This window comes from Vibrio sp. S11_S32, from assembly GCF_014694465.1.
Taxonomy (GTDB): Bacteria; Pseudomonadota; Gammaproteobacteria; order Enterobacterales; family Vibrionaceae; genus Vibrio; species Vibrio algicola.
The window spans coordinates 1-57,671 of record NZ_JAAUWS010000001.1 but is presented as its reverse complement, the minus strand read 5'-3'; the positions used below and the strand labels follow the sequence as shown (position 1 = coordinate 57,671).

48 protein-coding genes, 1 tRNA gene, 2 pseudogenes and 1 riboswitch (1 of these 52 running past the window's edge) are annotated in these 57,671 nt (G+C 42.2%); of the genes and pseudogenes, 24 read left to right on the top strand and 27 right to left on the bottom strand.

Annotation, left to right across the window (positions count from 1 at the left end):
- Both yejK and asd read left to right on the top strand, forming a co-directional pair.
- Positions 1-254, top strand: the 3' portion of a protein-coding gene (gene yejK / locus HC723_RS00255) for a nucleoid-associated protein YejK (protein WP_153446724.1). 748 nt of this gene lie to the left of the window's left edge; 254 of the gene's 1,002 nt are visible here — the last part of the coding sequence; its start codon lies beyond the left edge, outside the window; it ends in the stop codon at positions 252-254.
- A 280-nt stretch (positions 255-534) separates the two neighbouring features.
- Positions 535-1,650, top strand: coding sequence for an aspartate-semialdehyde dehydrogenase (asd, locus tag HC723_RS00250; protein WP_153448140.1), 1,116 nt, complete (start codon positions 535-537; stop codon positions 1,648-1,650).
- Between the two features lie 184 nt (positions 1,651-1,834).
- On the opposite strand, the gene HC723_RS00245 is transcribed toward asd, so the two are convergent.
- Both HC723_RS00245 and HC723_RS00240 read right to left on the bottom strand, forming a co-directional pair.
- Entirely contained in the window at positions 1,835-2,698 is an 864-nt protein-coding gene (locus tag HC723_RS00245; RefSeq protein ID WP_190337841.1) for an ion transporter, read from the bottom strand.
- A 71-nt stretch (positions 2,699-2,769) separates the two neighbouring features.
- Positions 2,770-3,408 carry a YchE family NAAT transporter gene (locus HC723_RS00240; RefSeq protein ID WP_190337840.1) on the bottom strand — a complete coding sequence of 213 codons (639 nt, stop codon included), beginning with the start codon at positions 3,406-3,408 and terminating at the stop codon, positions 2,770-2,772.
- A gap of 589 nt (positions 3,409-3,997) precedes the next feature.
- Here HC723_RS00240 and adhE point away from each other — a divergent pair.
- Positions 3,998-6,682: a bifunctional acetaldehyde-CoA/alcohol dehydrogenase gene (adhE, locus tag HC723_RS00235; protein WP_190337839.1), complete on the top strand. Its 2,685-nt coding sequence runs from the start codon at positions 3,998-4,000 to the stop codon at positions 6,680-6,682.
- A 243-nt stretch (positions 6,683-6,925) separates the two neighbouring features.
- Here adhE and HC723_RS00230 read toward each other — a convergent pair whose 3' ends face one another.
- On the bottom strand, positions 6,926-7,588 hold the full coding sequence (locus tag HC723_RS00230) for an SDR family oxidoreductase (RefSeq protein WP_190337838.1): 663 nt from the start codon (positions 7,586-7,588) through the stop codon (positions 6,926-6,928).
- Between the two features lie 297 nt (positions 7,589-7,885).
- Positions 7,886-8,470, bottom strand: coding sequence for a superoxide dismutase [Fe] (gene sodB, locus HC723_RS00225; protein WP_153446732.1), 585 nt, complete (start codon positions 8,468-8,470; stop codon positions 7,886-7,888).
- A gap of 299 nt (positions 8,471-8,769) precedes the next feature.
- On the opposite strand from sodB, the gene HC723_RS00220 reads away from it, so the two are divergent.
- The gene (locus HC723_RS00220; RefSeq protein ID WP_153446734.1) at positions 8,770-9,105 is read left to right on the top strand and encodes a Grx4 family monothiol glutaredoxin; all 336 of its coding nucleotides are present in this window, start codon (positions 8,770-8,772) and stop codon (positions 9,103-9,105) included.
- Between the two features lie 107 nt (positions 9,106-9,212).
- Here the strand turns inward: HC723_RS00220 and HC723_RS00215 are convergent, their stop codons facing one another.
- The 11 genes from HC723_RS00215 to HC723_RS00165 form a co-directional block, all read right to left on the bottom strand.
- Positions 9,213-10,532, bottom strand: a complete 1,320-nt coding sequence (locus tag HC723_RS00215; protein ID WP_153446736.1) for a Na+/H+ antiporter family protein — start codon at positions 10,530-10,532, stop codon at positions 9,213-9,215.
- Positions 10,533-10,593: 61 nt separating this feature from the next.
- Positions 10,594-11,238, bottom strand: coding sequence for a ribonuclease T (gene rnt, locus HC723_RS00210; RefSeq protein ID WP_153446738.1), 645 nt, complete (start codon positions 11,236-11,238; stop codon positions 10,594-10,596).
- Positions 11,239-11,412: 174 nt separating this feature from the next.
- Positions 11,413-11,829: a lactoylglutathione lyase gene (gloA, locus tag HC723_RS00205; protein ID WP_153446740.1), complete on the bottom strand. Its 417-nt coding sequence runs from the start codon at positions 11,827-11,829 to the stop codon at positions 11,413-11,415.
- Positions 11,830-11,882: 53 nt separating this feature from the next.
- Positions 11,883-12,518 carry an endonuclease III gene (gene nth / locus HC723_RS00200; protein ID WP_153446742.1) on the bottom strand — a complete coding sequence of 212 codons (636 nt, stop codon included), beginning with the start codon at positions 12,516-12,518 and terminating at the stop codon, positions 11,883-11,885.
- A gap of 115 nt (positions 12,519-12,633) precedes the next feature.
- Positions 12,634-13,332 (bottom strand): electron transport complex subunit E, encoded by a 699-nt coding sequence (locus tag HC723_RS00195; RefSeq protein WP_190337971.1) that lies wholly within the window; start codon positions 13,330-13,332, stop codon positions 12,634-12,636.
- Between the two features lie 91 nt (positions 13,333-13,423).
- The gene (gene rsxG / locus HC723_RS00190; protein ID WP_190337837.1) at positions 13,424-14,050 is read right to left on the bottom strand and encodes an electron transport complex subunit RsxG; all 627 of its coding nucleotides are present in this window, start codon (positions 14,048-14,050) and stop codon (positions 13,424-13,426) included.
- Positions 14,051-14,056: 6 nt separating this feature from the next.
- A complete protein-coding gene (gene rsxD, locus HC723_RS00185) occupies positions 14,057-15,109 on the bottom strand; it encodes an electron transport complex subunit RsxD (RefSeq protein ID WP_190337836.1) in 1,053 nt (350 codons plus the stop codon).
- Positions 15,109-17,685, bottom strand: a complete 2,577-nt coding sequence (gene rsxC / locus HC723_RS00180; RefSeq protein ID WP_190337835.1) for an electron transport complex subunit RsxC — start codon at positions 17,683-17,685, stop codon at positions 15,109-15,111. Before rsxC ends, rsxD begins: the two co-directional genes overlap by 1 nt.
- A gap of 10 nt (positions 17,686-17,695) precedes the next feature.
- Complete coding sequence (gene rsxB / locus HC723_RS00175; RefSeq protein ID WP_190337834.1) at positions 17,696-18,325, bottom strand: electron transport complex subunit RsxB; 630 nt, start codon at positions 18,323-18,325, stop codon at positions 17,696-17,698.
- A 3-nt stretch (positions 18,326-18,328) separates the two neighbouring features.
- Positions 18,329-18,907: an electron transport complex subunit RsxA gene (rsxA, locus tag HC723_RS00170; RefSeq protein WP_153446750.1), complete on the bottom strand. Its 579-nt coding sequence runs from the start codon at positions 18,905-18,907 to the stop codon at positions 18,329-18,331.
- A 181-nt stretch (positions 18,908-19,088) separates the two neighbouring features.
- Positions 19,089-19,164: transfer RNA gene (locus HC723_RS00165), tRNA-Asn, on the bottom strand.
- Between the two features lie 593 nt (positions 19,165-19,757).
- Here HC723_RS00165 and uvrB point away from each other — a divergent pair.
- Positions 19,758-21,788 (top strand): excinuclease ABC subunit UvrB, encoded by a 2,031-nt coding sequence (gene uvrB, locus HC723_RS00160; RefSeq protein ID WP_190337833.1) that lies wholly within the window; start codon positions 19,758-19,760, stop codon positions 21,786-21,788.
- Positions 21,789-21,879: 91 nt separating this feature from the next.
- Here the strand turns inward: uvrB and yvcK are convergent, their stop codons facing one another.
- Complete coding sequence (yvcK, locus tag HC723_RS00155; protein ID WP_190337832.1) at positions 21,880-22,770, bottom strand: uridine diphosphate-N-acetylglucosamine-binding protein YvcK; 891 nt, start codon at positions 22,768-22,770, stop codon at positions 21,880-21,882.
- Positions 22,771-22,951: 181 nt separating this feature from the next.
- A riboswitch (molybdenum cofactor riboswitch) is annotated at positions 22,952-23,139 on the top strand.
- On the opposite strand from yvcK, the gene moaA reads away from it, so the two are divergent.
- The 5 genes from moaA (at position 23,128) to HC723_RS00130 (ending at position 27,428) form a co-directional block, all read left to right on the top strand.
- Positions 23,128-24,183 (top strand): GTP 3',8-cyclase MoaA, encoded by a 1,056-nt coding sequence (gene moaA, locus HC723_RS00150; protein ID WP_153446755.1) that lies wholly within the window; start codon positions 23,128-23,130, stop codon positions 24,181-24,183. (Overlaps the previous riboswitch by 12 nt.)
- A gap of 77 nt (positions 24,184-24,260) precedes the next feature.
- Positions 24,261-24,737, top strand: a complete 477-nt coding sequence (moaC, locus tag HC723_RS00145) for a cyclic pyranopterin monophosphate synthase MoaC (RefSeq protein WP_153446757.1) — start codon at positions 24,261-24,263, stop codon at positions 24,735-24,737.
- 13 nt (positions 24,738-24,750) lie between these two features.
- Complete coding sequence (gene moaD, locus HC723_RS00140; protein WP_190337831.1) at positions 24,751-24,996, top strand: molybdopterin synthase sulfur carrier subunit; 246 nt, start codon at positions 24,751-24,753, stop codon at positions 24,994-24,996.
- Between the two features lies 1 nt (position 24,997).
- Positions 24,998-25,468: a molybdopterin synthase catalytic subunit MoaE gene (gene moaE / locus HC723_RS00135; RefSeq protein WP_238925377.1), complete on the top strand. Its 471-nt coding sequence runs from the start codon at positions 24,998-25,000 to the stop codon at positions 25,466-25,468.
- A gap of 373 nt (positions 25,469-25,841) precedes the next feature.
- Positions 25,842-27,428 (top strand): polysaccharide lyase family 7 protein, encoded by a 1,587-nt coding sequence (locus HC723_RS00130; RefSeq protein WP_190337830.1) that lies wholly within the window; start codon positions 25,842-25,844, stop codon positions 27,426-27,428.
- A gap of 108 nt (positions 27,429-27,536) precedes the next feature.
- Here HC723_RS00130 and HC723_RS00125 read toward each other — a convergent pair whose 3' ends face one another.
- Positions 27,537-30,071, bottom strand: coding sequence for a glycosyl hydrolase family 18 protein (locus tag HC723_RS00125; protein ID WP_190337829.1), 2,535 nt, complete (start codon positions 30,069-30,071; stop codon positions 27,537-27,539).
- Between the two features lie 707 nt (positions 30,072-30,778).
- On the opposite strand from HC723_RS00125, the pseudogene HC723_RS00120 reads away from it, so the two are divergent.
- The 6 genes and pseudogenes from HC723_RS00120 (at position 30,779) to HC723_RS00095 (ending at position 38,246) form a co-directional block, all read left to right on the top strand.
- Positions 30,779-32,411 (top strand): annotated as a pseudogene (locus HC723_RS00120) (ABC transporter substrate-binding protein).
- A 754-nt stretch (positions 32,412-33,165) separates the two neighbouring features.
- Positions 33,166-34,086, top strand: a complete 921-nt coding sequence (gene oppB / locus HC723_RS00115) for an oligopeptide ABC transporter permease OppB (protein ID WP_153446766.1) — start codon at positions 33,166-33,168, stop codon at positions 34,084-34,086.
- Positions 34,087-34,101: 15 nt separating this feature from the next.
- A complete protein-coding gene (oppC, locus tag HC723_RS00110) occupies positions 34,102-35,004 on the top strand; it encodes an oligopeptide ABC transporter permease OppC (RefSeq protein WP_190337828.1) in 903 nt (300 codons plus the stop codon).
- Positions 35,005-35,019: 15 nt separating this feature from the next.
- Entirely contained in the window at positions 35,020-35,988 is a 969-nt protein-coding gene (gene oppD, locus HC723_RS00105) for an ABC transporter ATP-binding protein (protein ID WP_153446769.1), read from the top strand.
- Positions 35,988-37,037 carry a murein tripeptide/oligopeptide ABC transporter ATP binding protein OppF gene (oppF, locus tag HC723_RS00100; protein WP_238925376.1) on the top strand — a complete coding sequence of 350 codons (1,050 nt, stop codon included), beginning with the start codon at positions 35,988-35,990 and terminating at the stop codon, positions 37,035-37,037. Before oppD ends, oppF begins: the two co-directional genes overlap by 1 nt.
- A gap of 189 nt (positions 37,038-37,226) precedes the next feature.
- Complete coding sequence (locus HC723_RS00095; protein ID WP_190337827.1) at positions 37,227-38,246, top strand: LacI family DNA-binding transcriptional regulator; 1,020 nt, start codon at positions 37,227-37,229, stop codon at positions 38,244-38,246.
- Between the two features lie 87 nt (positions 38,247-38,333).
- Here HC723_RS00095 and HC723_RS00090 read toward each other — a convergent pair whose 3' ends face one another.
- Positions 38,334-39,332, bottom strand: a complete 999-nt coding sequence (locus HC723_RS00090) for a LacI family DNA-binding transcriptional regulator (RefSeq protein ID WP_190337826.1) — start codon at positions 39,330-39,332, stop codon at positions 38,334-38,336.
- Positions 39,333-39,673: 341 nt separating this feature from the next.
- The gene (locus HC723_RS00085; RefSeq protein WP_190337825.1) at positions 39,674-40,885 is read right to left on the bottom strand and encodes a carbohydrate porin; all 1,212 of its coding nucleotides are present in this window, start codon (positions 40,883-40,885) and stop codon (positions 39,674-39,676) included.
- A gap of 493 nt (positions 40,886-41,378) precedes the next feature.
- On the opposite strand from HC723_RS00085, the gene HC723_RS00080 reads away from it, so the two are divergent.
- Positions 41,379-42,062 carry a MalM family protein gene (locus tag HC723_RS00080; protein ID WP_190337824.1) on the top strand — a complete coding sequence of 228 codons (684 nt, stop codon included), beginning with the start codon at positions 41,379-41,381 and terminating at the stop codon, positions 42,060-42,062.
- Positions 42,063-42,131: 69 nt separating this feature from the next.
- Here the strand turns inward: HC723_RS00080 and HC723_RS00075 are convergent, their stop codons facing one another.
- The 7 genes from HC723_RS00075 to HC723_RS00045 form a co-directional block, all read right to left on the bottom strand.
- Complete coding sequence (locus tag HC723_RS00075) at positions 42,132-43,145, bottom strand: LacI family DNA-binding transcriptional regulator (protein WP_190337823.1); 1,014 nt, start codon at positions 43,143-43,145, stop codon at positions 42,132-42,134.
- A 129-nt stretch (positions 43,146-43,274) separates the two neighbouring features.
- Complete coding sequence (locus HC723_RS00070) at positions 43,275-43,613, bottom strand: PTS lactose/cellobiose transporter subunit IIA (RefSeq protein ID WP_190337822.1); 339 nt, start codon at positions 43,611-43,613, stop codon at positions 43,275-43,277.
- Positions 43,614-43,654: 41 nt separating this feature from the next.
- Positions 43,655-45,064 carry a GH1 family beta-glucosidase gene (locus HC723_RS00065; RefSeq protein WP_190337821.1) on the bottom strand — a complete coding sequence of 470 codons (1,410 nt, stop codon included), beginning with the start codon at positions 45,062-45,064 and terminating at the stop codon, positions 43,655-43,657.
- 79 nt (positions 45,065-45,143) lie between these two features.
- Entirely contained in the window at positions 45,144-45,449 is a 306-nt protein-coding gene (locus HC723_RS00060) for a PTS sugar transporter subunit IIB (protein ID WP_190337820.1), read from the bottom strand.
- A gap of 68 nt (positions 45,450-45,517) precedes the next feature.
- Complete coding sequence (locus HC723_RS00055) at positions 45,518-46,879, bottom strand: PTS sugar transporter subunit IIC (RefSeq protein ID WP_190337819.1); 1,362 nt, start codon at positions 46,877-46,879, stop codon at positions 45,518-45,520.
- A 367-nt stretch (positions 46,880-47,246) separates the two neighbouring features.
- Complete coding sequence (locus HC723_RS00050) at positions 47,247-48,164, bottom strand: ROK family protein (RefSeq protein ID WP_190337818.1); 918 nt, start codon at positions 48,162-48,164, stop codon at positions 47,247-47,249.
- A gap of 158 nt (positions 48,165-48,322) precedes the next feature.
- Positions 48,323-49,603 (bottom strand): PTS sugar transporter subunit IIC, encoded by a 1,281-nt coding sequence (locus HC723_RS00045; RefSeq protein WP_190337817.1) that lies wholly within the window; start codon positions 49,601-49,603, stop codon positions 48,323-48,325.
- A gap of 188 nt (positions 49,604-49,791) precedes the next feature.
- On the opposite strand from HC723_RS00045, the gene HC723_RS00040 reads away from it, so the two are divergent.
- From HC723_RS00040 to HC723_RS00015, 6 genes are all read left to right on the top strand, one after another.
- On the top strand, positions 49,792-50,097 hold the full coding sequence (locus tag HC723_RS00040) for a PTS sugar transporter subunit IIB (RefSeq protein ID WP_153446792.1): 306 nt from the start codon (positions 49,792-49,794) through the stop codon (positions 50,095-50,097).
- Positions 50,098-50,275: 178 nt separating this feature from the next.
- Positions 50,276-51,598: a PTS sugar transporter subunit IIC gene (locus HC723_RS00035; RefSeq protein WP_153446794.1), complete on the top strand. Its 1,323-nt coding sequence runs from the start codon at positions 50,276-50,278 to the stop codon at positions 51,596-51,598.
- Positions 51,599-51,686: 88 nt separating this feature from the next.
- Entirely contained in the window at positions 51,687-53,084 is a 1,398-nt protein-coding gene (locus HC723_RS00030) for a glycoside hydrolase family 1 protein (RefSeq protein WP_274601926.1), read from the top strand.
- 78 nt (positions 53,085-53,162) lie between these two features.
- A complete protein-coding gene (locus tag HC723_RS00025) occupies positions 53,163-53,471 on the top strand; it encodes a PTS lactose/cellobiose transporter subunit IIA (RefSeq protein WP_153448145.1) in 309 nt (102 codons plus the stop codon).
- 220 nt (positions 53,472-53,691) lie between these two features.
- On the top strand, positions 53,692-54,654 hold the full coding sequence (locus tag HC723_RS00020; protein ID WP_190337816.1) for a LacI family DNA-binding transcriptional regulator: 963 nt from the start codon (positions 53,692-53,694) through the stop codon (positions 54,652-54,654).
- 516 nt (positions 54,655-55,170) lie between these two features.
- Positions 55,171-56,592 carry a glycoside hydrolase family 1 protein gene (locus HC723_RS00015; RefSeq protein WP_190337815.1) on the top strand — a complete coding sequence of 474 codons (1,422 nt, stop codon included), beginning with the start codon at positions 55,171-55,173 and terminating at the stop codon, positions 56,590-56,592.
- Between the two features lie 98 nt (positions 56,593-56,690).
- Here the strand turns inward: HC723_RS00015 and HC723_RS17780 are convergent, their stop codons facing one another.
- Positions 56,691-57,266, bottom strand: a complete 576-nt coding sequence (locus HC723_RS17780; RefSeq protein WP_446751383.1) for a winged helix-turn-helix domain-containing protein — start codon at positions 57,264-57,266, stop codon at positions 56,691-56,693.
- A gap of 82 nt (positions 57,267-57,348) precedes the next feature.
- Between HC723_RS17780 and HC723_RS17400 the strand changes: the two are divergent.
- Positions 57,349-57,671, top strand: a pseudogene (locus tag HC723_RS17400) (transposase); the annotation flags it as partial.

The window sequence follows — 57,671 nt, the reverse complement described above, 5'->3', positions numbered from 1 at the left end:
TTTCTGGCGCAGGACATGATGATAACTTTCAAGAGTTTACTCAAAAGCAAGGTTATGAATTAGAAGATAGCTTCCCCGTTGACCGTTCAACTATTCGTAAGTTGGCCAAATATGTGGGTGCGGGTGGCGGTTTGTCGATAAATTTTGATGCCATGTTATTGGGTGAAAGGGTTTTTTATGATCCAGAAACCGATACGTTAACTATTAAAGGCATTCCACCAAACTTGAAAGATCAGTTAGTGAGAAATTCTTAATTGGTATTGAGTGTTCTCAACACATGTTTGATAAAACTATTTAGTTAAATCAATCGCATTTATGCTGGTCGAGGTAGTGTGATTGGTTTTATCTGAAATTGTTGTTTGAAGAATGTGTTGAGCAATGAGATAGTAATAACTGTATTTTAAGCTTGTTGATTCGGGTTGCTCGATTAAGACAAGCTTTATACCCAAAATTATCGAACTTAGCCAATATAAAGGCAGGTTCAATAAGGCGGGTATAGTCATAATTTATAAATATCAGGGAGAGATGAACATGATGAAAGTGGGTTTAGTTGGTTGGCGTGGCATGGTGGGTTCTGTACTGATGCAACGCATGGTTGAGGAAAAGGATTTTGACCTCATCGAACCTGTGTTCTATACCACATCGCAAGTAGGCATTCCTGCCCCTTTCTTAGGCAAGGATGCTGGCATGCTACAAGATGCTTTTGATATTGAAAGCTTAAAACAATTAGATGCCATCATTACCTGTCAAGGTGGTGGTTATACGGAAAAAGTCTATCCAGCACTGCGTCAAGCGGGTTGGAAAGGGTATTGGATCGATGCGGCTTCTACATTGCGTATGAAAGATGATGCCATCATTACTTTGGATCCGGTTAACTTAACCCAAATTCAACAAGGGTTGCATGCAGGGACTAACACCTTTGTGGGTGGCAACTGTACGGTGAGCCTAATGCTAATGGGCCTAGGTGGCCTGTACGAGAAAGGCATGATCGAATGGATGAGCGCGATGACCTATCAAGCGGCATCGGGCGCTGGCGCGAAAAATATGCGTGAACTTATTGCGCAAATGGGCGTGATTAACCAATCGGTGAGTGCTGAAATGGCAGACCCTGCCAGTTCTATCTTAGATATTGACCGTAAAGTGGCCGAAACGATTCGTTCAAGTGCTTACCCTACCAGTGAGTTTGGTGCGCCTTTGGCCGGTTCATTGATCCCGTGGATTGATGTCAAACGCGAAAATGGTCAAAGTAAAGAAGAGTGGAAAGCTACGGTGGAAACCAACAAGATCCTTGGCCTGCAAGGCGCAGATTCAGTACCAATTGATGGCACTTGTGTGCGTATTGGTGCGATGCGTTGTCACTCTCAAGCGTTAACTATTAAGCTTAAGCAGAATGTGCCGATGGATGAGATTGAAGAAATCATCGCCACCCATAATGATTGGGTTAAAGTGATCCCGAATGAGAAAGAGATCACCGCGCAAGAGCTTTCACCTGCCAAAGTTACGGGTACGCTTTCAGTGCCGGTTGGTCGTTTGCGTAAAATGGAAATGGGTGATACGTTCTTAAATGCCTTCACGGTTGGTGACCAATTGCTTTGGGGCGCGGCAGAACCACTACGTCGTACTCTGCGTATTATCTTAGCTGAGAAGTAATCAGATCTCACGACACGTAAATAAAAATACCGCCTCAAGCATTCAATTTGAGGCGGTATTTTTTTATGTGGCTTATGTCGTTTAGTTATACCTATTCCATTTAATGTTTGATCAATTTTGAACGATCATTAAATTTTTGGAATTGGTATTAGTTCAGTTAGTTTATGAGACGTAAGTGATAAGATTACGGTTTTTTGACCGGAACCACTCGTTTATCGGGATCGGCAAGCTCGCTGCCACAATGCTTACAAAACAGCGCGTCAGTCTCATGGCCACTCTTAGTACAATTTGGACACAGTACTAAGCTACGATGCGCTTTCATTTCTTGATTTAATTCTGCGGTAATAATTCCAGTCGGCACGGCCAAAATTGAATAACCCAATAACATGGTGAGGGCGGCCACTGCTTGTCCTAATGGTGTTTGTGGTACCACATCGCCATAGCCTACGGTGGTGATAGTAATGATTGCCCAATAAATTCCGCGCGGAATACTGGTAAAGCCATTTTCAGGCCCTTCAATCACATACATTAATGCGCCAAAGATAGTGACTAAAATTGCCACAGCGCTGAAAAATATTAAGATTTTTCGTTGTGAAGTAACCAGAGTACGCACTAATAAATTCGAATCTTGTAAGAATCGAACTAGTTTAAGAATACGGAAAATCCGCATCACACGTAATAGTCGGATAATGCCAATAAAACTGGCGGCAGGGAAAAAGAAGGCCAAGTAGGTGGGCAAAATAGCGAGTAAATCTATGATGCCATAAAAGCTTTTCGCATAGGCTTTGGGCTTGGGAGAGCAATATAGGCGCAGCAGGTATTCAAGCGTGAAAATCGCAGTAAACAAGTATTCTAAAAGATCGAATTCATAGTGCCACTTTGCCACAAAGGAAGGGACTGAATCTAAGATCAAAATAATCAATGAGCAAATAATCGCCACAATAAGCATGATGTCAAAGCGGCGACCCGCAGTGGTGTGGGTGCCGAAGATGATCACATAAAGCTTATGTTTCAAGCCTTCTGGTTGATCTTTTTCTTGCTCTTGCATAACGGGTCCTTTCCGTTCAGTTACTTAACTATTTTCGTGCAATTATCGCCATTCAGGTATGGTGTTGGCGACTACATTAAGCCTGGGAACAAACTGCCGAGTCCCGTGGCAATAAATTCGACCCCGAGTGACGCTAAGATCAAGCCCATAATACGAGTGACAACGTTAATTCCGGTTTGTCCCAACACGCGAACAATAATCGGGGCAGATCGAAACAGCAGCCAAGAACAAAAGCAGAACACAATGATAGTGGCAATAATGCCGAAAATATCAATCATGGTTGGGTAGCGAGCACCGTACACTATGGTGGAGCTGATCGCACCAGGGCCGGCCATTAACGGCATCGCAAGTGGCACAACGCCAATTTGCTCACGACTAATAAACTCATTTCGTTCTTGTTTGTTTTGCTTATCTTCCCCTAGCTTACCACTCATCATTGAGAAAGCGATGCTTAGCAGTAACATGCCGCCCGCAACTCGAAAAGAATCGAGAGAAATACTAAATAGATTAAGCAGCACTTGACCAAAAAGAAGGGATACAATCAAGATCACCGCTACCGCGAAATTGGCGGTTGCGGCGGTTTTATTTTTTTCTTCCTGCGTCATGTGAGTGGAGAGCGAAACAAATACTGGCATGATGCCAATCGGGTTCACCGCAGCGACTAAGCCAAAGAAAAATTGGAAGTAAATGGCAAGTTCAATCGAGCCCATAAGGTGTCATCTCACATAAAATAATAGAGGGGGTTCCATAAGCGATTGTTAGTGGGAATAATGCGATATGGAAGTGGCATAATGTAAGACAAATTCATTATTAATTCGAGGCTTAAATAGGATTTTTTCAATATTCTATTATGGTTAAGGTCTAGGTTACCAACTATGAGTAAAAAAGAATGAGTTTGGTATGAAAGCTATTACTAAAGTGTTACATGTTACATTGATTTAGGTATACTAGATGTAGCACGAAGAATTTATTTTTGTATGATAAATAAGATGCTTTTTTAGCCTTTATTTTAGTGTGTTTATGATGAATTAGCGCTTTTTATTAATTTATTTCACGTTAAAAAATAATTGTAAGTTGTTTTAATTCAACGTGTTATGTTTTTATTTTTTCAGTATGTACTGCTTTGGAGGTAAATTGGATTCAATAACTGATCTAAGTCAATATTTTAATTTAATGAAGGCTTATACTCAGTTTCGAAAGCAATTTACTAAGAGTTCCATTTTACTATCGTATTGTTTTATACGAGGTTAATAATCTGGTTAGCTTACTAAATAATTTTTAAATCTTAGGAGATCCACTATGTCTGTAACGAATTTAGCTGAACTTGATGCGCTAGTTGCACGTGTTCAAGCGGCACAAAAGGAATATGCCACTTTCTCACAAGAGCAAGTAGACAAAATCTTCCGTGCAGCATCTTTGGCAGCTAACCAAGCTCGTATCCCTCTAGCGCAACAAGCGGTAGCAGAATCGGGTATGGGTATCATTGAAGATAAAGTAATCAAAAACCACTTTGCTTCAGAATTCATTTACAACAAATATAAAGACGAAAAAACGTGTGGTGTATTAGAAGAGAACGAAGAGTTCGGCACCATGACTATCGCAGAACCAGTCGGTATCATCTGTGGTATCGTTCCAACCACTAACCCAACGTCTACTGCGATCTTTAAATCACTTATCGCATTGAAAACACGTAACGCCATCATCTTCTCGCCACACCCACGTGCCAAAAACTCAACGAACGATGCAGCTAAAATCGTGCTAGATGCGGCAATTGCTGCTGGCGCGCCAAAAGACATCATCGGTTGGATCGACCAACCATCGGTTGAATTATCAAATGCACTAATGAAGCACGATGGCATCAACCTTATCCTTGCCACTGGTGGTCCAGGTATGGTTAAAGCGGCTTACTCTTCAGGTAAACCCGCTATCGGTGTTGGCGCAGGTAACGTTCCTGTTGTTATCGATGAAACTGCAGATATCAAACGTGCAGTCGCTTCTGTTCTTATGTCAAAAACATTCGATAACGGCGTAGTGTGTGCTTCAGAGCAAGCTATCATTGTTATGGATGAAGTCTATGACGAAGTGAAAGAACGTTTTGCCGCTCACTGTGGTTATGTTCTCTCTAAATCAGAAGCAGATAAAGTACGTAAAATCTTATTGATTAACGGTAACTTGAACGCTGATATCGTAGGTCAACCTGCGACTAAAATTGCTGAAATGGCGGGTATTACTGTTCCTTCAAACACCAAGATCCTTATCGGTGAAGGTGGCGTAGTCAGCTACGATGACGAATTTGCACACGAAAAACTGTCTCCAACATTAGGTATGTTCCGCGCGTCTTCTTTTGAAAATGCCGTAGACCAAGCAATCACTATGGTTGAAATTGGTGGTATCGGTCATACTTCTGGCTTATACACAGACCAAGATACGAACAAAGATCGTATTCGCTACTTTGGCGATAAAATGAAAACCGCTCGTATTCTTATCAACATCCCAACCACTCACGGTGGTATCGGTGATTTGTACAACTTTAACGTTGCACCATCATTGACTTTAGGTTGTGGTTCATGGGGTGGTAACTCTATCTCAGAAAACGTGGGTCCTAAGCACCTTATCAACAAGAAAACGGTAGCTAAGCGAGCAGAGAATATGTTGTGGCACAAACTTCCAAAATCTATTTACTTCCGTCGTGGTAGTCTTCCAATCGCACTAACGGATTTAGAAGATAAAAAACGCGCATTCCTAGTAACTGACCGTTTCTTATTCAACAACGGTTATGCAGACGAAGTCGTTCGTTTATTGAAAGCCCAAGGTATTGAAGTTCAAACTTTCTTCGACGTAGAAGCGGATCCAACGCTTTCTGTTGTTGAAAAAGGCGCAGCAGCAATGCAAAGCTTCCAACCAGATGTGATCCTTGCTCTAGGTGGCGGTTCGCCAATGGATGCAGCGAAAATCATGTGGGTAATGTACGAGCATCCAGAAACTGATTTCCAAGAATTGGCAATGCGCTTTATGGATATCCGTAAACGTATTTACAAATTCCCTAAAATGGGTAAAAAAGCAGAGTTAGTTTGTATCACAACCACGTCTGGTACCGGTTCTGAAGTAACACCGTTTGCCGTTGTAACCGACGATAAAACGGGCGCAAAATACCCATTAGCAGATTACGAACTAACACCAAACATGGCGATTGTTGATGCTAACTTGGTTATGAACATGCCTAAGTCGCTAACTGCCTTTGGTGGTTACGATGCGATCACTCACGCATTGGAAGCTTATGTATCAGTTCTTGCGAATGAATACTCAGACGGCCATGCTCTTCAAGCGCTTAAAATGCTTAAAGAATACTTGCCATCTAGCTACCAAAATGGCGCAGCAGACCCAATCGCTCGTGAAAAAGTACACAATGCGGCGACAATCGCAGGTATGTCATTTGCTAACGCATTCCTTGGTGCATGTCACTCAATTGCTCACAAAATTGGCGCTGAGTTCCACATCCCACACGGTCTTGCTAACGCACTGATGATTTCAAACGTGATCCGTTTCAATGCCAACGACAACCCAACTAAGCAAGCAGCATTTTCTCAATACGACCGTCCTAAATCACGCAGTCGTTACGCAGAAGTTGCTGACCATTTAGGTCTAAGCCAACCGGGTGACCGTACAGCACAGAAAATTGAACGTCTATTAACATGGTTAGACGAAGTTAAAGTTCAACTTGATATTCCTATGTCAATTCAAGCAGCAGGCGTTCCAGAAGCGGACTTCCTAGCTAAACTTGATGAACTAGCGGTTGATGCGTTTGATGACCAATGTACTGGTGCTAACCCGCGCTACCCATTGATCACAGAGCTTAAAGAAGTGCTAATCGCAACTTACTACGGAAAAGCATACATCGAAGGCGAAACTTTCGAAGGGACTACCGTTATTAAGAAAACCGAAGAGCCAGCTCCAGTCGCTAAGAAATCAGCGAAGAAAAAATAATCTGATTCATTCTAAGCGGTTAGCAATAAGCTAATCGCAAATGAACTGTCATAAAAAACCTCATCATTTTGCTGAGGTTTTTTTATGCCTATGATTTGAACCTAAGGGGAATTTTATACCAATTCTATTTAATATTTGATCAATTTGAATACGCCGAAAAGACGCTGATCCGTCCTTGGTAGCTTGAGAAAAGACCATTCATGGCCTTTGATACTTTTCTCTGTACTCAATTTTGAACGATCATTAATGGCAATCGAGCACACGGCCATTAAAGGAATCGTTTTCAACAATATATTCAGTGTTGCGGATCAATTCATCTCGATTACGCGCCCAATTGTTGGTTCGACCATGCGGTGGAGGTGGCAAGATCCCGCCAACTCGAATATTAAATGGTTGTAATTCCTTCGACCAACTTTGGGTGAAATTTGAAATCAATGAGGCCGAGTTATGATCAGAGCTATTTTCGGCATCTTGAGACGACAAATTCACGATCACACCTTTCTTTTGATTGTGTAGCATTTGTTTGGCCGCCAACTTACTAAAGCACAGCATCGTACTTGCCAGTGACGACATTTGACCGCTGTAGTGATCAAAATTGGTTTCATCCATTAAAGATGGCGCAGGCAGTGAAGGATAAAGGTTGATCAACACATCAATACCTTGATCAAAATGCTTATTGATGGAAGAAAACAAGGGTTGCACACTTTCAAAACTATGGTCATCTAAAAGGTAAGTTAACAGGGCGGATGACGTTGGCTGACATTGTTGCAAGGTACGATTAAGTGCGGCTTCGTTATCATCGACTAAGATCACGTTGGCATGTAAAGAGAGGAAATGCTGCGCTAACGTTTGACCTAGATGAGAGCCTGCTGACGTGATCACGACAACAGAATTATAAATATTCATAGCACACCTCATGGGTATCAAATGAGTTTATGGGAGGGTTTTGCTACTCACTAAGTTTATTTTTGACTTTTTTAGAGGGACAAAACTTCCTCCCTATCTAACAGGTAGCACTTAAGCATGGTAGATAAATGAACAATTGTCTTGTCGGCGATCTCTTATTTATGCACTGAAACGATGTAACTAACTTATTACTCAGTGATAAAAGTAGGGGCGGTAGGCAGAAATAAAAAAAGACCAGCTAAGCTGATCTTTTTGAAGAGACTTTTCATGTTGTGCTGACCAGCAGCACAAGCGGTCTTATTTGATTAGGTTAGCTTCCACGAAGTCCCAGTTTACTAGCGCCCAGAAAGCCGCCATGTAATCAGGACGAACGTTACGGAAATCGATGTAGTATGCATGTTCCCATAGATCAACCGTTAGAAGTGGTGTTACACCTTCATCAGTCAGCGGAGTGGCTGCATTTGATGTGTTGACGATAGCCAGAGAACCGTCGGCATTCTTAACAAGCCAAGTCCAAGAAGAACCGAAGTTGTTGATTGCAGAATCAGTAAATTTAGCTTTGAATTCTTCGAAAGAACCAAAAGCTTGTTTGATTGCTTCACCGACAGCGCCTGTTGGTTCGCCACCTGCATTTGGTGCTAGGCAGTTCCAGTAGAAGGTGTGGTTCCAGATTTGTGCTGCGTTATTGAATACACCACCAGTTGAAGTTTTGATGATTTCTTCTAGTGATTTGCCTTCAAACTCAGTACCAGGAACTAAACCATTTAGCTTAACAACGTAAGTGTTGTGGTGCTTACCGTGGTGAAAATCTAGAGTTTCAGCTGAGATATGTGGTTCTAGTGCGTCTTTTGCGAAAGGTAGTGCTGGTAATTCAAATGCCATTGCTTAAATCTCCGTGTATATAAGAAAGAGGCTTTACGCTTATTAATTCAACTATTTACAATTGATAAGCAGCTTTCAATTATTATTCTTAAGCCATTTGTTCAACTCTAGGTATCTTAGCAACTTTTAACTTTATTAACAGTGTTGTGTATGAAAAAATGTTAAGAACTGGCGTTAAATGTAAAAAAATCGAGCGATAAAGCTGCATTTAGAATACCCTTATAAATAATGGCTTTTTATTTGAGTGCATATAGAAGTAGAATGTCCGCACAAACCTAGAATAAGCGAGTGAGAATACAATGGAAACTATCGATAAAATCAAACAACAAATTTCTGAAAACACAATTTTGCTCTACATGAAAGGCTCACCTAAGCTACCAAGCTGTGGTTTCTCATCTCAAGCGTCTCAAGCTCTAATGAATTGTGGCGAGAAATTTGCTTACGTTGATATTCTGCAAAACCCTGATATTCGTGCTGAACTACCAAGCTATGCACAATGGCCTACCTTCCCACAATTGTGGATTGAAGGTGAGTTAGTCGGTGGTTGTGACATCATCATCGAGATGTTCCAAAAAGGCGAATTACAAACATTGATCACAGAAGCTGCCGCACGCGCGCCTGCTAGCGAAGAATAATCGCTGTCGTTTATCTTGCTGAACAAAAAACCGCTTACTGACGAAAGATCAGTAAGCGGTTTTTTTATATTTGATGGTGGCTTTTGGGATTTAACAATAATGAAAAATCACAGCACCATCGCGGCAATCCAACCAAAGGCAATTAATGGCAAGTTGTAATGCAAGAAGGTTGGGATCACAGAATCCTTGATATGATCATGTTGTCCATCGGCATTTAAACCAGAGGTTGGCCCCAAGGTCGAATCTGAAGCTGGAGACCCCGCATCACCTAGCGCCGCAGCGGTACCGACTAGTGCAATGGTTGCCGCTGGTGAAAAACCAAATGACAATGCCAAAGGAACATAGATAGTGGCAATAATAGGAATGGTTGAGAACGACGAACCAATCCCCATCGTGATCAACAAACCAACGATTAACATCGCGAATGCGGCAATACCTTGATGGCCACTCATGCTGTGTTGCAAGAACCCGACTAAGGTCTCAACACCGCCTGTGGCTTTCATTACGCTGGCAAAACCATTGGCAGAGATCATGATAAAACCAATCATCGCCATCATTTGTACACCGCGAGTAAAACTATCCTGGCTGGTTTGGAAAGGCTTCCCAAATGATAAAATAATGAAACCGACTAACGCGCCAACAATCATCGAACCAGAATAAAGCTGAGCAGATAAAGTGGCCACGATACTGACGACTGCAATGACGACCGCTTTTTTATCAATGCCTACTTGTTGTAGTGATTCAGGTGTTGTGGCGACTTCCTCGTATTGACGAGGCTTACGGTAAGTAATAAAGATACTCACTAATAAACCAAAAATCATGCCACACGCTGGAATAAACATCGCCGCAGGAATTTGGCTTGCGGTAGCGCTGGTTAAGCCATTATTGACTAACGCAGGTAATAAAATATCGTTTAAGAAAATGCCACCAAAACCAATCGGCAAAATCATATAAGGTGTGACCAAACCAAAGGTGATCACACAGGCAATCATACGGCGGTCAATATTCATTTTATTTAACGCAGACAGTAGCGGTGGAACAATAATCGGAATAAAAGCAATATGGACTGGAATGATATTTTGTGATGAGACCGCTAAGATCAATAAGCTTGAAAGGATGGCATATTTTAAAATGGCAGACGCTTTTTGATTGGTTTCACCATGCACACGTTTGATCACCGCATTGGACAGTAAATCGGTAATACCAGTTTGGGCTAACGCTACAGCAAACGCACCAAGTAGGGCGTAACTTAGAGCAATTTCAGCGCCATCGCCGAGGCCAGCTTGGAAAGCGGCAACGGTTTGGTCAAGGGAAAGGTGAGCCAGTAAGCCCCCAGTAATGGCACTAAGCGTTAGTGCAATAACAACATTAACGCGCAGTAACGACAGTACTAGCATTAAGCAAACGGAAATAACAACAGGGTTCATAGTGCTCTCTAGTTTTAATTATTGGGTCGATTCAATGATCAGCAGATTCATTTTCGATTGATTATTCGCTTGCTTCAAGCGGCCAACCACCTAAAGCTTTCCATTTATTGACGATTTTACAAAAAAGATCAGCAGTCACTTTAGTATCATAAAGGGCTGAATGAGCCGCTTTATTATCAAACTCCATTCCTGCCGCAATGCAAGCTTTTGCCAATACGGTTTGTCCGTAGGCCAGTCCGCTTAATGCCGCAGTATCAAAGGTGGCAAAAGGGTGGAATGGGATCCGTTTTAATTTGCTTCGCTCAGCCGCCGCCATCACGAAGTTCAGATCGAAAGTGGCATTATGCGCAACCATGATCGCACGACCACAGTTTGCTGCTTTTTGTTCTTTTCGGACGAGCTTAAATATTTCTTTAAGTGCTTCTGCTTCACTTACTGCGCCACGTAATGGGCTGTAAGGATCGCGTATGCCGGTGAACTCTAACGCTTCTTTTTCAAGGTTAGCCCCTTCAAAAGGCTCAACATTAAATTGAATGGTTGAAGCTGGGTAAAGATCCCCGTTATCGTCCATGGCTAAAGTGACGGCACAAATTTCGAGCAGCGCATCAGTTTTTGAGTTAAATCCGGCTGTTTCTACATCGATAACAACAGGAAAATAGCCACGAAAGCGACTTTTTAGTGTCAAAGCGTCATTTTTGTCAGTCATTGGTTTTCTGATCCGTGAATTAGCCCAGTATTATTGCAGATTAGCATCTGAACTTCATCCATTTTTCAATTTTCAAGACTGGAGGAAGTGAAAGGTCCACCGGAAAACAAGCATAAAAAAGAGCCACAAAAGGCTCTTTAAATCGTGATGTTAACATAGCAAACTAAGCTAAATTTAACCTTCTAATCCGGCGCTCATTTGGCTGGTTTGAATTAATTCAATCATGTAGCCATCAGGGTCTTTTACAAAAGCAATATGTGTGCTGCCGCCTTTGACTGGACCAGGCTCACGAGTCACTTGACCACCGGCCGCTTTAATGGCATCACAAGCACTGTAAATATCATCAAAGCCTAATGCGATATGACCATAACCCGTCCCAAGATCGTATTCTGAAGTATCCCAGTTATAAGTGAGCTCAATCACCGCGCCTTGGGATTCATCGCCGTAACCGACAAAGGCTAAGCTGTATTTATATTCGGTATTGTCATTTTTACGTAGTAAATCCATACCAAGCACGTCGGTATAAAATGCGATAGATTTATCTAAGTCGCCCACGCGTACCATAGTGTGTAGCACTCTTCCATTCGACATTGTATGTTCCTTATTTTAATAATGATTCTTGAATAAACGGCTATATTGATTGTCTATAGTTCGGTTTTATCTTTGAACTCGCATAAGTCTTCAATTATACAGCTACCGCATCTTGGTTTACGAGCGATGCAGGTATAGCGCCCATGTAAGATTAACCAATGATGAACATCGAGTTTAAACTCAGTAGGGATCACTTTTAATAACTTTTGTTCGACATCATCAACGGTTTTTCCCATCGCGAGTTTAGTGCGATTTGATACACGATAAATATGAGTATCAACCGCGATCGTCGGCCAACCAAATGCGGTATTAAGGACCACGTTAGCGGTTTTTCGGCCCACACCCGGCAGTGCTTCTAAGGCGGTGCGATCTTCAGGTACTTGGCTGTTATGCAGTTCAATCAACATTTTACAAGTTTTAATCGTATTTTCAGCTTTAGAATTAAATAAGCCAATGGTTTTGATGTATTGCTTTAAGCCTTCGACACCCAGGGCGTAAATCGCTTCTGGAGTATTGGCGATAGGGTAGAGTTTGTCGGTGGCTTTATTGACACTGACATCGGTGGCTTGAGCTGAAAGTAAAACTGCAATTAATAGCTCAAAGGGCGATGACCAGTTAAGTTCGGTTTGCGGGTTAGGGTTATTTTCTCGCAACCGCTCCAGTATGATCTTGCGTTTTTCATTATTCATACATTGCCTATTAAACTATTTATTTATGACCAATTCACGCATTTTTATCAGTTAAATGAGTGATTTTCAATGACACGGTTCATTAGCCATTAGTTATTAGCCATTACGCTTATCATCAAACTTTAGTCACGCGAGCACGAGCAATGGTTGGCTTCTCTTGTTTCGGTTTGCGCTTGGCGATATTGCTATCAATCACCTGTTTAAGGGCAATTAAAAAACCGACGCCAATAAACGCACCTGGTGGCAAGAGTGCAAGTAAGAAACTGCTATCAATATGGAATAACTCAATACGCAGCACAGAAGCCCAATTGCCCAGCAGTAAATCAGCGCCATCAAATAATGTGCCTTTACCGATAATTTCACGCAATGCACCCAATAAAGTGAGAACGGCCAACATGCCAAGTCCCATCCAAAAGCCATCGAGCGCAGCATTTTTAACATTATTTTTTGAGGCATAAGCTTCAGCGCGACCGATGATCACACAGTTGGTCACGATCAAAGGAATGAAAATACCAAGTGAGAGATACAAACCATACGCGTAAGCGCTCATCAATAATTGCACACAGGTAACGACTGCAGAAATGATCATCACAAAGATAGGGATACGCACTTCTTTGGGCACGTAATTTCGCACTAAAGAGATGATGGTATTAGTACAAATCAGCACTAGCATAGTGGCGAGACCTAAACCTAAAGCATTGGTGACGGTGGACGATACCGCTAACAACGGGCACAAACCAAGCAGTTGTACTAAAGCTGGGTTGTTATCCCATAGCCCATTCTTCATTAATTGTTTTTGCTCAGAAACAGACATTTCAGACGCGACTTGATCGGCTGCTTCTAGATCTGAAATATCAGACGATGGCGTTATATCTTGAGCTAAATCGGTGTCGAGACTAGACATGTTATCCCTCACAATTTAATGGTTGATTAAGAATAGTGGCTTTATTTTGCTTAAAGTAAATAACGGTTTTCTTAATAGCTTTGATCACGGCGCGCGGAGTAATGGTAGCACCGGTAAATTGGTCAAACTGCCCGCCATCTTTACGTACTGCCCATTCCGCTTTATTTTCATCGGTGACGGTTTTATGATCGAAGCTGAAAATCCACTTACTTTTTCGCACTTCAATTTTATCGCCTAAGCCAGGGGTTTCATTATGTTCTAGCACTCGCGAACTGGTGATCACACCGTCCATATCCATGCCGACGATGATTTTGATCGCGCCGTTATAACCATCTGGGGCATAAGATTCAATTGCAATCGCGGTCGGTTTGCCATCTTTGGTGGCTAAATAGGCCGGCATAGGTTTGGTGGTGACACTGGTTTGCGACGGCAATAACATGCACGATGAAAACAGAGGCTTATCGTGCATACTGCGTGGGATCACTTGATTGAGTGTCTTTTGCAATTGCATTTGTTGTTGATGGGTAATGGTGTCTGCCGTGACCCAATTGGTAACCGCGACTAACGCGGTGGAAGCAATGGCAAATACCGCCAAAATGGCCCCATTTTTCTTCATGGCATTAAGCATAATATTTTACCTTGTATGGCCGTAAGTACGGGGCTTGGTGTAGTAATCAATTAACGGTACCGACATATTGGCCAGTAAGATGGCAAATGCAACGCCATCAGGGAAACCGCCCCAAGAACGAATTAAAAACACCACTACACCAATCATGCCGCCATAGTACAAACGTCCCTTGGTGGTGGTGGAGGCCGTAATAGGATCGGTCGCAATAAAGAATGCCCCTAGCATCGTTGCACCAGATAACAATTGCAGTGCTGGCGAGGCCGTCATTCCTGGATCAAATAAACTGGTTAAGACACTCATCACGAATAAGCTTAGCAGCATTGCAGTGGGTATTTGCCATTGGATAATGCGCATTTTTAATAACACTGCACCACCAAATAAGAATGCAATATTAACCCATTGCCAGCCTATGCCAAGTAAACCACTGTAAGGGGCTTGTTGCATGATCTCACTGGCAGTATGCCCAGCACGAATGGATGTTTTGAACGTGTCCAGTGGGGTTGCCATAGTGACACCATCAATACCGGTTCGCACTTGTAATAGAGATAAACCATCGCCGTTATAGCCGCTAAAAATTAATTTGACGCAATCAGAGAAGTGCAAATGCAAGCTAGTGACCACCTCTGGCGCTAACCAACTGGTCATTTGTACTGGGAATGAAATCAGTAGTACCACATACGCGACCATTGCAGGATTAAAGAGGTTTTGTCCAATACCGCCGTATAAATGTTTACCGATCACAATGGCAAAAAACAAACCAATTGCCATTAGCCACCAAGGAGAGAGTGGCGGTATCGAAACCGCAAGTAGCATGCCGGTCACCATAGCACTATTATCTTTTAATGCGGTTAAAGGTGAGCGTTTTCTTAGCAGCATGACCGCAGCTTCAAAAAACCAAGCTAATAAGACTGCATATACAACTTGAATTAATACACCGTAACCGAAGAAATAGGTTTGTGCGCCAATACCAGGCAGTAAACATAAAGCTACCCACATCATAATGTTGGAGGTATTGCGTTTGACATGAACGTGCGGTGAGCTGGTAATAAAAAACGCCACTATTTCTTCTCCTGTTTATTTTTGCCAATAAAGACCGGTATATCGAACAGATCATCAAGCGATAAATCAGATGTTGGTTGTGTTTTTTCTGCTAAGGCATCAGATTGCTCTGTTTGTGTGGTGAGTTTCTCCGCTCCCGCATCTTGGCTCTCTGAGTGACTTTCAGGCTGTGCTTGTTGTTGTGCCTGTTGCTGCGCCTGTTGTTCGGCTTTGCGCGCTTTGGCTCGAGCAACTGCAGCGGCCACGGCAGCATTTTTTGGCGCGGGTGCAGACATTGATTTAGTTTCAGATTCCATGTTGATATTTTGTTTGTCGGTGTCAGTATCAGCTTCGGTGTCGCTTTTGCTGTCAGGCTGTGCTTGCTGTTGTGCCTGTTGCTGCGCCTGTTGTTCGGCTTTACGCGCTTTAGCTCGAGCCACTGCGGCGGCCACGGCAGCATTTTTTGGCGCAGGTGCAGGGGTTGATTTTGTTTCAGGTTCAGCGCTGATATCTTGCTTGTCAGTGTCAGTGTCAGTATCGGTGTTGATTTCTTTGTTGATTTCGCTTTTGCTGTCAGCCTGTGCCTGCTGTTTGGCTTTACGCGCTTTAGCTCGAGCCACTGCTGCGGCCACGGCGGCATTTTTTGGCGCGGGTGCAGGGATTGATTTTGTTTCAGGTTCCACGCTGATATTTTGGTTGTCGGTGTCGGTTTCGCATTTGCTGTCAGCCTGTGCTTGTTGTTCGGCTTTGCGCGCTTTAGCTCGAGCAACTGCGGCAGCCACGGCGGCATTTTTTGGCGCAGGTGCAGGGGTTGATTTAGCTTCAGGTTCCGCGCTGATATCTTGTTTGTCGGTTTCAGTTTCAGTTTCGCTTTCAGCTTGTGCTTGCAGCTGCGCTTTTTTCTCTCTTGCGACACGCTTGCGTTCTTCACGCAACTTCATCATCTCGCTGTTATCGGGCTCGCTTTGTCCTGCTTTTGCTGCGGCTGCTTGTTTGGCTTTAGCGCGCGCAATAGCAGCGGCAACGGCCGGTTTCACGGTTGTAGTATCTGGCGTGAGTGTGGCTTTATTGGCTTTAACTCGTGCGATCGCGGCGGCGATGGCATCGTCACCACCGGCAGTTTTGTTCATTTCACCACGGCGTTTATCGGCGGCTTGCTTAAAGCGATTTTCACGCTCTTGTTTATCTCGCTCAAGACGTTGTTGTCTTTCTTCAAAACGCAGTTTAGCGCGTTCGGCTTCTTTGGCTTCTTGATTACGGGTCCAGATCTCGGATTTGGCTTGGCGATAATATTGCACCAACGGGATCTCACTTGGGCAAACATAAGCACAAGCGCCACATTCGATGCAATCCGACAGATGGTATTCTTCACATTTGTCGTAATCTTGTGCTTTGGCATACCACTGCATTTGTTGTGGTAGCAATGACACTGGGCACACTTCGGCACAAGCAGTACAGCGGATGCAGGCCATTTCTTGTGAAGCCGGTGCCAACTCTTTGCGTTTTGGCGCTAAAATACAGTTGGTGATCTTGGTGATCGGCACATGGGGATGCGGTAAGGTGAAGCCCATTAATGAACCGCCGATGATCAGGCGAGGATGACGTTTGTCAGCTTTATATCCAAACTGTTCTAATAGTGATGAAATTGGCGTGCCTAAACGAGTAAATACATTGCCTTTTTGCGCAAAAGAATCACCCGTTAAGGTCACAACACGTTCAATTAAAGGCTCGCCATCGACAATCGCACGTTTAATCGCAAAAGCTGTACCGACGTTTTGCATCAGTACGCCGACTGCAGCCGAGTGCGCTTTGCTAGGTACTTCACGCCCAGTTAATACCTTGATTAATTGTTTAGCGCCACCAGATGGGTATTTGGTCGGGATCACACGGATCACTAAATCCACTTCTTTGGCGGCGAGTTCGAGTGCGGCGGTGGCTTCTTTCTTATTATCTTCAATGCCGATGATGGTGACTTCAGGTTTTAGAATATGTTGGATCACCTGAACGCCTTGGATCACTTCTTCTGCAAAGTCGCGCATTAAGCGGTCATCGGCGGTGATGTAAGGTTCGCACTCTGCGGCATTGATGATGAGTATTTTGGTTTTTGCTAATCCGGTATGCAACTTACGAGCGGTAGGAAAACCCGCACCGCCCATACCTGAGATACCCGACTGGCGGATTTTTTCGATCAGAGCTTCGGGATCGACATCTTGATAGTTTGGTGTGGCTTGTTTTTCAATCCAAGTATCGAGTCCATCGGGTTTAATAATTATGCACAGATCAGATAAGCCAGATGGGTGAGCGATAGTGCGTTTTTCAATTGCGGTAACGGTGCCAGAGGTTGGCGCATGCACTGGCACCATAAAAGCGAGATTGGCATGAGTAAGTTGCTGACCACGTAAGACATGATCGCCAACTTTAATGCAGATATCCCCCGGACGACCAATGTGCTGTTTCAATGGCAGGATAAATTCATCGGCCAGTTGTGGAAAGACCATAGTCGTGTGTGATGATTGATCTTTATTTTCCGGCGGATGAATGCCGCCGGGGAAATCCCAGAGTTGACCGTGACGAATTTGTTCAATTAAAGACGACATTCTATTTCCTTCAATTCACGGTTTCAGATTTGGATGCAGTGTCAGCAGAGGCTTCAATGTTTGCAGTCTCATTTTTGGTTGCCGGAGATAAATCAGTGACAACCGGAATAGTGTTTAAGGTCCACTTCCAAGTATCGGGGGTGGTTTCAACTGGGATCATTTCAATACAGTCAGTCGGGCAGGGCGCAACACAAAGATCGCAGCCAGTACATTCACTTTTGATCACCGTGTGCATTGCTTTCGTGCCGCCGACAATCGCATCGACTGGGCAAGCTTGAATACACTTAGTACAACCAATGCACATATCTTCATGAATAAAGGCGACTTTCTTAACCGCTTCTTCAATGTTGGCGCTATCGGATGGAACATCAATACCCATTAAGTTTGCCAGTTTCTCAATGCCGGCTTGACCGCCTGGTGGGCATTTGGTGATAGCATCACCATTGGCAATCGCTTCCGCGTAAGGACGGCAACCAGGGTAGCCACATTGACCACATTGTGTTTGCGGTAAAATATCATCAATTTGATCGACGATTGGATCGGCTTCGACTTTGAAACGAATAGAGGCAAAGCCCAGAATAACCCCAAAAACGGCGGCTAAAGCGGCAATGGCAGCAACAGCAATAACGATGGTACTCATGAATTATTTCACCAAGCCAGTAAAGCCCATAAAGGCGAGTGACATTAAACCTGCGGTGATCATCGCAATCGATGCACCTTTAAATGGCATAGGAACATCTGCCGCGGCAATACGTTCACGCATTGAGGCAAATAGAATCAATACTAGCGAGAAGCCTACCGCCGCGCCAAAGCCATAGATGATTGACTCGATAAAGTTATGATTTTCATTGATATTAAGCAAAGCAACGCCCAGAACCGCACAGTTAGTGGTGATCAAGGGCAAGAAAATACCTAATAAACGATAAAGGGTAGGACTGGTTTTATGCACCACCATTTCGGTAAATTGAACCACAAACGCAATCACTAAAATAAAGCTCATGGTTTGTAAGTATTCAATCCCTAATGGGCGCAAAATATAGGTTTGAACTAAATAAGAGCAGACCGACGCGAGAGTGAGAACAAACGTCGTCGCCAGCCCCATGCCAATGGCGGTTTCTAATTTCTTTGATACGCCCATAAACGGGCAGATGCCGAGGAATTTGACGAGCACAAAGTTATTGACTAAGACGGTGCCAACAAGCAAGAGAAGGTAATCGGTCATATCATCTCATTAGGTTAATAGTGATCCCGATATTATCGTCATTTGTGACACTAATAACAACCTACTGAAAATAGGTATTTAGTCATTTAAGGCAGTATTTATCGGGAAAAAGCAATAAAGTTGATTTAAAGCGAGAAAAAAACGCAAAAAGGCCGCATTAATATGCGGCCTTTTTTAAATTTGGCTCCCTGTGCAAGACTTGAACTTGCGACATACGGATTAACAGTCCGCCGTTCTACCAACTGAACTAACAGGGAATTATTCAACGAGGAGGATTCTAGCGAGAGTCGTTTTTACTGTCAATCCACGAAGCAATAAAAAAGTGATTTTTTTTAAGTTTTTTAGCTTTACTTTCTTGTATCAATTGACTGGCAAGGGCTAGAGCTAGTTATCCACTAAATTTGTGGATAAGTGTGTGTATGAAACCTGAGCAACTAATTGGTCGCTGTATTATTAACAAGTGTTTAATTAATAAATATGGTCTAATTGATTGTATTTTATAGCTTTGTAAGTAAGTTAATTAGTTAGTGTTGATGTGGATTAAATGAACAAAGAAAAGAGAAATGTTAATAAAATGAGATAAAATGATTTTTTTTGGGGAAAAGCAGTGGGTAAAAATAGAGGGTATGTTGCGAGTGGCTAAATCGAGGGACAAGAATATTAACAGAATTAAATTTAATTCGCTAGCGCTAAATTGGCTGTTTTGGATGCGATTCTAACCAGATCATCCGCTATTTTAATTCGCTGCTATTTTTTAAACAGCGATACCGATTCACAAGTTTAAAATGTTTGGATACAGTAGACCCCTGCAACCTTTGCGCGAAACCATTATGACCAAGTTGAGAGTGTTATGAGTAAATTATATCAATTGGAATCGGCCTACAATCCGGCTGGTGACCAACCTGCTGCTATTGAGCAATTAACCGATGGTCTAGATTCTGGCCTTGCTCATCAAACCTTATTAGGTGTTACGGGCTCGGGTAAAACCTTTACCTTAGCCAACGTGATTGCCAACGCGCAAAGACCGACCATTATTTTAGCACCGAATAAAACCTTAGCCGCGCAATTGTACGGCGAGATGAAAGCTTTTTTTCCTCATAATGCGGTTGAGTATTTCGTTTCTTATTACGATTATTATCAACCTGAAGCTTATGTTCCAACCACCGACACTTTTATTGAAAAGGATTCATCGGTTAATGCGCATATCGAACAAATGCGCTTGTCTGCCACCAAATCATTAATTGAACGTAAGGATGCCATTATTGTGGCGTCGGTTTCGGCTATTTATGGTTTGGGAGATCCTGATTCTTATTTAAAAATGATGCTGCATATTCGTCGTGGTGACATCTTGGATCAGCGTGACATCATCCGCCGTTTGGCCGAATTGCAATATACCCGGAATGATATGGTGTTTGAACGTGGTAATTTCCGTGTCCGTGGTGAAGTGGTGGATGTGTTTCCGGCTGATTCTGAACATGATGCGGTGCGGATTGAAATGTTTGACGAAGAAGTGGAATGCATCAGTATTTTTGACCCGTTGACTGGCGCGATCAAGCAACGGGATATGGCGCGCGCGACCATTTATCCTAAAACTCACTATGTGACCCCAAGAGAAAAAATTCTTGAAGCGATTGAAGAGATCAAGCTTGAGTTAGTTGAGCGGCAAAAACACCTGCGTGAAAATAATAAGTTGGTAGAAGATCAACGCATTACTCAGCGAACTCAGTTTGATGTTGAAATGATGAATGAAATCGGTTTTTGTTCCGGAATTGAAAACTACTCTCGCTACTTAAGTGGGCGAAAAGAAGGTGAGCCGCCACCAACCTTATTTGATTACCTGCCTAAAGATGGCTTGCTGATCATAGATGAATCGCACGTTACGGTGCCGCAAATAGGCGCGATGTATAAAGGTGACCGCTCGCGTAAAGAAACGCTGGTGGAATTTGGTTTTCGTTTGCCGTCAGCGTTGGATAATCGCCCGTTACGTTTTGAAGAGTTTGAAGCCTTAGCACCACAAACCATTTATGTTTCTGCTACGCCAAGTCAATATGAACTGGATAAATCGGGCGATGATGTGGCCGAGCAAGTCGTGCGGCCAACCGGATTACTCGATCCAGAAATTGAAGTGCGTCCAGTCGGCACTCAAGTCGATGATTTATTATCGGAAATACACAAACGAGTGGCAGTCAATGAGCGGGTATTGGTCACCACCTTAACCAAACGGATGGCAGAAGATCTAACCGAATACTTAACCGAGCATGGCATTAAAGTGCGTTATCTGCATTCAGATATTGATACGGTGGAACGTGTCGAAATTATTCGTGATTTACGTTTAGGTGAGTTTGATGTGTTAGTCGGAATTAACTTACTGCGTGAAGGTTTGGATATGCCGGAAGTGTCTTTAGTCGCCATTTTAGACGCTGACAAAGAAGGCTTCTTACGTTCTGAGCGGTCGTTGATCCAAACTATCGGTCGCGCCGCGCGTAACTTGCAAGGTAAAGCCATTTTATACGGTGATTCGATAACCAAATCGATGAAAAAAGCGATAGATGAAACCGACCGTCGTCGTGCAAAACAACATGCTTACAATGAATCGATTGGTGCCACGCCACAAGCATTGACCAAAAGCATCCAAGACATTATGGAATTGAGTCATGTTGGGACGCGCAAAGGTAAAAAAGCCAGCAATGTCGTTTCGCTATCGAAAGTCGCCGAGCAAGCAGCGGAGTACCAAGCCTTGACGCCCCAACAGCTTGATAAACGCATTACTCAACTTGAAAATGAGATGTACCAACATGCACAAAATTTAGAGTTTGAGCAAGCAGCGCATAAACGCGATGAAATCGAAAAACTCAGGGCGCAGTTTATCACCAATAGTTAACCGCGGGATGCCAAAGACAGTTTATTCTGATGGAGGTAAACTGTCTTTTTATTGCCATTTTCAGGCACCGCTTAAGATCACTTGGCATCCGTCACTGCAAAATAATCTTTTCGATTTGTTGTTGCAGTTTTTTACGGTCGTGTCGCCATTCGTGGTTAGGTGATGCTAAGTTTACTTCAACACATTGATATTGTAGTTTTAACTCATCACTAAAGTTCTCACCCAATAAAATATCCACTTGACGACCGCCACAAGCACGTTGGCACCAATTTAATTTTTGCTCTAACGTCATCATGCCAGCAGGGCCGTATTCATTATCGAGATTATCAATAAACACCACTTTGGCTTGTGAACATTCGGCAATTGCTTTGCCTATTTCGGGTAATAACAATGGCGGCATGATGCTGGTTAAAAAACTGCCAGGTCCTAAGATAATACAGTCGGCAGCTTGGATCGCATGGATCCCTTCATCGGTAGCCGGTACTTCGGGCTCAACGTACAAACGTTGTAGTAACTCAGACATTTCATCGACATTGGTTTCCCCCCGCACCCATTGATCTGAAACTGACAACGCAGTGAGATCTGCTGGGTGTTCCGACATCGGTACAATATTGACTTCGACTTGCAACATATCACGGATCAAATTAATCGCTTCTAATGGACGAATGGAAAGATTACCCAGCGCGGTCAGCATCAAGTTACCTAAATTGTGTCCGTTAAGCTCTCCCGCTCCTCGAAAACGATATTCAAACATCATCGAACTGGTGGTCGGTTCGGTGATCAACTGATTAATACAATTACGCGTATCGCCCCAAGCAATACCGCCTTGGCATTGACGAATACGTCCGGTTGAACCGCCATTGTCGGTAGTCGCCACAATACCGGTGGCATTATGGCCAAAATCTTTTAACGCGGCCAAAATACGGCCTAAACCATGTCCACCGCCTATTGCGACAACTTTGTTTTTGGTATGAATAGTCATAAATAAATGTCATGTTAAAAATGTTGATAGAAGCGATTTGAAGATCTTCTTCACATTTCTTTGATTTGGATTAACTAAATATAACGGGCTTAGCCTGAAATGGGTATGGAAAAAATCACGTTTCTTGCGTAGACTTTGACAATAATCTTATCAATTGGCCATTTCCAACAGAAAGTCGATTGTTATGTCAAAACTCCGAGCGTGGATCACTACGTTTACTTTTTATCTTATCTATAGCGGAATGATACGTTATTACATCTGATGAAAAGTTAAATATGTTTTTTACGCCAGTGGCAAATTTTGTCACCAGGGTTTACTTAGAAATGAGTTGACCTCCCGTATTTGGAAAGGTGTTTCGTGACCCAATTAGTTAATCAATATACTCCTCAAAAAGAGGGGGGTCTTAGTGACTCTCCCGCTTCAGATTCTACGGAATTTGTCGATAACTTTCAGCGTAAGTTTTATTACTTACGTCTGTCGATCACTGACGTGTGTAATTTTAAGTGTACCTATTGTTTGCCCGATGGCTATCATCCAACCGGTCGTAAAAACTCGTCTTTTTTAGATCAATCTGAAATTAAACGTGTAGTCAATGCGTTCGCCGATTGTGGCACCACTAAAGTGCGTTTAACCGGCGGTGAACCAAGTTTACGCAAAGACTTTACCGATATTATTGCCAGTGTTGCCGAAACCAAAGGCATCAATAAAGTCGCCACCACCACTAACGGTTATCGCATGGCCAAACAAGTGGATGACTGGAAAGAGGCAGGATTGACGCACATTAATGTCAGTGTCGATAGTCTAGATCCAAAATTGTTCCACCAGATCACAGGTGAAAATAAATTTCACGATGTGATGAATGGGATTGAGCGCGCCTTTGAAATTGGCTATCAGCAAGTCAAAGTCAATGTAGTGCTGCTCAAACAATTAAATGGCCACTCGCTACCTGAATTCCTCCATTGGATCAAAACCCGACCAATTCAATTGCGCTTTATTGAATTAATGCAAACGGGCGAAATGGATACGCTATTCCAACAGCAGCATCAATCGGGCGTCAGCATCCGCAATCATCTGATCGCCAATGGTTGGTTACTCAAAATCAAAGAAGCGAATGATGGTCCCGCGCAAGTGTTTGTGCACCCTGATTACTTAGGTGAGATTGGGTTGATCATGCCGTACGAAAAAGGCTTCTGTGAAACCTGTAACCGCCTTCGCGTCTCGGCAACCGGTAAATTACACTTATGTTTGTTTGGCGATCAAGGGGTAGAATTGCGCGATCTGCTCGAACAAGATCAACAAGAAGGTGCCTTGATTGAACGCATTCAAGGCGCGCTTAAAACCAAATCAGTCAGTCACTTCTTGCAAGATGGCAATACCGGTATGACACCTCATCTCGCCTCGATCGGCGGCTAATACTTTTAGTCTCTCTCTTTAATCAAGGTTCTTGTTAGTATTTCTGATGAGGGCCTGTATTGTGACAGGAATATAACGTGGAAAAATTTACACACATTAATGCTTCAGGCGAAGCCAATATGGTCGATGTCTCTGCCAAACAAGAAACGGTCCGTGAAGCACGCGCAGAAGCGTGGGTGAGCATGTCGGCTGAAACGCTGCAATTGATTGTGTCTGGCGATCATCATAAAGGCGATGTGTTTGCTACCGCTCGCATTGCAGGCATCCAAGCGGCGAAAAAAACCTGGGACTTGATCCCGCTGTGTCATCCATTACTGCTGACAAAAGTTGAAGTGCATTTACAAGCTCTACCTGAAACCAATCAAGTGCGCATTGAATCTTTGTGCAAGCTGACCGGCAAAACTGGGGTAGAAATGGAAGCATTAACCGCAGCTTCTGTCGCGGCACTGACCATTTACGATATGTGTAAAGCAGTGCAAAAAGACATGGTGATTGGTCAAGTCCGATTACTGGAAAAAACCGGCGGTAAGTCTGGTCATTTCAAAGCAGAATAGGGAGGTTATTAATATGATTAAAGTATTATTTTTTGCTCAAACGCGTGAGCAAATTGGCGAAGAGGGCATTAATGTCGATGCCGATAACCTAACCGCCGATGCCTTGCGTGAGCAACTTTGCCAACAAGGTGAAAAATGGGCGCAAGCGTTGCAATCGGGCAAGTTACTTGTGGCGGTAAACCAAGATATGGTGCCAATGGAAACCTTAGTTAAGTCGGGCGATGAAGTGGCCTTTTTTCCACCGGTGACCGGAGGTTAATATGACGGATATCAACGCATTTGAAATGGTATCTGTCCCTTATGATGATTTTGATGTTGGCGCAGAATACGCACAACTTGCTCAAGGTTCTCAAGCGGGCGCGGTAGTTACCTTTGTGGGGAAGGTTCGCGATATGAATCTGGGCGATAATGTCACCGGACTCAGTCTAGAGCATTACCCTGGCATGACCGAGCGCTCACTAATTTCTATTTGTGAGCAAGCAAAGCAACGTTGGCCATTATTGAATATTCGCGTGATCCATCGTATTGGTGATTTAGATCTCGGCGATCAAATTGTATTTGTTGGCGTATCGAGCGCGCACCGAGTGGCAGCGTTTGAAGCGTGTGAATTCGTGATGGATTATTTAAAAACCAAAGCACCATTTTGGAAGAAAGAGCGCACCACCGATGAGGCCCGTTGGTTGGAGTCACGTGATTGTGATGCTAAAGCGGCGCAGCGTTGGAATAAATAACCTGAACCGGATGAAACCTAGCCAACAAACCGACGTGATACATGGTTGGATGACAACCATCTTGAAAAACACCTATCCTGACAAACAAAGCCTCTGCTTTTGACTTCTTTAACGAAGAGATAAACAGAGGCTTTTTCGTTGCTGATTTGTTATCTTTTATCGTTATTTTTAAAGTGAAAAGTAAGATCCCTCCCAAATATTCAACATAAATTGTGTCTAAATATCTGACCGTTGTCTCGTTTTGCCAGCAAATGACTTATTTGTATTACAAGATTATGAAATGATAAGAAAACTAAAGCACATTGAATAAATCAATGGATTAAAGCTAATTCTTTTTGTTTTTCTAATTTTATAGCGAATAGGTGACCTAGACATGAAACATATTTATCTTAAAACCTTGCTAGCATCTTCTGTATTGCTAGCGGTCGGTTGTACATCAACAGCAACGCTTACTCCAGCTCAGCAACTTGCACAAGATCAGTCAACGGCGCAAGGTTTCACGGGTGAATCCGTATTAACTCCGGTTGCTGTTTCAGCGAGCAGTCATGATGGTAATGGTCCTGATCGCCTGATTGATAATGATATCAAAACGCGTTGGTCTGCTAATGGTGATGGCGAATGGGCAATGCTAGACTATGGCTCTGCGCATGAGTTCAATGCGGTTCGTGCGGCATTCAGTAAAGGTAATGAGCGTCAAAGTAAGTTTGATATTCTTGTTAGTACAGATGGTAAAACATGGACTCCTGTCCTTGAAAATCAAATGAGTTCTGGTGGTGTTATTGGCTTAGAACGTTTTGCTTTTCCACCGGTTACTGCGCGTTATATTAAATATGTGGGTCACGGTAACACTGATAATGGTTGGAGTAGTGTTACAGAACTTGCAGCGCTAAATTGTGGTGTTAATGCTTGTCCGACCAACCAAATCATTACCCCTGAGGTGGTTGCAGCGGAGCAAGACATGATTGCTCAAATGAAAGCGGATGCCAAAGCACAAAAAATAGCGAGACAAGACTTACGTAAAGGTAATTTTGGCGCAGCTGCGGTATATCCATGTTTAACAACGGTTAAATGTGGCAGTGGCGAACTACCAACCCCAACAGGTTTACCTGCAACACCAAAAGCAGGCAATGCACCAAGCCAAAACTTTGATCTAACCACATGGTACTTATCTCAGCCATTTGACCATGATAAAAACAACCGCCCTGATGATGTGAATGAATGGGATCTGGCGAATGGTTACTCACACCCTGATGTATTCTACACCGCTGCAGACGGTGGTTTGGTATTCAAAACGTTTGTGAAAGGTGTTCGTACTTCACCAAATACCAAATATGCTCGTACTGAACTACGTGAAATGCTGCGTAAAGGTGATAAATCAATCCCAACGAAAGGGGTTAACAAAAACAACTGGGTATTCAGTTCTGCGCCAGTGGCTGACCAAAAAGCCGCCGGTGGTGTTGATGGTGTACTAAACGCGACACTTAAAATTGACCACGCCACGACAACAGGTGAAGCCGGTCAAGTTGGTCGCTTTATTATTGGTCAAATCCATGATCAAGATGATGAGCCAATTCGACTGTACTACCGTAAATTGCCAAACCAACCAACAGGTACGGTTTACTTCGCACACGAAAACACCTTGAAAGGCACGGATACATTCTATGACTTAGTGGGTGGCATGACGGGTGAAATCGGTGATAAAGGTATCGCACTTGGCGAGAAATTTAGCTACCAAATCGCGGTTAAAGGTAACACGATGACAGTTACAGTTATGCGCCCTGGTAAGCCGGATGTAAAACAAGTCGTTGATATGAGTGAAAGTGGTTACGATGTGGGTGGTAAGTACATGTACTTTAAAGCCGGTGTTTATAACCAAAATATCTCTGGTGACCTAGATGATTACGCTCAAGCGACTTTCTACAAACTAGATAAGTCTCATAGCACATACACAGGAAAGTAAATTTTCTGAAAAGTGAACAAGATAAGAGGGTTATGATTTAACGTCTTATCAAAAAATAAAAGCCAGTAGAGTGATCTATTGGCTTTTGTCATGGTTATCTTTGTAAAATTAGTTACAGGTTACTGCACCTAGGTTTTTCCAAACACCCCATTCACCCGATAGGCTAGGATTTTGACCTTGTGTCCACCATTTAGCCTCATAAAGAGTGCCCTCTAGTGTCACTTGATCTCCGCCGGTATAAACTGCCGCACTATCCCAAGCATTATCACAGGTTGGATCAGGGTCTACGCTTCCTTCAGTTTTTAGAATGACAACCGAAATGGATGCAGAGCTAGACAGCTGACCATCACTGACCGTCACACTAAAGTTTAGAGTAGTATCAGCATCATATTCACCCGCGACAAAGCTAATGCTTGCACCGCTACCAGTCACGCCAGAAGGCAGAGTCCAAGTATAAGTTAAAGCATCGCCTTCAGCATCGGTAGAGCTTGATGCGTCAATCACAACCGTATCACCGGCTTGAGCTTGGGTTGGAGCAACAATTGCAGCCACTGGCGCGGTATTTTCAACCGGAACATCGACAGGATTAACCGTGATCACAACCGTATCGGTAGCAGTAGCACCTTCGTTATCTGTAACCGTTAAAGAGAAGATATACGTTTGTGCTTCCGTTACTTCCGTCGCATCAAAACTGGCTTTGGCTGCCGTTGCATTACTCAGGGTTACCGCAGGGCCCGAGGTTTGTGTCCAAGCGTAAGAAGCAATTGAGCCACCGACATCTTTCGACCCAGAACCATCAAGTACTACCGCCGCAGGGCCAACCACCACTTTATCAACACCAGCATTAGCGCTTGGTGGACGGTTAGAGGCTTCACCGGCTAAACCTTCATGCATTGCATTTAAGATATCACCATTATCAGCATCAATTTCCCACGAGAATAAACCAGCTAAACCTAAGCTACGCGCGTATTCGCCCTTAGCAATCGTTGAGCGGTCATCATCAAAGGTCAGAAGTTTACCGTTTGAACGATTCCAAACATAAGGCGCTTGTGCGCTTTCATCATAACCATATTCGTAGCCATTGATGCCTTGTTTGTCGGCGCCTAACATGAACTCTTTAATGCCTTTGTAATCAATAACGCCAGCTTCCCAAACACCTTGAGCTTTGGTGCCAGTAAATTTACCGTTACCCGTACCCGTCATTGGATTCGTCGCATCGGTTAATGTGTTTGGCATCACACCATCCCAACCACGACCATACATTGCAACACCAGCAACTAACTTATTGGCTGGAACACCTTGAGCTAATAGCAACTGAATACCATTATCTAAGGTATAAGCAGGGCCTTTAAATGGCTTTCCTTCCGCGTCGTTGCCAGTACCATCACACTGACCAGGAAGGAGTGCGCTGCTGCAATATAAACCAGCTTGGTGACCCGGAACGTTATTCCAACCGCCATAGAAGTCATAAGTCATGGCGAAGATGTAATCCATATATTGAACCGCTTGCCCATAATCCACATCTTCAACCTTATCGTGACCGGCATTAATCGCAGAGGTTAACTCATACTCTTTACCATTGGCCACTTCAAGCTCATCCAGCATCGCGCGCAGTTCTTGCATTAAAGCAACGTATGCTGGGCCATCTTTTTGCGGATCGCCTAGGTTGGCATTCTCACCACCGCCACCTGGGAATTCCCAGTCAATGTCAACCCCATCAAAAAACTTCCAAGTGGTTAAGAAGTCTTTAACAGAGGCGACAAAAATATCGCGCTTTGATTTATCGGTGAAAGAAAAGAAAGGATCAGAAAGTGTCCATCCACCCACAGAAGGAAGGATTTTTAGATCAGGATTACGCTGTTTAAGCGCCATCATCATTGCAAAATTACCCTTGATAGGGGTGTCGTACTCGTGTCCTGCTTGTTTAAAGCTTTTTTGATACGCCGCCCACGGATCATGGATAACCACGTTGTAATCAGGCACGCCCTGACACGCGGTTTGTAGCGCGTTAAAGCTATTTCCACCCACAGATTTTAGCGATTCATTTGGCCCACAAATTGGAATAAAGCCGTAAAGGATATGGGTTAAATTATCAGCAGGAAGGTTATCAACCGTGTATTCACGATCATAAATACCCCATTCAACAAAATAGGTGCCGACGACGGTATTTTTATCGGTGTTGTAGCTCTTGTTGTTTGGATCGGTATTCATCACTAATGGCGCTAAGTGAGAGCCATCGGTATCGGCAATGGTTAATGCTTCAGATGCAGACTTAGTACAACCAGTATCATCACAAGCTTCGATCACCATTTGGTAAACGCCGCCTTTAGGATAACTAAACGATGCAGTGGTTTTACTGCCGTTAATTGGACCTGTTGCTACCACTTCACCATCAAAATAGATGTTGTAAGTATCACCTTTAACACCACTGTATTGGTTAAAAATAATATCGACTTTAGCTTGGTCGTGATATTGCACCATGCTGTTGTAACCTGACGTTGTTTCCATCGCCAAATCGATTTTTGAAAATTGTAAATTCTTCGAACCATACATATCTAAAGCGGGGGCTCCGGGAGCGGCATGTGCTGCTACAGAACCTAACGCTAAAGAAATTGCTACTGCGGTTAGATTGAAACGCTTCATATCATTTCTCTCTCTCATTCCTTGAAGTAATACCAATCGTAGAAATATCGGATTATCCAAATACGCTGATTGGTATGATCCATCGCAAAGATTAGGGGGCGATGAAAGCTGCAGACATATACCGAACATCTATAGGTTTATATCGCATCCATTGTAGTGTTGATGAGTAATGATGACCTGACAAAGCACAATGGTGCCTTTTTGAAGCGACCTTGTACTAAATGCTAATCAAGTGTTTAAATTTGCAGTTAAATGTCGTACAGAGTCGATATTTGATAAAACTTGTCAATTCTTTGGTTGTAACTATTGAAATATCAACTAGCGACAATTTTGCTCGAACAATGGCGATTATTAACATTTAGTTACATGTCGCATCTACTGTTGGCACGTTTTTCAGCCGAGTAATGGAAATAAATAAATGCACGTCACTGGGTATTTATGCTGATTCGGTGCGATTTGCTGAATTATTATGCGAGTGGGTAATAAAAGTGTTAATAACGTAGCCTTTTTTGATATTCACTATGGTTGTTAACGTTAAAGGTTGCTAATGTTATCGAGTCTTTATCTGGCTCATGTAACATCAAGCAGTGAAAATACTCTTATAATACTGCGTTATTAGATTTACGTGCTACACCCAGTGTACTGGGGGAGATATACCGATAAAGAAGTCATGGATGCATTTAAATAAAAATTTGGAGTTTAACAATATGATTAAGAATAAAATCACTCAAGCGCTATTAATTGGTGCTGGGTTAACGTTTGGCGCGGCAACTTTCTCTGCAATGGCTGCCCATGTTCCTGAAGGCACTAAGCTTGCCGATAAGCAAGAATTGGTAAAAGGTAATGGCGCAGAAGTGGCGTCTATTGATCCGCAAAAAACCGAAGGTGTGCCAGAGTCCAACGTTATTCGTGATTTATTTGAAGGTTTAGTGGTTCAAGACGGTGACGGTAATGTCGTTCCTGGCGTGGCCGAAACTTGGGAAACCACAGACAACAAAACCTTTACTTTCCATCTGCGTAAAGACGCAAAATGGTCGAATGGTGATCCCGTCACCGCCGATGATTTTGTGTTTGCTTTTCAACGTGCCGTTGATCCGGCTACCGCTTCTCCGTATGCATGGTATTTAGAAATGACTACCATGAAAAATGCGGCAAAAATCATTAGTGGCAAAGCAGATAAATCGACATTAGGTGTAAAGGCTCTCGATGCTAATACCCTTGAAGTCTCACTTGAATCAGCGGTACCGTACTTTGTAAAAATGATGGGGCACACTACAGTGATGCCGGTGAATAAGAAAGTCGTCGAAAAGTATGGCGATCAATGGACTAAAGCTGAAAACTTCGTCGGCAACGGCGCTTATGTTCTTAATAAATGGGTATTAAACGAGCGCATGGAATTGGTTCGTAGTAAAACGTATTGGGATGATAAAGACACTATTATCAACAAAGTGACCTATTTACCAATTGAAAGCCAAGTCGCTGAAATGAACCGTTTCCTTTCTGGTGAGCTTCAAATGACTGACGAACTGCCAAATGAGCATTTCAAAAACCTGCAAAAAGAACATCCAGAAGATCTAAAAGTCGTCGGTAACTTATGTTTCTTACTACTACGGTTTTAATAACCAGAAACCACCGTTTGATGATGTACGAGTGCGTAAAGCACTGTCTTACACCATTGATCGTGATGTGATGACAAAAATTTTACTGGGTCAAGGTCAAAAGCCAGCTTACACATTAACACCTGAAATTGTGGCAGATTTCCACCCAGCATTGCCTGAGTATGCCAAATGGACACAAAAGGAGCGCATTGCTAAAGCCAAAGAATTGCTGAAAGAAGCTGGCTTCGATAAATCAAATCCGCTTAAATTTACCTTGTTATACAACACCGATGATAACCACAAGAAAAATGCCGTTGCAATTGCGTCAATGTGGAAAAAATCATTAGGCGTGACCGTGACACTTGAAAACCAAGAGTGGAAAACCTACTTAGATACGCGTCGTCAAGGCGATTTCGAAGTGACTCGTGCAGGTTGGTGTGGCGATTACAACGAAGCATCGGCTTTCTTGTCATTAATGCAATCTAACAATAGCTCGAATGATCCTCGTTATCACAGCAAAGAATACGATGCGGTGATGGCAAAAGCATTGGCATCGACCAGTGATGCAGAGCGTGCCGATTTGTACGCCCAAGCAGAAACACTGCTCGCGCGTGATATGCCGATCGCGCCAATTTTCCAATATGTGAAAGCACGCTTAGTGTCGCCACTGGTTGGTGGATTCCCTGAAAATAACGCCGAAGATAAGATTTATACCAAAGATCTTTACATTAAAGCGAAGTGATTTTTGCAGTCAAGATAACCAGTTAATGATGTAAAAATAGCAAGCTAATGACGTAAAAATATGGCTTTGTAGCGGGGCAGTAGCTCAGCTGCAAAGCCTTTTTACTTTTTCATTTTCTAGCTGATGATGAATGTTTCAATAACCCTAAAGATTGTAATTCAAATGATTTGTATCAAATGTAAGCAACCCATTGCTATTTTATGTGGTTTAACTCATATTTAGGTGGAATATATAAGCATTTAATGTGTATTTAATAGATTATTATGCCGTTTCTTGGTAGTGTGTTTATAGAAATACATGATCAAATTCAATCGCAAATGAATGCATATTGAATTGATCACGAGTAAGCGATACATCGTTTTGCTTAGTGTGTTTTATCTGGCATGGCAACTTGTCGGAAAATTGTATGAGAAAGGAACTCGCATACAACTCAATATAACCGTAGTGATATTCACTGTGCGCTTATCATTGAACTTGCGTGATCACCGAATGATTCGGCCTTCCTAACGATATTCAATTTTTCCCTCGATAGTCATAAAGTAACGTGAAATGGATCCATTCAAATTAACGTTGCACGCTAGGCGATAACTCAATCGTGCGGCTTAACCACCCCATGATTCTGCTATCAGTTAGAGCCAGACATCAAGTAGCAAATATAAAAACAATAAAAGGGAATGTGTAAGTGGACCGCTTAATAGCAACAATGTCGCTTATGCAGGATTAACTAAAATTAGTCACTATTGGAAGTAATACTATGTTTAAATTCATTTTGAAAAGACTGATAGAGGCAATACCCACATTGCTGGTATTGATCACTGTGTCTTTCTTTCTAATGCGTTTTGCCCCAGGTAACCCGTTTTCAAGTGAACGCCCGTTACCACCGGAAGTGATGGCAAACATTAACGCAAAATACGGTTTAGATCAGCCGGTACTCACCCAATACACCACCTATTTAACCAATATCCTACAAGGGGATTTTGGGCCATCTTTTAAGTACCAAGACTACACCGTGAATGAATTAGTTTACGCAGCGCTACCTGTTTCTGCCAAAGTGGGTTTCTTTGCCTTCATCTTCACTGTGATATTGGGGGTCGGGGTCGGAACCATTGCCGCTTTGAAGCAAAATACCTGGGTCGATTACACCATAATGTCCACTGCGATGCTCGGGGTGGTGATGCCTTCCTTTGTTCTTGCTCCGGTATTGATCTATATCTTCTCGATTAATTTAGGTTGGTTCCCCGCTGGTGGCTGGCAAGGGGGTGGCTTCTTCTACATGTTCTTACCTATGGTCGGGATGTCGCTGCTTTATGTTGCCACTTTTGCCCGTATTACGCGTGGCAGCATGATTGAAACCCTTAACAGTAACTTTATTCGAACCGCTCGTGCTAAAGGGTTGAGCTATCGTTATATTGTTTTTAAACATGCACTTAAACCTGCGTTGTTACCTGTTGTGTCCTATATGGGGCCAGCATTTGTTGGCATTATTACCGGATCGGTAGTGATCGAAACTATTTTTGGCCTGCCAGGTATTGGTAAGTTATTTGTCAACGCAGCGTTTAACCGTGATTACTCGTTAGTGATGGGAATTACCATTTTGATTGGTTTCTTATTCATTCTCTTCAATGCCGTAGTCGATGTGCTTCTGGCGTATATTGATCCGAAAATTCGTTACTAATCAGAGGCTATCGCTATGTTAAATAAACAACAAAATATGGAAGCGATCGAAAAGTTCTCTGAGAACTTAGAAATTGAAGGTCGCAGTTTATGGCAAGATGCCCGTATCCGTTTTATGCGTAATAAAGCGGCGATGGTGAGCTTAGTCATTCTTGTGTTAATCACACTATCGGTTATTTTTCTGCCGATGTTTGCCCACTTTGCTTACGATGATACCGATTGGTACTCACTGCAAGCCGCGCCATCAATGGAGCATATATTCGGCACCGACAGCTTAGGGCGAGATTTATATGTTCGTACCTTAATGGGCGGTCGTATTTCTCTTATGGTCGGCATACTGGGTGCATTAGTGGCCGTTTTAATTGGTACTCTTTACGGCGCAGCATCTGGCTTTATTGGCGGAAAAACCGACCGTATCATGATGCGTATTCTTGAGATTTTATACGCGGTACCATTTATGTTCCTTGTGATCGTATTGGTGACCTTCTTTGGTCGTAATATCATTTTAATCTTTGTCGCGATTGGTGCGATTGCCTGGCTGGATATGGCGCGTATTGTGCGTGGTCAAACGTTGAGCTTGCGTAACAAAGAATTTATTGAAGCGGCGCATGTCTGTGGGGTAAGTAACTGGAAAATCATTACTCGCCATATCGTGCCAAACGTTTTAGGTATTGTGGCGGTGTATTCCACGCTATTAGTACCAAGTATGATTTTGACGGAATCATTCTTATCTTTCCTTGGTCTTGGAGTTCAAGAACCAATGACAAGTTGGGGAGCATTACTGCAAGAAGGCGCACAAACTATGGAGATCGCGATTTGGCAACTCGGATTCCCTGCCGCATTCATGGTGGTAACGTTATTCTGCTTTAACTATGTTGGCGATGGCCTGCGTGACGCACTTGACCCTAAAGACAGATAAGAACAAGGAAGTATTATGAGCTTATTAGATGTAAAAGACTTACGGGTTGAATTTAAAACCCAAGACGGCATGGTAACCGCGGTCAACGATTTAAACTTCTCACTGCAACAAGGTGAGACATTAGGCATTGTGGGCGAATCCGGCTCAGGTAAATCTCAAACTGTTTTTGCTATTATGGGTTTGCTGGCTAAAAATGGTGTTATTTCGGGTAGTGCTAAGTTTGAAGGCAAAGAAATCCTCAACTTGCCAGAAAAAGAACTTAACACCATTCGCGCCGAACAAATCGCGATGATTTTCCAAGATCCAATGACCTCACTTAACCCGTATATGAAGGTGTGTGATCAGTTGATGGAAGTGCTGATGTTGCACAAAGGCATGGGGAAAAGCGAAGCATTTGAAGAATCGGTACGAATGCTTGAAGCGGTGAAAATCCCAGAAGCGCGTAAACGTATCACCATGTATCCGCACGAGTTTTCCGGTGGTATGCGCCAGCGTGTGATGATTGCCATGGCGTTGTTATGTCGTCCTAAATTATTGATTGCCGATGAACCAACCACCGCGCTTGATGTAACAGTCCAAGCGCAAATCATGGATCTGCTTAATGAGCTTAAACATGAATTTAATACCGCGATTATTATGATCACCCATGACTTAGGTGTGGTAGCCGGTTCGTGTGACAAGGTGTTGGTTATGTACGCGGGTCGTACGATGGAATATGGTTCGGTCGATAACATTTTCTATGATCCAAGCCACCCGTACTCTGAAGGTTTGTTACGTGCTATCCCTCGTTTAGATTCTGTTGGTGAGGTATTGCCAACCATTCCGGGTAATCCGCCAAACTTACTGCGCTTACCACCGGGATGTCCATATCAAGAACGTTGTCACCGTGTGATGGATCGCTGTCGTAGTGAAGCGCCACAACTGCTGCCGTTTGGTGAAGACCGTTCTCGCGCATGTTTCTCTCAATGGGAGGGCTGGAAATAATGACTCAGTCAACATTAGTAACAGACGGCGCACCTGAACTGAGCGCCGCACCTCAATCGAGTACTGTCGGTAAAGAACTCATACTGGATATTAAAGATCTTAAAGTCCACTTTAACATTGCTGCTAAATCGGCGTGGCCATGGGCGAAACCGTCAAAGCTTAAAGCGGTTGATGGCGTCAATGTCCGTTTATTTGAAGGCGAAACCCTTGGTGTTGTGGGTGAATCGGGCTGTGGTAAATCGACGTTTGCGCGTGCCATTGTTGGTTTAGTCGAAGCCACCGAAGGTGAAGTATTGTGGTTAGGTCAAGACTTAACCCGTATGCAAGCAGTGCAAAAGCGTGAAAAACGCAAAGAAATTCAAATGATCTTCCAAGATCCATTGGCGTCATTAAACCCGCGAATGAGTGTCGGTGACATCATTGCCGAACCGTTAGTGACTTTTTATCCCAAGCTAAGCAAAGCCGAAGTAAAAGCGAAAGTGAAAGCGATGATGGATAAAGTCGGCTTGCTGCCGAACGTTATCAACCGTTATCCGCATGAGTTTTCAGGTGGTCAATGTCAACGTATCGGTATCGCCCGTGCTTTGATTTTAAACCCGAAAATGATCATTTGTGATGAACCGGTATCAGCGCTCGATGTGTCTATCCAAGCGCAAGTGGTTAACTTGCTTAAAGAATTGCAAAATGAGTTGGGTTTGAGTTTGGTATTCATTGCGCACGATTTATCGGTGGTTAAACATATTTCCGATCGGGTATTGGTGATGTATTTAGGCAACGCGGTAGAATTAGGTGAATCGGATGCATTATTTGCGAATCCAAAGCACCCTTACACCAAAGCCTTGATGTCTGCTGTACCGATCCCCGACCCAAGAAAAGAACGCGCCAAGAAAATCCAAATGTTGGAAGGGGACTTACCGTCGCCAATCAATCCACCTTCAGGTTGTGTGTTCCGAACTCGCTGCCCAATAGCCACCGCGCAATGTTCCGAGCAAAAACCGCAACTAAAAGGATCGGACGTGCATTCAGTTTCTTGTTTGCTGGTGGATTAAGCCTAAGTTATTACATGATTCAATAATCAAAAGCAGTGCCAAATTGGTGCTGCTTTTTTTTGAGGGAAATAAGGACGTGCCAGTCGTCATTTTTGATCTCGGTCTATTGAGGTATATTTTTTACAGCCTAAAATAATCCCAAAATAGAACAATAAGAAATTAAAGAATATTACTTGCAGGGGAAATCAATTGAAAAGTAAAAAAATCTCGTTGCCAACCGTTTATGATGTTGCAGAGCTGGCAGGGGTGTCGCCAAGTACCGTTTCTCGATTTTTGAATCGAACCACTTTTGTTGCGGCTGATAAAAGTGAATTAATTGAAAATGCCATCTCAACACTAGGCTATAAACCCAGTGCGCGCCAAGGGGTGAAAAGCGTGTCTCGTACCATGACTCTAGGTGTACTTATTCAAAGCGCAGAAAGTCCATTTTCAAGTGAAATTTTACTCGGCATGGAAAAAGCCGTGGCCAGTCGTGGTTATAATTTATTAATCGCCACCGGTTATTGGGATAACAAAGCCGAAACCAAGGCGATGGATAAACTGATCAGTCAGAAAGTCGATGGCATTATGACCTTAACGGGCACCTTGAGTGATGATCAAATCAATAAATATGCGAAAAGTACCCCGATCGTGGCGATAGGTCGTCAAATAGAAAGTCCACAAGTGGCTTCGATTAAAGTCGATAACAGTATTGGGGCTTATATGGCGACCAATCACCTTATTCAACAAGGGCATAGCCGAATTGTACATTTACAAGGCATTATCAGCCATGCTGATGCGCAACAGCGTCTGGAAGGATATAAGCGAGCATTACGTGATGCAGGGCTAACGATTAATGAAAAACTGATCCGCAAAGGTGAGTTTGAAATGAAAGACTCATTCGACGCGGTCTGTCGTTTAATTAAAGAAAAGCATTCTTTTAGTGCAATTTTTGCCGCCAACGACCAAAGTGCCTATGGGGCAATGCAAGCCTTGTATCAACATGATATTCGAGTACCACAAGATGTATCTGTAGTCGGCTTTGATGATTTAATTATGTCGCGTTATTTTATACCGCCTCTGACCACCATCAAACAACCATTAGAAGGGTTTGGACAAGCAGCCGTTTATACATTATTAGATGTGATCAATGGCAATAAGCAACCTCATCCTATTCCGCCAGTTGAACTTAAAATGCGTGATTCAACCGCGAAATTTAGCTTAAATTAATTCTCTTATACCATGTTTGTTAAGAATAAATCGTTGTTAGCTTTTGTTAACAACGATTTTTTTAGAGGTGAGAATACAGTGATAGGCTTAAATATGCGGATAGGCACGAGTCGATTCACGAGCGACTAATGTGGGTGAGAATTTGAACTGCACATCCGGTTTTTGCTTGTTTAACTTTTGCAGCAGCAGGTGCACTGCCTCGATGCTCATTTTTTCAATTGGATAATTAACCGTTGAGAGAGAAGGGGATACATATTGGCTAAACAAGATGTTATCAAAACCCATGACCGAGATAGGTGATTGTGTTTTATGCTCTTTTAGCACTCCTAATGTCCCAATAGCCATTAAGTCGTTACAACAAAATATAGCTGAAAATTCTTGGGTACGATTAATCAGTTTTTCAAAAGCTCGGGTGCCGGAAAGCTCAGTGTAACCTGCTTCAATAACCAATTTGGCATCATAGATAATATTGGCTTCCTCTAACGCTGTTCGGTAACCCTGCAAACGCGCACGAGCGCCGGATTTGGCTAATGGACCGGTGATACAAGCGATTTTACGATGCCCTAGTTCAATTAAATGACGAGTCGCGACGAGTCCACCCATTTCATCATCAAGATCGATACAAGAATCTACTAATTCGGGGATCTCACGGCTTAGGATAACTAAGGGAATATTTTGATTGGATAGGTCAATTAAATCATCATCAGAAAGGTATGAGGTATAAAGTAATAACGCGTCAACACGACGGCTGAGTAGAAAATCAACGGCAGATTGTTCTGCCTGGATATTATCGCCTCCAGAGGTAACCACTAAATGATAACCCAGTGGGCGCAAGGTGGTTTCAATGCTGTGCATTATATTGCCGTAATAAGGCCCTGCCAATTCGGGGATCACTAATCCAACTGAACCCGTTTTAATCCGAGCTGATGAATGAGCAATGGACGTCGGTTGATAATCAAGAGTTTGCATGGCTTTTTCAACTCGCAGTTTCTTATCGTGACTAACACGACTGCTGCCATTGACCACACGAGAAACGGTTGCCTGAGAGACACCGGCTAATTCTGAAACTTGTCTAATCGTCGCCATCTTTTGCCTTCACTACGTTGTTTTATCGCTAATTTTGTTAGCGTTATTATGATCTGCTGTGATTCTAGTGAGGAATGTTGTGAGATAATGCGAGTCATATCACGCTCATGCCGCTTGATGATTTTGGGATGTTAAAAGATTGAAAGCACTGACACTAATCAGGTTTTTCATGAAATAAATACGGTTTGTTTCATGGGCGTTGAAAGGATTCAAAATCCTGGATGAATAGATGAATAGATGAATAGATGAATAGATGAATAGATGAAAGCACCCGCTCACAATTATTATGAGCGGGTGCTTTTAACGTTTAAACGAGGTGATTTAAATTAAAATCAAGGGGCTTACCACCAAGCTTCAAACATGGCACCAAAGGTTAGGCCATCTGAAGTGCCATCTTTGGCTTGAGTTGCTGCAACATATTCAGTATCAAGCTCACCATAAGTGGTATAGAAACGTAGCATTGGACGAGAGCCCATAAAGCTACCTAAGCCAACGTTTTGCGATAATGTTGCTTTCCACGATGAGTTAGTGCCTAAGTTGTCACCAAATTCAACTTGGTCGTAACCCAGCTCTAACCAAGTACTCATACGGTCATTCCAACGGTATCCTGGGCGAATAACCGCTTGATTCCATTTTTCATCAGTGCCACTAACATTGGTTTCTAGGTCGTTGTTTTCATGGCTGAAAGTGTATTCCATCAAAATGTTGTTGGTGAAATCGATTTCACCCTGCATGAAAGCACCTAAAGTATCACCATCTGCCCCTGTACCATTATTCAAGATTTGGCTACGAGTACCATTACCGTAACGAACTTGGAATTCATTCCAACCTGAGGCCCAAGTCAGGCGATAAATACCGGCTAATTGGTAAGCGGTATGATCATCAACTTTCTTAGTTGCAGCATCATCAGTTCCATCTTGCTCATAACCATTACCCCAACCAAAGTTAGCATGGAAACGTAAGCTTTGATTATCGGTTAAGATAATGTCATGCAGTTGAGAGGTAACTGCATAGCGCCCGTTACGGCCTTTATCTCCAGCAACCACCGCAATATCAAACTTGGCAAAGCCGAAATCTAAGTTATCAACACCACCACCCGTACCATCGTTTTGCAGTACATAGTAATCATTGGTACCAAGTTGTTCTCGGTCATTAAATCGTTGACCAGCCCAAATATAAGCATTAGGTTGAGTAGCAAAAATGCCGCTACCACCTGCGTATGCTTGAGAAATACCGGTTGCTTGGCCGTCATAGCCATCATCAAGCATGACTGCAACATCCCATTTCATATCATCTTGAATAAAGGCTTTATTTAATTTGAACTCGAAACCATTACCTTCGTTACCTAAACGACCGGTTTTGGTGTATTGGTTACCTGCGGTTTGGATCACGTTGATACCGTTTTGCAAAGAACCTTTATATAAAGGACCATCGTCACTATAGCCTGCACCATAACGAGCGTAACCACTAAAAGTAAAACTATCATCAGCTTGAACAGTAAAAGGTAGAGTAGTGGCAGCAGCTAAAGCCAAGGCTAGTGTAGAGATTTTCATATGTATTCCCTTTTTGCACTCGAAGGTGCTTGTTATAAATTTTTATAGGTTTCTTAATCTGTGGGAAATTATATGAAGTGAAAGATTTGAAATGATTGAATAAAATCACAGTTGACTAGAGGTGATGGGAGCCATGAAACAAAATATTCCGTCTAAGCTTGATAGCTAAATCACACTATGATTAATTACACTTGGAGGTGTGACTCATAAGTCGTTGTATTATAGTGAAATTATCAAGTTCAAGTAAATAATTTATTATCGGTTTTTATTTGGAATAAACCGGTTTGTTTCATGGATATAAAAAAAAGATGTGAAAGTACGCATGATAAATGGGATCTTGCCTGAAAGAAAAATACGGCGCTTGATGAAAGGTTTCATAAGGGTGAAACATTTCAAAAAGTAGCGATCGCCCGAAATGACAGAAGTTGCAAGCAAGCAATAAAAGTCTCAATCTATAGTTAAAGCCATTGGAATTATCGAGCAGGAAAGAAGCATGAAAAAAATAATCGCATTAAGTGTATTGCTACTATTAACAGGTTGCGCGGATAAAGATGGTAATATTTTAAATCCGAACTTATTTGGGCCGAGCAAAACCAATGAAATAGCAGAAGCGAAAAGCGTTGATGGCAAGACAAGTGTTGATTTAATTCAATCGCTCGACAAGCAAGCAGTGACCGCGCAGCATTTTTCAGATCTCACCCCATTTGTGATGAGTGGTGATCATATTGAAAATTTAACGATTAGTCAGAAAGACAAAGTTATGCACTTGGATTCAGGTAAGTCCTTTGTTCGCTTAATTAAGTTAGCACCGATTAATGATGGTCAGAAACTCAATATTAATAGTTATGCGTGTGAGACAGTTTTTGCACCTTACGCTCAATTATTAAATAAAGATTTTTCTGCCATTGAGGGGGAATATCAGTCTACGTTTAAGTCACAAGTTCTGCGCGAAAGAGATCGTTATGAAATGGTAATTAATATCGATAGCACCAACAAAACGGCCCAATATATCGCGATTTACACCCATAAAGATGTGCTCGGAAAAACCAAACAACTGACCGATCCTGAGCAAGCCTACAACAAAGAAAATGGCATTAACCAACCACCAAGACCTTGGTATACAACGATTAATGCGCCTGTAGGCAGCATCTCTTTGAATTTAGTGACACAAGAATAATTTAGGTATTTAAATAGACGCTATTTTGATATGAATAGGAGACAAGAAGGCGGCCAAAGGTCGCCTTTTTTAGATCTGACGAGGGGACACTGAATTGCGAGTAATTAATGTACCGTTTAAAATTTCCGTACTCGGGGTCAATGGTTTGCCCGAGGCTAACTTTAAGGCTTTTTCCATTGCCAGTGTGGTGACTTGATGAATTGGGATCTCGATAGTCGTGAGCTCTGGGGTGAAAAAAGTACCAATCATTTCATTATCGATACCTATCACCGAAACATCTCCCGGTACGCGAATTTTCGCCTCTTTTAATGCCTTAATGGCGCCAATCGCCAGCATATCATTGAAACAAAAAATAGCGCTAAATGGGTTCATGAGCCGTTTGTCTAACAAGCTTTTACAAGCATTATAACCATCATGAATTTTTCCTTCAGTATCTTCTAGCAACTGCGGATTAAAAGGATACCCATGCTTGGCTAATGTTTCAGTCGCACCTTGCAGACGAAATTGCCCCGTTGAAGTCGCAAGAGAAAGCGTAATGATCGCGACTTGCTGATGATTATTTTCAATTAAGTGATTAATGGCGAGCTCGGCGGCATAATATTGATCAAATGCCACAGCATGACCTAAACCATCGGGTAGACTTCGATTAATCACCACCAAGGGGACAGAAAGGGATTGTTGCAGATTAAGGTAATCGTCCGTGCTCATGGTTCGGCTGTAAATAATAATTACATCGCATTTTCGAGCATCTAACGAATGTGCCGCTTCGATTTCACGTTCAACTTCATTGTGCCCGTCAATGACTACTAATTGCTTACCGGCATCATAACTAATACGAGTGGCTTCTTTTAGTAGTATACCGAAGTAATAACCATCAAATGATGACACCACTAAACCAATACTATTCGAACTATTAGTCGCAAGCGCTTGAGCTAAACGGTTGGGTTTATAGTTAAGCTCCTCCATTGCTTGGTAGATCAAGTTTCGAGTGGTCTCTTTCACTTGACCTTTAGCGTTAATAACCCGCGATACCGTTGCTTTAGAGACACCTGCCAGCTTACATACATCATTGATTGTTGCCATAATTATTGTCTGATCTCATCAAAGTACAGGAATATAGAGCCAATAAAAAAGGATCTAGCTAAGTTTATGGATTACTTTGGCTAGATCCTTATTATCTAATACATGCTACCAATAGTAACGGTATCGAGGTTATTTTTGAATGCTTCTGTGAAGCGAAATGAGTTCTTCAATTAATTCACGCGCGAGCATCGCTGTCATGAGGTGATCTTGTGCGTGTACCATGATTAAGTTTACAGGGACTTTGCCTTCACCTTCATCTAGGCCTATCAATCCAGTTTGGACATCATGAGCACGTTTAGATGCGGCAGATGCTTGCGCTAAGAAAGTATCTACGTCATCCCATTGGCCTTTTTTGGCTGCATATAAAGCTTCCATAGCACAAGACTTTGATTCACCCGCATTGATGATAAGTTCCATTACTGCTGATTCTAGTGCTTCGCCACTAAGAACATCTTGAACATTTGACATAATTATCTCTTCTAATTTGATGTGTTTTAATTATTTTCTATTTATAGATCTTGACCACGAGATTGAATAATCTGGTGATACCAATGGAAAGAGTCTTTCTTTTTACGCGCTAAATTGTCGTTATGATCGACATAAATAAAGCCATATTGTTTTTTATATCCATTGAGCCAACTGAGGAGATCGATGGCAGACCAAGCAAAATAACCCTTAATATGCACGCCGTGTCGAATGGCTTGTTTCACTGCGCTTAGGTGGTCAGAAATATATTCAATCCTCGGTGTATCACGCACATCACCATCAATAATAGGATCCTCATCACCCAAGCCATTCTCAGTAATATAGAGTTTGATTTGACCATATTGTTGTTTCAGCATATCCAAACCATCTACAAATCCATCGGGTGAAATTTCCCATCCCCACTTGGTGTAGCGTTTATCATCCATCATGACACTTCGATAAACATGATCAAAACTTGGCTTACCAGGGCGGCCAGTCGCATTTTCACGAGTGAGTTCAACCTGGTCGACTGGTCCAGTTAACTTTTCGACACGAACTGGTTGATAATAATTTAGTCCCATAAAATCATTAAAAGGGGCGGCCTTTTTGATGATTGCCAGTTCTTCTAAAGTCCAATCGGGTAAGTAACCTTGTTGCTCTAACCGTTCAATAACATACGCCGGATATTCGCCTAATAGGATTGGATCGTAATACCAATTTAACTGAAATTGATTGGCATGATTGGCGGCAAAAAGATTGTCTTGTTGTTCATCAATAGCAAAAGCGGGAGCAAAGACATTACTCAGACCAATTTCGCCAAATAAATTTAATTCTTTATAAGCTAATACTGCTAATGCGTGGGCGTAAAATACATTGTGGGTGGCTTGGAAGTATTTCTTAGGGTCGTTTTGAATGCCGGGTGGGTGAGCGCCTTCGAGATAACCATGGCCACAAAATACCACAGTTTCATTAAAGGTAATGAAGTGCTTGACGCGATCGCCAAATGCTTTGAAACAAGTGGAGGCATATTGTACAAAGGCTTGAGCGGTGGTTTTGTTGAGCCAACCGCCGGCTTTTTCTAACGTTAAAGGTAAATCCCAATGGTATAAAGTAATGAAAGGGACAATGCCATATTTTAAGCATTCATCAATTATATTGTTGTAAAAATCAATGCCTTGTTGGTTGATCTTACCGGTACCTTCAGGGTAGATGCGCGCCCATGAAATGGAAAAACGATAAGATTCTAATCCCATCTCCGCCATTAAAGCGATGTCTTCCTTGTAGCGATGATAATGATCAACGGCAACATCACCATTGGTATTTTCGAATGTTTTGCCAGGGATTTTACTGAATTCATCCCAATTGGTGACGCCTTTGCCATCTTCGTTCCACGCGCCTTCAATTTGATAGGAAGCTGTGGCTGCGCCAAATAAAAAATCGTTTGCAAATTTCATGCGATTGTCCATTTATTTACATGTAATCGTTTGTGAACCTCAAAGTTAGCTTAGCCACTTTGAGGACGTTAAGTGTTTACTAATCCATGAGTTTCAAGGTGTCTTCGAGGATTTTTTCGCCTTTTATCATGCCGTAATCCATCATGTCGATGACCTCTACACGCTTACCTACACCATTGGCAATGGCTTGAAATTCGGCTTTCTTAAAGCGGATTTGTGGGCCGAGTAAGAAAATGTCGTAGCTGTTTAAATGATCTTGGAATGTCTCTGCGCCGTATGCTTGTATTTCTACATCAATGCCTTTAGCTTGCGCAGATTCTTTCATTTTTTTCACCACCATCGAGGTTGACATGCCCGCGTTACACAGTAATAAAATCTTTTTCATATTGAATGCCTTTATATTTATCTTGTTTGAGATTGCCACTGGATAAGTGGCAATCCATTTATTGGTTATTACATTGATTGTGCAGGGTTTTTCATCTCAGATTCTTCTGGCTGGGTGTCTTCGTCACTTCCAGCTTCTTGAGATAATGCCAATCTGTCTTGGTATTTAAAGAATGGGAAATATACCGCAACCGTCATAGCGCAGACTGCGACTTGCAGTAGTGCTGCGCTCCAGCCGCCAATGATGAATCCACCGAGAATAATAGGAGTTGTCCAAGGCACTTGTATTGCGCTGAACGGACCGACTAAGCCAACATCGATACATAGGTAAACCATAGTGACGGAGATCATTGGTGCAAGTAAGAAAGGCACTAACATGATTGGATTGAAAATGATTGGTGTGGCAAAAATAACGGGTTCGTTAATATTAAACAGGCCAGGAATTACCGCAATTTTACCGATTTGCTTCATTTGCACAGAGCGTGAAAATAACAACATGCAGATAACTAAGCCGAAAGTAAGGCCTGCACCGCCCACGGTAATAAATTGATCGATAAATTGTTGTGTCACAATTTTAGCATTGTCACCAGCAACTAAAATGCCACCGCTGTTAATAACATCTTGATTATGAAGTGCATTAGCTACGAATATCGGCCCCATTATACCGCTTATAATCGCGGTGCCATGTACGCCACACCACCATAGTAATGAGATAAGCATGGCAACAATAAGCGCACCGAAATAAGAGTCGGAAAGGTTTTGTAGCGGTGCTTGTACAATAAAGTAAATGGTTTCAATAAAAGTTTTATCAAATACAGCTTCAAAGAAAATGTAAGTTAGGAAAGCCAAAGTGATAATGACAAAGCCAGGAATGAGAGATTTAAAAGCATTAGAAACCCCTTCAGGCACTTGTTCTGGTAACTTAATTACCCAATTACGATTTAGCGCGGTGGCGTAAATTTTACCTACGATTAGACCAATAATAATAGCCCCAATCATGCCTTTTCCACCTAAGTAGGCTTTTGGGATCACACCACCAATCTCGGTAATACCATCAGGTGCGAGAACAAAAGATTTCATCACAATCAGAAAAGATACAATCCCAAGAATGCCAGCGTTAGCACCGTTATAGCCTTCGTTTTGTACATAAGTGTAAGCAATACCAAATACGGCTATGACGGCTAAAATATCAAATGTTGCACCAACGACTTGAAATAATGGTGTAGTCCACGCATCACCAAAAATGCTGGCCATAAAACTGCCATAGCCAGGGATTGGCACAAAGGCGATTAATAGAAAGACGGAACCAATAATTGTGAGTGGCATGGTTAGCATAAAGCCATCTTTAATGGCGGTGATAGGTTTTGAAGTCACAACTTTAAGCACTTTCGGTAGCACTTTATCAATTATGCTCATCTTGTCTGTATTCATGTATCCCCCGGTAAATAGATAGTAGTTATAATTTTCTAAAACAAAATGTAACCGGTTACAGAAACCGGTTACAGCGAGTTTTTAGTAAAACTTGATAACTTTCACATTCCCAAGATTTTGACTAAAAGAAGCGTGGGATATATCCCAATGTAGGATCGGCTATGAATCAAAATCGATGTTGTTTCATGGGAAATTTATTTGGCGATTGCGTTGTCTTTTACGCGGTAATTTGAATGTAAAAGGGGAATGTTGGCGTGAATGTTTGGTTTGTATTTGATAATTTATGAGCAATAAAAAACCGAGCAAATTGAGTTGCTCGGTTGGTTTTAAATATAATAGCCATATAAACAATAAGATAAGGAAGATATCAGCTTGCTTGTCGATCATAGCCCTGTCTTTGCAAGTAATGATGCAACGCGCCAATTAAATTTGCATCGTTACCGGCTTGGCACACACTGAGCTGTGGGCGGACGCTAGAAAATGGATTTTCAATAAATATTTGATCCAGTTTTTGTTCTATTCGCGCAAGAAAATCGGGCCGGACACTGATCGCACCACCTAATATGATCCGATTGGGATCGCTAATGTATTGCACGTTATAAACGCCATACGCGAGCATTTGATACCATTTATCGATCACCGCCTGAATACGTTCATTTCCATTTTCGGCCAGTTCAAATACCTGTTTACCATTAAGGTAGCTTTCTTGTAATCCAAGCACTTTAGCGCTGTTTTTAATTAACGAACGTGTGGCGGCGCAACCGCTTAATGTCACCGGCTTTCCCTCATCATCCGCGCCAACAAACATATAACCAAACTCAGCGCCATGTAAATGCTGGCCGTGGTGGACCTTACCATCGATAACCATTGACCCACCAACACCGCTGCCAATCACTAACAGACAAAAATCATCAACTTCTTTTGCCTGCCATAATTCGGCCAAAGCGGCACAGTTGGCATCATTTTCGATCTCGCAGTTTATGTGATACTGCTGCTGGACATAGTCGCGAAAATTAGGGCCATGCAAATACCGTAAAGCACTGTGGCCATAAATGACACTCGAATCACAATCGACGGAACCTGGCGCACTAATAGCAAGGCCAATAATATAATATTGCTGGAAAAGGTGTGATAAGTTCAGGTCAAACTGTTGCCAAAAGTCATCGATTGAAGTCGTAGGGCTAGGATAATCTCCCTTTACAATAATGACCCCTTGTTGGTTCATTACGGCATATTTGACCGCACTTCCACCGATATCTAAAGCCAAATAATACTGTTGTTTCATATACCATACCTTTTAGAAAAAGCGCGTTCATAGTGACGTATGGCTACAATTTATCAATATCGAGCGGTTGTCGAGCTACCTTTATGACCAATTTGAACGATATCGTACAAAAAAGATGTGAAATTACGTCGGTACTCACATTTTATTGATGAAACTTGCTATGAAGAAGAATGAGTTTCTTGGGAAATTAATTGTTTTTCATACACCTTAAAGAAAGGTCGATAAATCATCCAAGAATTAAACATCGCAAACAGCACCATCAAGATGTTATGCCAACTCCCATTTGCAGATAACGATGCACCAATCGGGGCGGGCATCGACCAAGGCAACATTGAAATAAAAGGGTCTAACAAACCAAGCTGAGTAAAATGCCATGCAAGAGTGGCGTTGATTAACGGCACACATACGAAAGGAAGAAAGAACATTGGGTTCATGATAATCGGAAATCCAAACAAAATCGGTTCGTTGATATTAAACATAGAGGGAATAAGCCCTATTTTTCCCACTGAGCTTAATTGTTTTGAACGACTTTTTAGCGCCATAAAAACCAGAGGCAAAGTCGAACCCACTCCACCAATTAACAAATAATAATCCCAGAAACCTTGCAAATAGATATGAGGAACCGGCGCACCTGCGGCTAACGCTGTTTGGTTGGCAATAAGTCCACTGAGCCAAAACGGATTCATAATGCCGGTAACAATTAATGATCCGTGGATCCCCATAAACCACAGCAGTTGGCAAAGCAATAGCGAGAGAAGCACGGCGGTTAATGTATCGCTGGCAATCACCAAAGGTTTGAATATGTCAGTGATTAATTGCGGAAAATACAAACCAGTATAATGTTTTAAAGTTAAGTTAATTATCGCCAAAGACAACATGATAAATAACAAAGGTAAGATTAATTTAAAACCATTACGGGTAATGAGCGGTACTTCTTCTGGCATATCGAAATACCATCCCTTGCGATAAAAAAATCGGATCACTTCAATACTGTATATGCTTGAAATAATAGCGGTAAATAAACCATTACCACCTAGGTAACTGCCAGGTGATGCGTGTTCAATGGTTCCGGTTAACAATAAGAAAGCCACGCAACCTGTTAAGCCTGATAAACGTTCTGGAATGCCATATTGCTTGGCCAAACTGGCACTGGCACCAAAGGCAATAAACAAAGCAATTAACCCCATGGTGTGCTCAAACATGGTAGAAAAAAATGCTCGGTACTCTAATAGAAACGCATTAATGCTTGGGTAATTCGAAGGATTAAAGGGCGGAAAAATAAAAGGAACAAATAGGCTGCCCACAACAATAAACGGCATCGAAATCTGAAACCCATCTCTGATCGCAATTAGGTGTTTACTGCTCGCCAACCAATTAGCAATTGGTGAAATGTGACGTTCGACACGTTTCATAAGCAGTCGATTGGTTTGCTGATCCATTTTTTCTCGCTTGAATTGTTTAACTAGATCTCATTTTGCCAGATTTTTCTCTGCAATCGAGTGATCAAATGCACATTTAAGTTTCCAGATTTTGGAAATCGGTTTCCAAAAAGTTTCCACATGATAACTTAGTTACATCGAAACACACTTTGTTTCACTTAATATGTTAAACCAAAACTGAGGTTATTATGAAAAAAATTATGCTTTGTTGCTCTGCTGGTATGTCGACCAGCATGTTAATGAAAAAAATGATCGCGGAAGCCGATAAGCGTGGTTTGGAAGTGGATATTCAGGCTTTTGGAGCATCAGAGTTTGACCAGCATGCCCCTCATTTTGAATGTGTCCTTTTAGGTCCACAAATTAAATATATGCAAGCCGATTTACAAAAGAAAGCGGATCCATACGGCATTAAAGTAGAGCCAATCAATATGATGGATTATGGCATGCAGAAGGGCGATAAAGTCCTCGATCATGCATTATCTTTGATTGGCTAATTCCTTTGATAGAGAAATAGTTTGAATGGACGAGTACAAAAAAATAAATAAAACGTACCGCCAACGACATTAACCTTCGCTTACTGTTATACCCAAGTAACATCCCCCTATTTACGTTACTTGGGTATAAGTGCCTTAGATGAGGCATTGAACATTACGACTACCTTAAGGACATACCATGAGCTCTATCAATGATGCTTTGACCAATTTTATCGAACAAAAGGTTACGCCAATTGCTGGGCGTATCGGAAATCAAAGACACGTAACTTCGATCCGTGATGGATTTATCTCTGCTCTACCTTTCATGATTGTTGGTTCATTCATGTTGGTGTTTATCTTCCCTCCATTTTCACCTGACACTTCTTGGGGATTTGCACAAACATGGTTAGGTTTTTCTAACGAATACCGCGAGCAATTAATGTTGCCGTTTAACCTGAGTATGGGCGTGATGACGTTCTTTATCTCAACTGGAGTCGCGGCAAGTTTAGCGCGTCATTATGATTTAGACCCACTTGCGACAGGCTTATTAGCGTTAATGTCTTTCTTATTAGTGGCCGCGCCAATTGAAGATGGCAAGTTAGTGATGACCTATTTTGGTGGGCCGGGTATTTTTACCGCGCTGATCACCGCGATTTACGCAACTGAAGTATATGCCTTCTTAAAACGTAAAAATATTACGATTAAACTGCCACCAGAAGTGCCTGCTGGGGTGGCTCGCTCGTTTGAAATCTTGATACCAGTATTAGTGATTATCTTAACACTTCATCCTTTGAACTTATTCATTGAAGCTGAAACGGGCATGATTATTCCGCAAGCGATCATGTCAATGCTTGAGCCTTTAGTCTCTGCTTCGGATTCGCTACCAGCTATTCTACTGGCGGTCTTGGTGTGTCAAATTCTATGGTTTGCGGGTATTCACGGCGCTTTAATTGTGACCGGAATTATGAATCCATTTTGGTTGGCAAACTTAGCGGTAAACCAAACAGCACTAGCCAATGGCATGGAGCCACCAGTTATCTTCCTACAAGGATTCTGGGATCACTACTTACTGATTGGTGGGGTAGGCTCTACGTTACCACTTGCGTTTATGTTGGCTCGTAGCCGCTCAATTCACCTGAAAACCGTGGGTAAGTTAAGTACGGTGCCTGCACTGTTTAATATCAACGAACCGCTATTGTTTGGTACACCAATCATTATGAATCCTGTGATGTTTATTCCATTCGTGTGCGTGCCAATGATTAATGCGGTAGTGGCTTACTTCGCTTTGAAATTTGATTTAGTTGCACGAGTCGTTTCAGTGACACCATGGACAACACCAGGTCCAATAGGGGCATCGTGGGCAGCAAACTGGGCATTGAGTCCTGTGATTTTATGCTTTATCTGTATGGCGATTGCCGCTGTGGTTTACTTACCATTTATCAAGGCGTATGAAAAACAGTTACTTGAAGATGAAGCCAAGCAACATGCGGAAGAAACTCAAGGTCAAACTGCAACTGCATAATGTCACTCACGAATAGATTAGTCACTGCGGTAAGCTTTATTCCGATAATTAAAGATTACCGCAGTTCAAAAAATTGAAAAGGATACCAATGATGCAACATCAATTTCCGAAAAATTTTTGGTGGGGAAGCGCTTCGTCTGCGACACAAACAGAAGGTGCTGCATTTGAAGATGGTAAAGGTGAAAACATTTGGGACCATTGGTACAAGACACAACCGAATCGATTCTTTGGTGATGTCAGTGCAACCGATGCGTCGACGTTTTACCAACACTATCGTAGCGATATTGCGCTAATGAAAGAGATTGGACATAACTCTTTTCGTACCTCTATTTCATGGTCTCGTTTAATTCCCAATGGTTGTGGTGAGGTTAACCCTAAAGCGGTTGAGTTTTATAACAATGTAATTGACGAAATGTTGGCGCAAGGCATTGAACCTTTTATTAACTTATTTCATTTTGATATGCCAATGGCAATGCAAGAAATAGGCGGCTGGGAAAGCCGTAAAGTGGTCGAAGCCTACACTGAGTTTGCCGCAACGTGTTTTGAGTTATTTGGTGACCGAGTTAAGTATTGGTTTACCTTTAACGAGCCCATTGTGCCGGTTGAAGGTGGTTATTTATATGACTTCCATTACCCGAATGTTGTAGATTTTGGTCGTGCGGTCACCGTCGGTTATCACACTATGTTAGCGCATGCTAAAGCGGTAGCGAAATACCGTCAATATCAACAAAAAACCCAACAACAGGAGGGACAGATTGGCATTATTTTAAACTTAACGCCGTCTTACCCTCGCTCGCAAAACCCTGCTGATTTAAAAGCGGCCAATATCGCGGACCTGTTGTTTAATCGTAGTTTTCTAGATCCATCAGTAACCGGTGAATTTCCTCAAGGGTTAGTTGATTTGTTAACTGAACATGGTCAAATGCCTGTGTGTGAAACCGGCGATCGTGAGATCATTGCGGCAGGGAAAGTAGATATACTTGGGGTGAATTATTATCAGCCGCGCCGAGTCAAAGCGCGATTAACGGCTGTTGATACTAATGGTCCATTTATGCCGGAATGGTTCTTTGAAAACTATGAAATGCCAGGGCGTAAGATGAACCCTCATCGTGGCTGGGAAATCTACGAAAAAGGCATTTATGACATCATGACTAACTTACGTGAAAACTACGGCAACATTCCATGCTTTATTTCAGAGAATGGTATGGGTGTTGAAGGTGAAGATAAGTTTTTGAAGGATGGACAAATCCAAGACACATACCGAATCGAGTTTATTCAAGACCACCTGTCTTGGTTGCATAAAGCGATTCAAGAAGGATCGGATTGTCGCGGTTATCACCTTTGGACCTTTATTGATAATTGGTCTTGGAATAATGCTTATAAAAATCGTTATGGCTTCTATAGCTTAGATTTAGCCACGCAAACCAGAACCAAAAAATTAAGCGGTGAGTGGTTCGCAGAAGTATCAAAAAATAATGGTTTTTAGTTTTTTATCGTTAAACCACCTTAAGCATCAAATTAAAACACAAATTAACTGAAGAATGACTAGGAAAACAAAATGGATATGGATTTAGAAGAACAAGTTATGGGTATTATCATTAACGCGGGTCAATCAAAAAGCCTTGCCTTTGAAGCATTATTTGCCGCCAAAGCGGGTGAGTTTGATAAAGCCGAAGCGCTAATGAAAGAGTCACAAGAGTTTGCTAATTTGGCTCACTTAGTTCAAACCAAATTAATTGAAGCGGATGAAGGCGAAGGAAAAACCAAGATGACGCTTATTATGGTACATGCTCAGGATCACTTAATGACCAGTATGCTGGCAAAAGAAATGATGGCAGAGTTGATTGATCTGCATAAGCGTCTCGCTGCTTAAATATAGAATTAAAAATCCCCTAGGTCTGCTTATTAGAATATGGATTAAGACAATAAGTAGACCGATTTTTATATTTAAGTCACTGTGAAGTAGAAGTAGCGAGGACGATTCGTTTCAACACATTTTGTTAATGGTTGATGTGAAGCTAATGCTAGATAACCTATCGAAAAGCAGGGTATAATCGACTATTCATTCGTAGTATGAGTAAATAGAGAACTCAATGGCAACCATCACAGATGTATCAAGATTGGCTAATGTATCAAAAGCGACCGTATCGCGTGTTATGAGCGGCAGTCGTGGTGTGCGTGAAGATAGTCGATTAGCTGTGTTAAAAGCTGCTCAAGAACTCAACTATAGCCCCAACGTTGCCGCGCAAAACTTAGCCACTCAATCGAGCCATTATGTTGGTGTGGTGCTCAACACTTCAGACGCTGCCAGTGTCACCAGTTACCTTCCTGCCATTTCGCGTAAACTTAAAGCGATGAATAAATTAATGCTGGTGCAATTTGCCGAAAGTGTTGATGAGCAACAACATGCATTGTTTGAACTGAATTCGCAATGTGAAGCGGTGATAATGATTAATGGCACCATCAACACTTCGGCGTTTGAGAACGTCTTGCACATGGATGGTATGCTCACCGATGTGCAAACTTCGGTTGGATTTGATTATCAATTTGCAGCAGAAAGTGCCTGTCGTTATTTACTCGGAAAAGGGCATCGAAAAATTGCCTTGTTGGTGGATGATCTAACCCAAGCCAGTTGTTCTGAATTATTGAATGGCTATAAAAATGCGATTCAAAATTTGTCGTTGCCTTATGATCGCCGTTTAGTGATTGAAGCGAAACAAAATCCAGAACAATCGTTACTGGGTTTAATTAACAGTTTTACTCAATATAGCGCCATCGTAGTAAAGCGAGACAGTTACGCGGCTGAAGCAATGCGTTTAATGCGTCAGTTTAATATCCAAGTACCCAAAGACGTCTCGGTGATTTCCTTAGAAGATTCTCCGCTTGCTCAACAACTCAACCCAACCGTAACCTGCATTAGTCATTCTAGCCATCAATTGGCACAAGTGTGCATGGAGAACCTTGAGCAAATGCTTGAGAAAACCAGCCTAAAAATGAAAGATAGCCCGTTGATTTCGGGTCGCTTAGTCTGCCGTGAATCGGTTGCAGACCTTTAAATTTTCCCTCCTTCGTTTTCCCTAATTACCTCGTTAATTTTCTGTTGTTAAAGAGTGCTTTATACCAATTCTATTTAATATTTGATCAATTTGAATACGCCGAAAAGACGCGGCTCCGTCCTTGGTCGCTTGATAAAAGGCCATTCATGGCCTTTGACACTTTTCTCTGTACTCAATTTTGAACGATCATTAAATTTATGGAATGGGTATTCGTCGCTGAAACTTGTAACGTGAAGTGAGTTGGGAATATAACTAACAATAGCCGTTTTGGCGTGAAACTTTCATGATTATGAAACAAAATAATGAAGTTTCATGGTGCGGATCATGACTGTGATTAAGGTAAATAATTCACCATTAGATACGTATAAAAACCCAGTTTTACAGTTTATTTCAGGTTTTATCGGTATGAATAGCGTAATTTATCAGTATTGATTTTAGGTGTGATAACTATATGGTTTACTATCACTATGAAGCCTAAATAACCCTTATTTACTATCAATTTCGCAAGGATATAAAATGGTATTTCAAAATGATTTTTTATGGGGTAGTGCATCGGCAGCTTATCAAATTGAAGGCGGCGCAAGTTTAGACGGTAAAGGCCCATCAATTTGGGATACCTACTCACGCATACCTGGTAATACTTTTAAAAATACCACTGGCGAAGTGGCGATCGACTTCTATCACCAATTTGCCCAAGACATCGATTTAATGAAAGAAATGGGTTTAAACGCCTATCGATTTTCAGTCTCTTGGCCACGGGTTATGGCGGATGGCCGCACTGCCAATCCTAAAGGCATTGAGTTTTACCACAAGGTTATCGATAAGCTGATCGAAGTTGGAGTGGAGCCTATTCTAACCATTTATCATTGGGATCTTCCACAAACACTGCAAGATGAATATGCAGGTTGGGAAAGTCGCGAAATCATCAAAGATTTCACTAATTATTGTGAATTGTTATATCAAGAATTTGGCAATAAAGTGAAGTACTGGGTCACGATGAATGAACAAAATATATTCACGGGGTTAGGTTATGTACAAAAGCTACACCCACCAAAAGTATCAGATTATCAACGTTTTATTAATGCTAACCATATTGCCAGTTTAGCCAATGCCAGTGCGATTAAATTATTCCGTGATATGGGTATTGAAGGACAAGTAGGACCAAGTTTTGCCTATGGACCAACCTACGCAAAAAGTGAAAAACCAGAAGATGTGATCGCGATGGAAAACGCCCAAGAGATCGAAAACTTCTTGTGGATGGATGTTTATGCTAAAGGTGAATACCCTCGAATTGGTTTAAAACTACTTGAAAATCTAGGCATTAAAGTTGACTTCCAACCTGGGGATAAAGAATTACTCAAAGCTGGTGTGTGTGATTTCATGGGGTTGAATTATTATCAATCTGCCACCTATATCGACCCTAATAATAAGCAAGAAAATGTGCAAGCTGGTAATGCGGCTCAAGTGTCGATTGTGTCTGATGTAAAAGCTATCCCAACTGAAGAGTTATATGCTCGCGCCGATAATGACTATTTAAAAATGACCGATTGGAACTGGGCTATTGACCCAAATGGTCTACGTGTATCGTTACGCCGTATTACCTCACGCTATGGTTTGCCGGTACTGATCAGTGAAAATGGTTTAGGCGCATTTGATACCTTAACCGAAGATGGTAAAGTGCACGATGATTACCGTATCGATTTCTTAAAGCAACATGTTGAAGCGATTGAAGCCGCGATTGACGATGGCTGTGAAGTATTAGGCTACTGCACTTGGTCATTCCAAGACTTATTTAGTTGGTTAAATGGTTATGCTAAACGTTACGGATTTGTTTATGTCGACCGTGATGAAGAAAGTGAGAAAGAGCTAAAACGCTACAAAAAAGACAGTTTTTACTGGTATCAAAAAGTGATTGAGAGTAACGGTAAACAGTTATAATTATAAGAAAAAAATCGAAAGCAGTGCCAAATTGGTGCTGCTTTTTTTAGGCATGATTGATAGAGTCATCGTGCAATATTCGATTAAAAAGTTAGATATTAAGCAGAAATTTCGAACTTATAACCCATACCATAAATCGATTTAATGCAATCGGTGTCTGGATTAATATCCGTTAATTTTTTGCGTAGGTTTTTTATGTGGCTATCGATGGTGCGATCGGTCACGATCCGGCTGTCGGGATAAATTTGATCCATTAATTGATTTCGATTGAAAATTTGCCCTTGATGATTAAATAAAAATGTTAGTAGTTTAAATTCGGCAGGGGTTAATACTAAAGATTGTTGGTAGTAATGCATCGTCATTGCAGGCTCATCAATGCTCAACACTGCTTGCGTATCGTCATTGTGGTGTTGTGACGAAGAAAGGCTGCGACGCAAAATATTTTTGACTCTCGCCACGACTTCTCTGACGCTATAAGGCTTACAAATATAGTCATCTGCGCCCAACTCTAACCCAAGTAAACGATCGATTGCTTCAATTTTGGCGGTTGCCATGATCACCGGAACCTCGTTAAAGGTTCTCAGCTCGCGGTAAATACCTAAGCCATCTCGATGCGGTAACATTAGGTCTAAGATGATGAGATTGGGTTGATGTTGCTTGACCCAATCAATCACGCTTAATCCTTCATTGATTATTCTGGTCTAATCGATCTGGACACCTTGATTGTGGATAATACGATAATCAATCGAGGTGAATATGAATACAAAACGTCAATATCGAACTTATACGAAAGAATTTAAAGAAGAGGCAATACCGAACAAGGGTATTCTGTCGCCCAAGCTGCTGATGCGTTGGGAGTATCACAAAACCTGCTTTACACTTGGAAGCAGAAGGCTGACGAACTCAATAATTCATCTGTCACGCAGATGAAAAAACGGAATTAATGGCTCTGAGAAAGGAAGTAAAGCAGCTTAGAATGGAGAAAGAGATCCTAAAAAAAGCCAGCGCCTTCTTTGCGAAAGAAATGAAGTAAAGTTTCAATTTATTCGAGAGCATCGCTCTCGATTTCCAATAAAAAT

What these genes read in the sequence shown, in the direction of transcription:
- HC723_RS00045 (WP_190337817.1), bottom strand. Translation starts at nt 49,603, where the DNA reads ATGGATCAGCAAACCAATCGACTGCTTATGAAACGTGTCGAACGTCAC.
- HC723_RS00220 (WP_153446734.1), top strand. Translation starts at nt 8,770, where the DNA reads ATGGAAACTATCGATAAAATCAAACAACAAATTTCTGAAAACACAATT.
- HC723_RS00040 (WP_153446792.1), top strand. Translation starts at nt 49,792, where the DNA reads ATGAAAAAAATTATGCTTTGTTGCTCTGCTGGTATGTCGACCAGCATG.
- HC723_RS00075 (WP_190337823.1), bottom strand. Translation starts at nt 43,145, where the DNA reads ATGGCAACAATCAATGATGTATGTAAGCTGGCAGGTGTCTCTAAAGCA.
- HC723_RS00070 (WP_190337822.1), bottom strand. Translation starts at nt 43,613, where the DNA reads ATGTCAAATGTTCAAGATGTTCTTAGTGGCGAAGCACTAGAATCAGCA.
- HC723_RS00015 (WP_190337815.1), top strand. Translation starts at nt 55,171, where the DNA reads ATGGTATTTCAAAATGATTTTTTATGGGGTAGTGCATCGGCAGCTTAT.
- HC723_RS00025 (WP_153448145.1), top strand. Translation starts at nt 53,163, where the DNA reads ATGGATTTAGAAGAACAAGTTATGGGTATTATCATTAACGCGGGTCAA.
- HC723_RS00020 (WP_190337816.1), top strand. Translation starts at nt 53,692, where the DNA reads ATGGCAACCATCACAGATGTATCAAGATTGGCTAATGTATCAAAAGCG.
- yvcK (WP_190337832.1), bottom strand. Translation starts at nt 22,770, where the DNA reads ATGACTATTCATACCAAAAACAAAGTTGTCGCAATAGGCGGTGGACAT.
- sodB (WP_153446732.1), bottom strand. Translation starts at nt 8,470, where the DNA reads ATGGCATTTGAATTACCAGCACTACCTTTCGCAAAAGACGCACTAGAA.
- rsxG (WP_190337837.1), bottom strand. Translation starts at nt 14,050, where the DNA reads ATGCTTAATGCCATGAAGAAAAATGGGGCCATTTTGGCGGTATTTGCC.
- HC723_RS00130 (WP_190337830.1), top strand. Translation starts at nt 25,842, where the DNA reads ATGAAACATATTTATCTTAAAACCTTGCTAGCATCTTCTGTATTGCTA.
- HC723_RS00240 (WP_190337840.1), bottom strand. Translation starts at nt 3,408, where the DNA reads ATGGGCTCGATTGAACTTGCCATTTACTTCCAATTTTTCTTTGGCTTA.
- oppB (WP_153446766.1), top strand. Translation starts at nt 33,166, where the DNA reads ATGTTTAAATTCATTTTGAAAAGACTGATAGAGGCAATACCCACATTG.
- HC723_RS00050 (WP_190337818.1), bottom strand. Translation starts at nt 48,164, where the DNA reads ATGAAACAACAGTATTATTTGGCTTTAGATATCGGTGGAAGTGCGGTC.
- nth (WP_153446742.1), bottom strand. Translation starts at nt 12,518, where the DNA reads ATGAATAATGAAAAACGCAAGATCATACTGGAGCGGTTGCGAGAAAAT.
- HC723_RS00125 (WP_190337829.1), bottom strand. Translation starts at nt 30,071, where the DNA reads ATGAAGCGTTTCAATCTAACCGCAGTAGCAATTTCTTTAGCGTTAGGT.
- HC723_RS00245 (WP_190337841.1), bottom strand. Translation starts at nt 2,698, where the DNA reads ATGCAAGAGCAAGAAAAAGATCAACCAGAAGGCTTGAAACATAAGCTT.
- uvrB (WP_190337833.1), top strand. Translation starts at nt 19,758, where the DNA reads ATGAGTAAATTATATCAATTGGAATCGGCCTACAATCCGGCTGGTGAC.
- HC723_RS00195 (WP_190337971.1), bottom strand. Translation starts at nt 13,332, where the DNA reads ATGTCTGTTTCTGAGCAAAAACAATTAATGAAGAATGGGCTATGGGAT.
- HC723_RS00230 (WP_190337838.1), bottom strand. Translation starts at nt 7,588, where the DNA reads ATGAATATTTATAATTCTGTTGTCGTGATCACGTCAGCAGGCTCTCAT.
- rsxA (WP_153446750.1), bottom strand. Translation starts at nt 18,907, where the DNA reads ATGACCGATTACCTTCTCTTGCTTGTTGGCACCGTCTTAGTCAATAAC.
- HC723_RS00090 (WP_190337826.1), bottom strand. Translation starts at nt 39,332, where the DNA reads ATGGCGACGATTAGACAAGTTTCAGAATTAGCCGGTGTCTCTCAGGCA.
- moaE (WP_238925377.1), top strand. Translation starts at nt 24,998, where the DNA reads ATGACGGATATCAACGCATTTGAAATGGTATCTGTCCCTTATGATGAT.
- HC723_RS00065 (WP_190337821.1), bottom strand. Translation starts at nt 45,064, where the DNA reads ATGAAATTTGCAAACGATTTTTTATTTGGCGCAGCCACAGCTTCCTAT.
- rsxB (WP_190337834.1), bottom strand. Translation starts at nt 18,325, where the DNA reads ATGAGTACCATCGTTATTGCTGTTGCTGCCATTGCCGCTTTAGCCGCC.
- HC723_RS00060 (WP_190337820.1), bottom strand. Translation starts at nt 45,449, where the DNA reads ATGAAAAAGATTTTATTACTGTGTAACGCGGGCATGTCAACCTCGATG.
- oppF (WP_238925376.1), top strand. Translation starts at nt 35,988, where the DNA reads ATGACTCAGTCAACATTAGTAACAGACGGCGCACCTGAACTGAGCGCC.
- HC723_RS00080 (WP_190337824.1), top strand. Translation starts at nt 41,379, where the DNA reads ATGAAAAAAATAATCGCATTAAGTGTATTGCTACTATTAACAGGTTGC.
- asd (WP_153448140.1), top strand. Translation starts at nt 535, where the DNA reads ATGAAAGTGGGTTTAGTTGGTTGGCGTGGCATGGTGGGTTCTGTACTG.
- HC723_RS00085 (WP_190337825.1), bottom strand. Translation starts at nt 40,885, where the DNA reads ATGAAAATCTCTACACTAGCCTTGGCTTTAGCTGCTGCCACTACTCTA.
- HC723_RS00035 (WP_153446794.1), top strand. Translation starts at nt 50,276, where the DNA reads ATGAGCTCTATCAATGATGCTTTGACCAATTTTATCGAACAAAAGGTT.
- oppD (WP_153446769.1), top strand. Translation starts at nt 35,020, where the DNA reads ATGAGCTTATTAGATGTAAAAGACTTACGGGTTGAATTTAAAACCCAA.
- HC723_RS00215 (WP_153446736.1), bottom strand. Translation starts at nt 10,532, where the DNA reads ATGAACCCTGTTGTTATTTCCGTTTGCTTAATGCTAGTACTGTCGTTA.
- HC723_RS00055 (WP_190337819.1), bottom strand. Translation starts at nt 46,879, where the DNA reads ATGAATACAGACAAGATGAGCATAATTGATAAAGTGCTACCGAAAGTG.
- oppC (WP_190337828.1), top strand. Translation starts at nt 34,102, where the DNA reads ATGTTAAATAAACAACAAAATATGGAAGCGATCGAAAAGTTCTCTGAG.
- adhE (WP_190337839.1), top strand. Translation starts at nt 3,998, where the DNA reads ATGTCTGTAACGAATTTAGCTGAACTTGATGCGCTAGTTGCACGTGTT.
- rnt (WP_153446738.1), bottom strand. Translation starts at nt 11,238, where the DNA reads ATGACTGACAAAAATGACGCTTTGACACTAAAAAGTCGCTTTCGTGGC.
- HC723_RS00030 (WP_274601926.1), top strand. Translation starts at nt 51,687, where the DNA reads ATGATGCAACATCAATTTCCGAAAAATTTTTGGTGGGGAAGCGCTTCG.
- moaD (WP_190337831.1), top strand. Translation starts at nt 24,751, where the DNA reads ATGATTAAAGTATTATTTTTTGCTCAAACGCGTGAGCAAATTGGCGAA.
- rsxC (WP_190337835.1), bottom strand. Translation starts at nt 17,685, where the DNA reads ATGTCGTCTTTAATTGAACAAATTCGTCACGGTCAACTCTGGGATTTC.
- gloA (WP_153446740.1), bottom strand. Translation starts at nt 11,829, where the DNA reads ATGTCGAATGGAAGAGTGCTACACACTATGGTACGCGTGGGCGACTTA.